Here is a 56,477-nt window from a genome sequence, read left to right as displayed (position 1 = left end):
GCCGCCGTCACCGAGCTCGGGCTCACCGACTGGGTCCGGGGGCTGCCCCACGGCCTCGACACCCTCCTCGGTCCCGGGGGCACCACGCTCTCGGCGGGGGAGGAGCAGCTCGTCGCCTTCGCCCGGCTGCTGGTCCGACACGTCCAGGTCGTCGTGCTCGACGAGGCCACCGCACGCATGGACCCGGTCACGGAGGCCCGCGTCGTCGCGGCGTCCGACCGACTGCTCCGCGGGCGTACGGGCGTGCTGGTCGCTCACCGGCTGAGCACGATCGAGCGCGCCGAGATGGTCGCCGTACTCGACCACGGGCGGGTCATCCAGCAGGGCATGCGCGACGATCTCGCCCGCGCGGACGGGCCGTTCCGGCGGCTGCTGGAGGCGAGCGCCACCGAGGAGTTCGCCGAGCCCGCGGAGTCCGAGGACGAGGGCCGGCCGGGCGTGGGCGGCCGACGGCGTACGAGCGCTCCACCGGTCCACGCCGACATCGGCGACGGGCCGTCGCTGGCCCGTGGCACCTGGCACGCGCTCCTCATCCGCCCCTGGTGGGGCATGTGGTCGATCGTGCTGTTCCTCACCGGCAGCGTCTTCGCGCCGCTCGGCGCGGTGACCGGCTTCATCTGGGGGCGCATCGTCGAGCGGCTTGACGACGGCGGTACGCCGGCCGTCCTGACCGTCGTCCTCGCCGCGCTGCTGCTTTCGGCGCCCTTCCTCCTCGCCGACGCGTTCCGGCGCTATCCGCGCTGGTGGATCGAGGTCATGCTGCGGGTCCGGATGTCGGTGCTCGTGGGGCAGACCCGCACCCACCGGCTGCCGCGCACGCCACCGGGCGAGGTCGTCGCCCGCTCGATGGACGCCGACAGGTTCGCGAGGTACGCCGACCGCTGGGTCGACTTCATCAACGGCCTCCTCATCGCGCTCATGACGATGGCGTTCGGCGGCACCTGGCTCGCCGGGGGTGTGCTCCTGGCCGTGATGGTGAGCAGCGCGCTCGCCTCCTCGGTCGGGCGGCCGATCGCCGGCCGCTCGGCGGCTCGGTCGTCGGCCGCGCGGGCTCGGTTCGGCCGGGCGGTGGTGTCCGCGGTCGAGTCCGCCCGCACCGTCAAGCTCGCGGGCCGTACGCCGCAGGTGCACGCCCACGTCCGCCGCGTCGACACCGGCCGGATCGAGGCCGCCGTCTTCGAGCATCGCGTCCAGGCGGTGCTCGACGGCGTACCGATCGTCATGGTGCAGGTCGGCGTCGTCGCCGCCTGGGCGTTCTACCTGTGGGACGCCTGGGGTCTGGCGACGGCGATCCTGGTCGCCAACGCGGTCAACGGCTTCGACTGGTTCGGCCGGGTGGCCGGCGCCGTCGTGACCGAGGCGCCCGGCACCCGCGCCTGGCAGAAGGCGACCTGCCGCTTCGCCGGCGGCGTCGACCTGATGTCGCTCCCGCGGGGCGTCGACCTGGTGCAGGGCACGGCGCCGGAGGCCCCCGACCCGGCCCACGTGCCGCTCGAGCGCCTGTCCCTGTCCGGGCTGACGGCGGTGCACGACGACGGCACGCTGGGGGTCAGCGACGTCGACCTCGAGATCGAGCGCGGGGAGCTGGTGCTCCTGCTCGGTCAGGTGGGCTCGGGCAAGTCCAGCCTCCTCTCCGCGCTGGCGGGGCTGCTCGACCACACCGGCTCGATCAGGTGGAACGGGCGCGAGGTCGAGGACGCCCAGTCCTTCCTCCGGCCGCGCCAGGTCGCCCACGTCGCCCAGGTGCCGCGGGTGCTGTCGGGAACGTTCGCCGACAACGTCCGACTCGGCTTCCCGCGCGAGCTCGAGAGGTCGATCGCCGACGCCCGGCTCGGCGAGGACGTCGCCGAGGCCGGCGGGCCCGATGCCGTCGTCGGCCACCGCGGCGTACGCCTCTCCGGCGGCCAGGTCCAGCGGCTCGCGCTGGCCCGGGCGCTCGCGGCCGACACCGAGCTGCTGCTGGCCGACGACGTCTCGAGCGCCCTCGACGCGGCGACCGAGATCGAGCTGTGGGGCGCCCTGCGCGAGCGGCACACCACCGTCATCGGCGCCACCTCGAAGCGGGCGGCGCTAGCCCAGGCCGACCGCGTCGTCGTCCTCGTCGACGGCGGGGTCGCCGCTGTCGGGCCCTGGCGCGACCTGGCGGCGTCGTGGGGTCACCTCGCCGGTTGATCTCGCTAGGGTGCGGGGCATGAGCGACGCCGCGGCGCCCACCCTCATCCGCTCGGACTACGTCGTGCTCGGCGGCGGCCTGGTGGCCGTGGTGCTCGCGGGGCTGGCGCACTACCTCGACTGGGGGACGGTCGCGCCGTTCCTCGTGTCGGCGGTCGCGGTGACCCTGCTCGCGTCGCTGGTCGGCCGGTCGGTCGAGCAGCTCGGGGACCGGTTCGGGCCGGGCGCGACCGGGGTGCTGCAGTCGGCGCTGGGGAACCTGCCCGAGCTGTTCATCTCCCTCTTCGCGCTCAAGGCGGGGCTCGTCGAGGTGGTCAGGCACGCGCTGATCGGCTCGATCCTCGCCAACCTGCTGCTCGTCATGGGGATCGCGTTCACCGTCGGCGGACTGCGGCACGGCTCGCAGCGGCTGGACTCCCAGCGGGCCCGGACGATCTCGGTGCTCATGATCGTCGCGGTCGCGGCGCTCGTCGTACCGTCGCTGGCGTCCTACATCCACGCGCCCGCCGCCGACCACGAGAAGGCGCTCTCCGACATCGCCTCGGTCGTGCTGCTGCTGCTCTTCGCGCTGTCGCTGCCCGCCGCGCTCAAGCGGGGCAGCACCGGTCTGTCCGCCGAGATCGCGCACGAGGAGCCGCGCTGGCCCGTCGTGCTCGCCGTCGGGCTGCTCGCCGTGGCCGGGGTGCTCGCGGCGTTCGTCTCCGACTGGTTCGTCGACGCGCTCGAGCCGGCGATGGACTCGTTCGGGATCTCCGACGCCTTCGCCGGCCTGGTCATCGTCGCGATCGCCGGGAACGCGATCGAGAACGTCGTGGGCGTCCAGCTCGCGGCCCGCAACCAGTCCGACTACGCCTTCTCGCTGGTCATCAACTCACCGCTCCAGATCACCCTCGTGCTCGCCCCGGCGCTGGTGATCCTGTCGCAGGTCTTCGGCTTCGCCGCCCTCACCCTCGTCTTCTCGCCCCTGCTCGTGGCCGCCGTCGTGCTCGCCGTGCTCATCGCCGTCGTCATCACCGTCGATGGGGAGTCCAACTGGCTCGAGGGCGTCTCCCTGATCGCGGTGTACGTCGTCGTGGCGGCCTCGTTCTGGTGGGGCTGACCCGGGGTGACCGACGCCGCACCCGGGCCGGGCCGACAGACGGAATAGAGCTCGGGGCGCCATGGGTTGGAGACTGGCGTCGCCGTTGGATCGATCGAAAGGCCCCCGTGAGCCTCGCCGCGCCGCCCTCCGCCCGTCCCGCGACGCCGCGCGCCCGCCACTTCGCGCTGGCGGTGCTCGCGCTCGCGGTCGGCGGCTTCGCGATCGGCACGACCGAGTTCGTGACGATGGGCGTCCTGCCGCAGATCTCCGGCGGCGTGGACGTCAGCAAGTCGACGGCCGGCCACCTGATCAGCGCCTACGCGCTGGGCGTCGTCGTCGGCGTACCCCTGCTGTCGTTCTTCGTCACCGGCCTCCCGCGCAAGGGGCTGCTCATCGCGCTGATGGGCGTCTACGCGCTCTTCAACGCGCTGAGCGCCGCGGCGACCGGCTATCACCTGCTGTTGGTGGCGCGCTTCCTCGACGGCCTGCCGCACGGTGCGTACTTCGGCGTCGCCAGCCTCGTCGCCGCCGGCATGGCCGACCCGCGTCGGAAGGGGCGCGCCGTGGCGATGGTGATGCTCGGGCTCTCGGTCGCCAACGTCGTTGGCGTCCCCGCCGCGACCTGGCTGGGCCAGCACCTCGGCTGGCGGGCGCCGTACGCCGTCGCGGCCGGTCTCTCGCTGCTGACCGTGCTCCTCGTGCAGGTGTTCGTGCCGCACGTGCCGGGCGACCGCGCGGCCACCGGGCGCGGCGAGGCGAGGCGGTTCTTCACCAACCCCCAGGTCTGGCTGACGATGGCCGCCGGGGCGATCGGGTTCGGCGGGATGTTCGCCGTCTACTCCTACATCGCCTACCTCGTCACCGACACCGCCCACCTGCCGGAGTCGACGGTGCCGTGGTTCGTGCTCGCCTTCGGCCTCGGCATGGTCGTCGGGACCTGGCTGGCCGGTGAGCTGGCCCGGTGGTCGGTCTTCGGCTCACTGCTCGTCGGTGGCGTCGGGATGGCGCTGGCCCTGGTCGGCGTCTGGTTCGTCGCCCCGCACGGCTGGTGGCTGTGGCCGGCGAGCTTCCTGATGACCGGGCTCTCCTCGGTCCTCGTCCTCAACCTGCAGCTGCGGCTGATGGATGTCGCCGGCGACGCCGTCACCCTGGGTGCGGCGATGAACCACGCCGCGCTCAACATCGCCAACGCCCTCGGCGCCTTCCTCGGCGGCGCGGCCCTGGACGTCTGGGGTGAGCGCTCGACGCCCCTCGTCGGCGCCGTGCTCGCCGCGGCCGGCACGGTCGTCCTGCTGTGGAGCCGGGCGGCCCACCGACGCGCACCCGCCCTCGACTGACGGCCCGGACGTCATACAGACGGGGACCTCGGGCCGCGGCGGCCGGATGACGTCCTGCGACGGGTCAGGCTGCCCGGCCGGACTCGAGAGCCCGACGAAGAGCAGCGAGATCGACGTCGAGATCCCGAAGAACCTCATAGCCGTCGCCCTCCGCGCGGATGATGCCGAGCAGGAGGTCCTCGGCTCCGATGGACCGGTGCTTCAGCCGGACGGCCTCGCGCAGCGCCAGCTCGAGGGACTTCTTGGCGTCCTTCGTGAAGTGCTGCCGGGCCTTCCGGGTCCCCTTGTCGAGGGCGCCCGGTCCGAAGGCGGCCTCCACCCGCTCTCGTACGGCGGCCAGGTCGATGCCCAGTGACCGCAGCGCCTCCTCGTCCTCGGCGCCGAGGCGGTCGGGCCGGTGCCGCCCGGCCATCGCGGCCCGCACCCGGTCCGCGTCGACCCCCGCCGCGGCGAGCGCCCCGCCGGTCGCCGGGTCGGCCTCGCGGACCAGTGCCAGCAGCACGTGGTCGGTGCCGACCTGTCGGTGGCCGAGCTCGCCCGCGGCGGCGTACGCCTCCGTCACGGCGAGCCTGGCCTGCTTCGTGAACCGCTCGAACATCTACAGCTCCCTCGCGTACTTCTTGTGGACCGCCTGCCGGCTGACCTCCAGCGCCGCCGCGATCGCCTGCCACGACCAGCCCTGCCGGCGGGCGTTGGTCACCTGGAGCCGCTCCAGCGAGTCCGCCAGGCGGCGCAGCGCCAGTGCGGCGCGGAGGCCGGTCTCCGGGTCGGTCCCCGACGCGGCCGCGGCCAGGTCGTCCATCTCCGTCATGTCGTCAACCTAGGTTGACGACATGACGGATGTCAACCCAGGTTGACGTCCGTTGGCAGGAGGTCGTACCACGCGAGGTCGGCGAGCCCGGCCCGGGTCGTCGTGCCGAGCCGCTCCACGCCGAAGTGGCGGAACCCGGCACGCTCGAGCACGGCCTGTGACGCGGTGTTGTCGACCGCCGCCGCGGCCTTGACCTTGGGCAGCCCGAGCTCCTTGAAGGCGTACGACGTCACCAGCCGCACGGCCTCGGTCATCACGCCGCGGCCGCGCGCGTCCGGGTGCAGCCAGTAGCCGAGCTCCCCGTCACGGCCCGGCTCGAGGTCGAAGACGCTGATGCTGCCGAGCAGCCGGTCGTCGGCCGGGTCGGCGACCGCGAACCGCACCACGTCCGCCCTGGACCGCGCCTGCCGGATCCAGCCGCGCGCGTCCTCGGCGGCGTACGGCGACGGCATGGCGCCGAACCAGTGCTGCACCTCGGGGGAGGAGCAGGCCTCGACGATCCGCGGCACGTCGCTCGCCAGGAACGGCCGCAGCACGACCCGCTCGCCGACGATCCGCGGCTCGGTGGGCTCGGCGTACGGCCACTCGCTGCGGAGCAGGTCGTAGCCGAGCAGGTCGACCGCCTCGCCCGCGCCCGTGCGCGCGGCGCCGCGCTCGACGCCCGTACGCCGCAGGCCGAGCGACTCGAGGATCCGGCGGGAGCCCTCGTTGCCGGCCGAGTGAGAGGCGGTGATCCGGTCCAGCCCGAGCCCGTCGAAGCCGTGCCCGATCGCGAGCGCGGCCGCCCGCGTGGTGAGCCCGCGGCGTCGGCCCGCGGGGTGCGTCCAGTAGCCGATCTCCGCCTCCCGGCTGCCGTCGCCCAGGCGGATCCGGAACAGGCCGACGGTCCCGAGCAGCGGCCCGTCGACCGTCTCGGAGAAGGCCCAGCGCAGGCCCGTGGCGGTGGCGTACTCCTCCCGCGCGGTCTCCAGGTAGGCGTAGCCGTAGTCCGGGCCCGGGTCGCGGGGGAGGAAGGCCAGCCAGTGCTGCGTCTCCGGGTCCGCCGACCCCTCCACCAGCCGGGGAGCGTCCTCCTCGCGGAAGCCGCGCAGCACCACCCCGTCGCCCTCCAGGACCGGCACGTCCAGCCAGGTCGAACGGGGCTCGCGCGGGTCGTCGCGCCGCAGCGTGCCGACCCAGCCGTCCGTGAGCTCGCCGCGCTGGGGCAGCCAGCGGCGCAGGGTCCCGTCGAAGCTGAACCCGAGCTTCCACGCCAGCCTGCGCGACGCCCAGTTGCCGGCACTGGCCCACCAAACGACCGTCTCGAGACCCTTGGCCTCGAAGCCCCAGTCGAGCAGCCGGCGTACGGTGCGCTCCATCACCGACCGGCCCTCGACCCTGACCCCGCGCACGTCCGGGTGGGCGCCGTACGCCACCTCCGCGCGCCGGTCGCCCTCGTTGCGCAGCGAGATCGTCCCGACGTACCGGCCGGCGTACTCCACCGCGAAGGACCACTCCTCGTCCGACTCCCAGCCCTTCGGCTGCCGCTCGATGAACTCCACCTCGTCGGCGAGCGTCAGCCCCACCGGAACCGTCGTCCACCGGATCGATTCGGGGTCGACGACCTGCTCCCAGGCGCGGTGTACGTCGTCGGGGCGGTGCGGGCGGAGGGTCACGACGCCGTCGGTCAGGGTCGGGGCGAGCATGGCGTGAGCCTGCCAGAGCGGGTCGTGCTCGTGCCTCTGGTTTCGGTCTGCGGGCTACCGGCACGCCCGCGGTGCGTACGGCGGGCGGCGACCGGCTGGCGACCGCCGGGCGCCAGGGCCGCCGAAATCGGTCAGCGGGCCAGTGCCTGCCAGAATGGGGCCATGTCGTCCACGCAGTCCTCGGCCGGGGCCAGCACCCCGGCGACGGCCCGCCCGCGGGTCCTGTCCGGCATCCAGCCGACCGCCGACTCCTACCACCTCGGCAACTACCTGGGTGCGGTCCGGCAGTGGGTGGACCTGCAGAACGACTACGAGCCCTTCTTCTTCATCGCCGACCTCCACGCGATCACCGTCGAGCAGGACCCGAAGGTCCTCCGGCAGCGCACGCTGCGCGCCGCGGCGCAGCTGGTGGCGGCCGGCGTCGACCCGGAGCGGTCGGCGATCTTCATCCAGTCCCACCTGCCCGAACACGCCCAGCTCGGCTGGGTGCTCGAGTGCATGACCGGCTTCGGCGAGGCCCGCCGGATGACGCAGTTCAAGGACAAGTCGGCCAAGGGAGGCGAGGGCGCGTCGAGCGTCGGCCTCTTCGCCTACCCGATGCTCATGGCCGCCGACATCCTGCTCTACCGCCCGCAGTACGTCCCGGTGGGAGAGGACCAGCGCCAGCACCTCGAGCTCACCCGCGACCTCGCGCAGCGCTTCAACAGCCGCTACAAGAAGACCTTCCGGCTGCCCGAGCCCTACATCCTCAAGGAGACCGCCAAGATCTTCGACCTCCAGGACCCGACCAGCAAGATGTCCAAGTCGGCCTCCAGCCCGGCCGGGATCATCGACATGCTGGACGACCCGAAGGTGAGCGCCAAGAAGATCCGCAGCGCCGTCACCGACTCCGAGACGGAGATCCGCTTCGACGAGGAGCAGAAGCCGGGCGTCTCGAACCTGCTGCGGATCTACTCCGCGCTGACCGGCACCGAGGTCGACACGCTCGTGGAGAAGTACGCCGGCAAGGGCTACGGCGACCTCAAGAAGGACCTCGCCGACGTGGTGGTCGAGTTCGTGACGCCGTTCCGGGCGCGCACCTTCGAGCTCCTCGACGATCGTGCCTACCTCGACCAGGTGCTCCGCAGCGGTGCCGAGAAGGCCGGCGCGGTCGCCCGGCGTACGCTCGCCGACGTCTACGACCGGGTGGGCTTCGTCCCGGCGGTCCAGACCACCGACCGGTAGGGTCGCCCGCATGCGCACGATCGGTGTGGCCGTCGCGATCCCGGAGCCGTGGGCGACCCAGCTGCAGGACTACCGCACGTCGGTCGGCGACACGACCGCGTCGATGATCCCGACCCACATCACGCTGGTGCCGCCGACCGAGGTCGCCGAGGAGCTGCTGCCGGACGTCGAGAAGCACCTCGAGGAGGCCGCGGCGGCGGTCGACACCTACACCGTCCACCTGCGCGGCACCGGCACGTTCCGGCCCGTCTCGCCGGTCGTCTTCGTCGCGCTGGCGGAGGGGATCTCCTCTTGCGAGCAGCTCGCCGACGCCTGCCGCCGCGGGCCCCTCGACGTCGACCTCACCTTCCCCTACCACCCGCACGTGACGGTCGCCCACGACCTCGCCGACGAGGCGCTCGACCGCGCCTTCGCCGAGCTCGCAGACTTCGAGTGCCTCTTCACCGTCGACGCGTTCCACCTCTACGTCCACGACGAGGACGACGGCTGGCGGCCGACCCGCGAGTTCGGGCTCCGCTCCCGCGTCTGCCGCTGAGCGGTCGCCGTGGCGAAGGTCGTGGACCGGATCCGGGAGCGGGTCCAGGAGGCGCGACGGGACCACCCGTCGGTCGACCGGCTGGTGCGCACCCAGGAGCACTACGGTCGCGTCTCGGCGGGGCAGCAGGCCGGCGCGATCACGTACTTCGGCTTCCTGTCCGTCTTCCCGATCCTCGCACTGTCGTTCTTCGTGGTGGGGTACGTCGCGAAGGTCTATCCCGATGCCCGGGCCGACCTCCTCGACGCCGTGGAGCGGGTCCTGCCGGGGCTGGTCGGGAGCCAGGACGGCCAGGTGCCGCTGTCCACGATCGAGGACGCCGCCGGCGCGGTCGGCCTCGTCGGCCTCGCCGGCGTGCTGTACGCCGGCCTCGGCTGGGTCGACAGTGTCCGCTCGGCGCTCCAGGTGGTCTTCGAGGTGCCGCGGACGGCGCAGCCCAACTTCTTCATCGGGAAGGCCCGGGACCTCGTCACCCTGGTCGTCCTGGGGGTCGTCCTCCTCGTGGCCGTCGCTGTGACCGGCTTCGTCGCCGGCTTCTCCACCGACGTCCTCGACTGGCTCCACCTCTCCCGCCGGCTCGGCTGGCTGGTCGTCGTGGTCACCGTCGTCCTCGGCCTCGCCGCCAACGCGGTGCTGTTCTTCGCGATGTTCGTCCTGCTCGCCCGCCCGGCGACGCCGCGGCGGTCGCTGTGGGAGGGCGCCGCGCTCGGCGCGGTCGGCTTCGAGCTCCTGAAGCAGCTCTCGAAGTACCTCCTCGCCTCCACCCGCGGCGAGCCCGCGTTCCAGGTCTTCGGAATCGCGCTGATCCTGCTGGTCTGGATCAACTACTTCTCCCGGGTCATCCTGTACGCCGCCGCGTTCGCCCACGTCTCGCCGGCCGCCCGCCGGTCCCGCGAGCGGTCGTACGCCGCCGACCCGGTGCAGGGGCCGCAGACGCCGTCCCTCGACGTACCGCCGGTCGCGCCGCCTCCCGTCCGCGCGCCGGGGCCGGTGCCGGCCTTCCTCGCGGGGGCGGGCACGATGGTCGCTGCCCTCGCAGTCCTCAAGAAGATCGGAAAGAAGCAGAAGTGAAGCAGTCGAAGAAGGACGCCGCGGTGCTGCTCGGCGTCGGGGCTTGGAACATCGCCATCTGGAGCAACTTCGCGAAGAACCTCGTCAGGACGGCGAAGGACCCCGAGCAGTCGCGTCCCACGCCGTACTACGTCGCCCACGGCGTCCTCGTCGCCGTCGATGTCCTCATCGGCGGCCACCTCGTGAAGATGGGCGCCAAGGGCCTGCTCTCGAAGTCCTGAGCATGGTCGACGAGGGGCTCGAGTCAGCCCGCGAGGCCGGGTGGCGGGAGCTGGCCGAGATCGACGCGGCGTACGAGCGTGGCGACCTCGACCGGGCGGGCTGGCACGACGCGGTTCGCGCGGTCATCGTCCCGGCCTACCTCGCGGCCGCCGACGTACGCGGTGGATCCGGGCACTCCGGTACGGCGGACGACTGGGAGCGGACCCGGGGTCCCCTGATGGCTGCCATCACGCGGGCGGGCGACTTCCTCGATGTCGGTTGCGCCAACGGGCTCCTCATGGAGTCGGTCCACCGCTGGGGCGCCGCCCGCGGACTCGCGATCGAGCCTTACGGCGTCGACATTGCCCCGGAGCTCGCCGACCGCGCGCGCCGGCGCCTGCCACAGTGGGCGGACCGGATCTGGGCGGCGAACGCCGCCGACTGGGTGCCTGCGCGGCGCTGGGACTACGTCCGGACCGGGCTCGAGTACGTCCCGGACGACGCCGAGGAGGGGTTCGTCGCCCACCTTCTCGAGGCGTCCGTCGCGCCCGGCGGGCGCTTGGTCGTCGGCAAGACCAACGAGCGTCGCGGCGACGTGCCGATCGGGGATCGGCTCCGCTCCTGGGGCCACCGGGTCACCGGGGAGCTACGGCTCCCGCATGCGCACCCGGGACTGCTGATGACGTGGTACTGGGTCGATGCCTAGGTCCGCACTTCCGGACAGGTGTGGGGAAATGCGTGCGGTCGACTGCATCCGGGCGCGCACTCTCCCGCATTTGCACGGTTCTGACTGACGGCGGCGCCCCCCGGATAGCACGAGGGCCGCCTCCCGAGCGGGAGGCGGCCCTTCGGCGTACGGCTGGGGCTGCTGCGGCTCAGTGACCGGTGCGCATGGCGTGGCGCAGGTCCTTGTTGAGCTGCGAGATCACGTCGAGCGGGATCTCCTTCGGGCAGGCGGACGCGCACTCGCCGATGTTGGTGCAGCCGCCGAAGCCCTCGGCGTCGTGCTGGGCGACCATCGAGGCGACCCGGGTGTAGCGCTCCGGCTGCCCCTGGGGGAGCTCGCCGAGGTGGGTGACCTTGGCGCCCAGGAAGAGGGAGGCCGAGCCGTTCGGGCAGGCGGCGACGCAGGCGCCGCAGCCGATGCAGGTCGCGACGTTGAACGCCCGCTGTGCCTTGTCGCGCGGTGCCGGGACCGAGTTGGCCTCGGGGGCCGAGCCGGTGTTGGCGGAGATGAAGCCGCCGTTCTGGATGATCCGGTCGAACGCGCCGCGGTCGACGACGAGGTCCTTGACGACCGGGAAGGTCGCCGCACGCCACGGCTCGATGGTGATCGTGTCGCCGTCCTTGAAGGAGCGCATGTGGAGCTGGCAGGTCGTGGTGACCTCCGGACCGTGCGCCTGGCCGTTGATCATCAGCGAGCACATGCCGCAGATGCCCTCGCGACAGTCGGAGTCGAACGCGACCGGCTCCTCGCCGCTGGTGACGAGCTGCTCGTTGAGAAGGTCGAGCATCTCGAGGAAGCTCATGTCCTCCGACACGCCCTCGAGCGTGTAGGTGTGCATCGAGCCAGCGGAGGCAGCGTCGGGCTGTCGCCAGATCTTCAGGGTCAGGTTCATTACTTGTAGCTCCGCTGCTTCATCTCGATGGCGGTGTAGATCAGGTCTTCCTTGTGCAGGACCGGCGAGCCGTCCTCGCCGCCCCACTCCCAGGCCGCGACGTAGGCGAACTCGTCGTCGTGGCGCAGCGCCTCGCCGTCCTCGGTCTGCGACTCGGCGCGGAAGTGGCCGCCGCACGACTCGCGGCGGTTGAGGGCGTCGATGCACATGAGCTCGCCGAGCTCGATGAAGTCGGCCACGCGGCCGGCCTTCTCGAGGTCCTGGTTGAGCGACTCGGCGGAGCCGAGGACCTTGACGTTGGTCCAGAACTCCTTCTTGAGCTCGCGGATGAGGCCGATCGCCTTCTTCAGGCCGTCCTCGGTCCGCTCCATCCCGCAGTACTCCCACATGATCTTGCCGAGCTCCTTGTGGATGGAGTCGACCGATCGGGTGCCGTTGATGGACATGAGCTTGTCGATCCGCTCGCGGACGGAGGAGAGCGCCTCCTGGACGGCGGGGTGCGACCCGTCGATCTTCTCGAACGGCCCGTCCGCGAGGTAGTCGCGGATCGTGTTCGGGAGGACGAAGTAGCCGTCGGCGAGGCCCTGCATCAGCGCCGACGCGCCGAGGCGGTTGGCGCCGTGGTCGGAGAAGTTGGCCTCGCCGCTGCAGAACAGGCCGTCGATGTTGGTCTGCAGGTCGTAGCCGACCCACAGGCCGCCCATGACGTAGTGCACGGCGGGGTAGATGCGCATCGGCACCTCGTACGGGTTCTCGCCCGTGATCCGCTCGTACATGTCGAGGAGGTTGTCGTACTTCTCCTCGACGGCCTCCTTGCCGAGCCGCTTGATCGCGTCGGTGAGGTCGAGGTAGACGCCGCGGCGTACCCACTTCTCCTCGCCGTCGAGACCGACCTCCTTGACCGCGGGGCCGACGCCGCGGCCCTCGTCGCACATGTACTTGGCCTGGCGGGAGGCGATGTCGCGGGGGACCAGGTTGCCGAAGGAGGGGTAGATCCGCTCGAGGAAGTAGTCGCGGTCCTCCTCCGGGATGTCACGCGGGTCCTTCTCGCAGTCCTCGGCGCGCCTCGGCACCCAGACCCGGCCGTCGTTGCGGAGCGACTCCGACATCAGGGTCAGCTTCGACTGGTGCTCGCCGGTGACCGGGATGCAGGTCGGGTGGATCTGCGTGTAGCACGGGTTGGCCATGTAGGCGCCCTTGCGGTGGGCGCGCCAGGTGGCGGTGACGTTGGAGCCCATCGCGTTGGTCGAGAGGAAGAAGACGTTGCCGTAGCCGCCGGTGGCGAGTACGACGACGTCGGCGAGGTGGGTCTCGAGCTCGCCGGTGACCATGTTGCGGGCGATGATCCCGCGGGCCTTGCCGTCGACGACGATCAGCTCGAGCATCTCGTGGCGGGTGAACTGCTCGACGGTGCCGGCCGCGACCTGGCGCTCCATCGCCTGGTAGGCGCCGAGCAGCAGCTGCTGGCCCGTCTGGCCGCGGGCGTAGAACGTACGAGACACCTGGACGCCGCCGAAGGAGCGGTTGTCGAGGAGGCCGCCGTACTCACGGGCGAACGGGACGCCCTGCGCGACACACTGGTCGATGATGTTCGCGGACACCTCGGCCAGGCGGTAGACGTTCGACTCGCGGGAGCGGTAGTCGCCGCCCTTCACCGTGTCGTAGAAGAGGCGGTAGACCGAGTCGCCGTCCTCCTTGTAGTTCTTGGCCGCGTTGATGCCGCCCTGGGCGGCGATCGAGTGGGCCCGGCGCGGGGAGTCCTGATAGCAGAACGACTTCACGTTGTAGCCCGCTTCACCGAGGGTGGCAGCCGCGGCGCCACCGGCGAGGCCGGTGCCGACGATGATGACGCTCAGCTTGCGGCGGTTGGCCGGGTTGACCAGCCGGTTGTCGAACTTCCGGTTCGTCCAGCGGGTCGCGATCGGCCCGGTGGGGGCCTTGGGGTCGACGAGCTTGTCGCCGAGGACGTAGTAACCCGCGGCGTCGTCTGACTTCTGGACCGGGGCCTCGTTGGTCGGGTGCAGGCCCGACAGGTCGAGCGTGGATGCCATGACCGAGCTCCTTTAGTCGATGACGCCGAAGAGGATGAACAGGGGAACCAGCGAGAAGCCGCCGGCGATCACGATGGCCACGACCCAGCCGAACACGCGGGCACGGGCGCGAGACGCAGCGGTGCTCGTCCAGCCGAGCGTCTGGCAGGCGCTGAAGGTGCCGTGGTGGAGATGGAAGCCGAGGGCGAGCATCGCGATGAGGTAGATGACGGTCATCCACCAGGCGTCGCCGCTGAAGCTGTCGACCAGGAGGCGGTAGGGGTTCTTCGTGATCGCGTCGCTCTGGTCACCGGCCGGGTTGATCTTGAGGATCGTGAAGTGGAGCAGGTGCCAGATGACGAAGAGCAGCAGCGTCAGGCCGCCCCAGCGCATCGTGCGCGAGGAGAGGGAGCTGTGGACGTTCTTCTTCACGGCGTACTTCACCGGCCGCGCCCGGTTGGCGCGGGCCCACAGCACGACCGCCGACCACACGTGGGCGACGAGCGAGACGATGAGGACCGCCCGGATCACCCACAGCGCACCGGCGTACGGGAGGATCGGGGTCGCGACGGTGCGGATGTGCTCGGAGTACGTGTTGTAGGCGCTCTCACCCTGGAAGGCCTTGAGGTTGCCGTACATGTGCACGAGCACGAAGAGGATGAAGATGATCCCGCTGGTCGCCATCAAGAGCTTGAGCGCGATCGTCGAGCGCGTCGACCGCGCTCCCTTGATCAGAGTCGTGGTTGCCACGGGGCAGCACGGTACTCGCATCTTTCAGGCGCCTGTCAGGCGGGGAGTGTGACATCCGCCCTGTTACCCGCGGGTTAATGGTCGGCGCATCGTCAGGCTGCGGGCTGCTCCGAGCGGTGGAGGAGGCGGACGAGGAGCTCGTCAGCGGCGGTCGTCCAGCCCCGCGCGGCAGCCACCTCGCGGCCGCGGCGGCCGAGCAGTGCGCGGTGCGGGTCGGCCGTGACGGCGGTCAGGGCGGCGACCAGGTCCCGCTCGTCGCCAGGCCCGTAGAGCAGGCCGGTCTCGAGGTGCTGCACGATCTCGGCCGCGGCGCCGGCCCGCGGCGCGACCACCGGGAGGCCGCTGGCGGCGGCCTCGCGCAGGACGTGGCCGCAGCCCTCGCGCTCGCCCGGGTGGATCAGGACGTCGAGGCTGGCGAGCGCGACCGCGAGGTCCCCGGTGCCGAGCGGCCCGGTGAACCTGGCGTCGACGATCCGCTGCTCGAGCCAGCCGCGCTGCGGCCCGTCGCCGATCACGACCGGCCGGATGCCGGGGACAGCGCCCAGAGTCGTCAGTCGGCGTACGCCGTGCGGCTTGGCGAGGCGGCCGGCGTACCCGACGACGACCAGGGGCGTCTCGCGGGACTTGGCCCGCGACCAGTGGCCGTGGAGCCAGGTGTCGCGCAGCGCGGGGGAGAAGGCGGCGGTGTCGACGCCGGGGAGCCACAGATCGGCGCGTACGCCGAGCTCGAGCAGCACGGTGCGCAGCCAACGGCTGGTGACGAGCACGTCGTCCGCGTGCGCCGCGACCCGGTCGGGCCAGGCCTCGTCATCGACTGCCGACTGTTGTACGACGGCGGTGCGGACGCCCCAGGCGCGGGCGTGCGCGAGCGCCTTGCGGCCGATCCGGCGCGGGTCGAACGAAACGACCATCTCGGGACCGAAGACGTCGAGCGCGTCGCGCACCTGGCGCCCGGTCTTGGCCAGCGGACTGACCCGGGCGACGGTGCTCTTGCGATAGCAGGGCAGCCCCGGCCCCGGCGCCACGAACGAGACCTCGTGGCCCGCCTCGATCATCCGGTCGGCGACAGCTTTCACCGTGGTGGTGACGCCGTCGATGGAGACCCCCGCGAAGAGGGTCTCGGTCACGAGCGCGATCCGCATGCCTCCACCATGCATCGCCCACGTGAGCGGAGCGCCAGCCTGAGGTGGATGTCGTGTGAACGTCTCTCGCGCTCCGCCCGGATCAGGGGCACTCTGGTTAACGGTCGTAAACGTCACACTCTGTGGCGCCCGCCACTCTCCCTTTCCTAAGGTGCCCGTCATGACCGACGCCAGCGCGACGCCACCACCGCCGGAGGCGCCGACCCCCGAGCAGGGCACGCTCGCCCTGGCCCAGCCCGAGGACGCTCACAGGCGCGAGGAGTGGGAGAAGGCGGCCGCCGGGGTACTCCGCAAGGTGGGTCGCCTCGCCGAGAGCGACCCCGACTCGGCGGTCTGGGACAGGCTGACGCGGACGACGCTCGACGGCCTCGCCGTCACTCCGTTGGGTACGCCGGCGGCGGCTCCGGTGCCGGGCCGGCGGCCGGCCCGGGCCGGGTCGTGGGACATCCGTGCGCTGGTCTCGGGCCCGGAGGCGAAGCAGGCCAACGAGGCAGCGCTCGCCGACCTCGACGGCGGCGTGACGTCGCTGTGGGTCTCCGCCGACGAGACCACCGACCTCGCCACCGTGCTCGACGGGGTGCTCCTCGACCTCGCGCCGGTCGTCCTGGACGCGCCGACGGCCACGAGCGAGGTCGCCCAGGCGTTCCTCACCCTCGCCCAGGAGAAGGGGATCACCCCGCACCCCGACGGCAACCTCGGCGCCGACCCGCTCGGCGCGATGCTGCGCGACCTCCTGGTGGCCGTCGACGAGGGCGTGGAGGAGCTCCGCGTCGTCGCGGACCTGGCCCGCGCCGCCGGCGTACGCGCGCTCGTCGTGGACGCGACCGCCGCTCACGACCTCGGTGCGAGCGACGCCCAGGAGCTGGGCTGGTCCGTCGCCGCCGGCGTCGCCTACCTGCGCTGGCTCACCGGCCACGGCCTCTCCGTCGAGGAGGCGGCGAGCCTCGTCGAGTTCAGGTACGCCGCGACCGACGAGCAGTTCCCGACCATCGCCAAGCTGCGCGCGGCCCGCCGGCTGTGGGCCAGCGTGCTCGAGCACTCCGGGGTCGCGGCGGGCTCGGCCACCGGCATGCGGATCCACGCGGCCACGAGCCGGCCGATGCTCAGCAAGTACGACCCGTACGTCAACATGCTCCGGGGCACCGTCGCCGCCTTCGCCGCCGGCGTCGGCGGGGCCGACGCCGTGACCGTGCTTCCCTTCGACAGCCCGCTCGGCCTGCCCGACGCGTTCGGCCGCCGGATCGCGCGCAACGTCTCGCACCTGCTCGTCGACGAGTCCCACGTCGCCGCGGTCGCCGACCCCGCCGGTGGCGCGTACGCCGTCGACCGGCTCACCGCCGATCTCGCCGAGGCCGCCTGGGTGGAGTTCCAGCGGATCGAGTCCGAATGGGAGGATGGCCAGGGCTTCGCCGCGTTCAAGGAGCGGGTCGCCGCGGTGGTCGAGCGCCGCCGGACCGAGATCGCCCGCCGCAAGCGGCCGCTCACCGGGCTCTCGGAGTTCCCGAACCTCGCCGAGGCGCTTCCCGAGCGTGAGCCCGACCCGCTCAACGACCGGGTGCGGCGCTACGGCGCCGACTTCGAGGCGCTGCGCGACGAGCCCGCCGCCCGGCCGGTCTTCCTCGCCACCCTCGGCCCGATCGCCCAGCACACCGCGCGGGCGACCTTCGCGACCAACCTCTTCGCCGCCGGCGGCATCGCCGTCGAGCTCGCCGGCGCCACGAGCGGCGTCGAGGACCTCGTCGGCACGTACGCCGCCGCCGGCGCGCCGCCGGTCGTCTGCCTGGCCGGGTCGGACGCGGCGTACGCCGACTGGGGCTCGGCCGCCGTCGAGGCGCTCCGGGCCGCCGGCGCCGCCCACGTGATCATCGCCGGGAAGCCGGACGCCGTGGACGCGGAGGTCGACGACGCCGCGTCCGTCGGCGTGGACGCGCTCGCGTTCCTGACCGCAACGAGGGAGAAGCTCGCATGACGATTCCGGCCAGTTTCCGCGGTCTGCCGCTGGCGGGCCCGGGTGGTCTCGACACGCGCTCGCCTAGTGGCTCGGGCGGCTCGACCACCGATGCGGTCGGCTCCTGGCACAGCCCCGAGGGCATCGAGATCAAGCCGCTCTACACCGACGGCGACGTGGCGGGCCTGGACGGGCTCGACACCTACCCGGGCCTGAGCCCGTTCCTGCGCGGGCCGTACCCGACGATGTACACGACCCAGCCGTGGACGATCCGCCAGTACGCCGGCTTCTCGACCGCGGAGGAGTCCAACGCGTTCTACCGGCGCAACCTCGCGGCCGGGCAGAAGGGTCTCTCGGTGGCCTTCGACCTCGCCACCCACCGCGGCTACGACTCCGACCACCCGCGCGTCCGCGGCGACGTCGGCATGGCGGGCGTGGCGATCGACTCGATCTATGACACCCGCACCCTCTTCGACGGGATCCCGCTCGACCAGATGTCGGTGTCGATGACGATGAACGGCGCGGTCCTCCCCGTCATGGCGCTCTACATCGTCGCCGCCGAGGAGCAGGGCGTACCGCCCGAGGAGCTGGCCGGGACCATCCAGAACGACATCCTCAAGGAGTTCATGGTCCGCAACACCTACATCTACCCGCCGCTGGCGAGCATGCGGATCATCGGCGACATCTTCAGCTACACCGCCCAGCGGATGCCGCGGTTCAACTCCATCTCCATCTCCGGCTACCACATGCAGGAGGCCGGCGCGACCGCCGACCTCGAGCTCGCCTACACGCTCGCGGACGGGGTCGAGTACATCCGGACCGGCCTCGATGCCGGCCTCGACGTCGACGCGTTCGCCCCGCGGCTGTCGTTCTTCTGGGCGATCGGGATGAACTTCTTCATGGAGGTCGCGAAGATGCGCGCCGCCCGCGCGCTGTGGTCGCGGCTGGTGAGGCAGTTCGACCCGAAGAACCCCAAGTCCCTGAGCCTGCGCACCCACAGCCAGACCAGCGGGTGGAGCCTCACCGCCCAGGACGTCTTCAACAACGTCGCGCGGACGTGTATCGAGGCGATGGCGGCGACCCAGGGCCACACCCAGTCGCTCCACACCAACGCCCTCGACGAGGCGATCGCGCTGCCGACCGACTTCTCGGCGCGGATCGCGCGCAACACCCAGCTGCTCCTCCAGCAGGAGAGCGGCACCACCGGAACCATCGACCCGTGGGGCGGCTCGTACTACGTCGAGCGACTCACCCACGACCTCGCCGAGAAGGCCTGGGCCCACATCCAGGAGGCCGAGCGCGCCGGCGGGATGGCCAAGGCGATCGAGCAGGGCATCCCCAAGATGCGCATCGAGGAGGCCGCGGCCCGCACCCAGGCGCGGATCGACTCCGGCGCCCAGAAGGTCATCGGCGTCAACACCTACCGGCTCCCGGCCGAAGACCCGCTCGAGGTCCTCAAGGTCGACAACGACGAGGTCTACAAGCAGCAGGTCGCCAAGCTCGACCGGCTCCGCGCGGAGCGGTCCGACGACGACGTACGCCGGACCCTGGAGGCGCTCACCCGTGCCGCCGGCTCCCAGCCCGGCCCCGGCCTGGAGGGCAACCTGCTCGCGCTCGCCGTCGACGCCGCCAGGGCGAAGGCGACCGTCGGGGAGATCTCCGAGGCGCTGGAGAAGGTGTGGGGCAGGCACCAGGCGGTGATCCGTACGATCTCCGGCGTGTACCGCGACGAGGCCACCGGCGCCGGCGACAGCAAGGTCGCCGCCGTCCTGAGGGCGACCGAGGAGTTCGAGGAGGCGGAGGGCCGCCGTCCCCGCATCCTGGTCGCCAAGATGGGCCAGGACGGGCACGACCGCGGCCAGAAGGTGGTCGTCTCCGCCTTCGCCGACCTCGGCTTCGACGTCGACGTGGGCCCGCTCTTCTCGACGCCGGAGGAGGTCGCCCAGCAGGCCGTCGACAACGACGTGCACATCGTGGGCGTCTCCTCCCTCGCCGCCGGCCACCTCTCGCTGGTCCCCGCCCTGAAGAAGGCGCTTGCCGAGCACGGCCGCCCCGACATCATGATCGTCGTCGGCGGCGTGATCCCGCCCGACGACGTACCCACCCTCGAGCGGATGGGCGCCGCCGCGGTCTTCCTGCCGGGCACGGTCATCGCCGACTCCGCGCTCGACCTGCTGGCCCGGCTGCGCGAGCAGCTCGGCCACTGAGCGGATGCCACAGATCGACCCCGACCAGCTCGTCGAACAGATCGCGGAAGGCAGGCGGGCGGCCGTCTCCCGGGCCATCACGCTGGTCGAGTCCAGCAAGCCGGCCCACCGGGAGATCGCACGCGAGCTGCTGGTGGCGCTCGAGTCGGTCCGCAACCGCGCCCCCGCCCGCGGCGGAGCCGCAGGTCGGCGGAGTGCCGTGCGCGTCGGGATCTCGGGTGTCCCCGGGGTCGGGAAGTCGACGTTCATCGAGGCGCTGGGCAGCCGGCTGACCGGTGAGGGGCACCGCGTCGGCGTCCTCGCCGTCGACCCGTCGTCGGTGCGCACCGGCGGCTCGGTGCTCGGCGACAAGACGCGGATGGCGCGGCTCTCGGTCGACCCGAACGCCTTCATCCGGCCCTCGCCGTCGGCGGGCACGCTCGGCGGCGTCGCCCGGGCGACGGTCCAGGCGATGGCGGTCCTCGAGGCGGCGTCGTACGACGTCGTGCTGGTCGAGACGGTCGGCGTCGGCCAGTCCGAGGTGACGGTGGCGGGGATGGTCGACACGTTCCTGTTCCTGACCCTCGCGCGCACCGGCGACCAGCTGCAGGGGATCAAGAAGGGGATCCTCGAGATCGCCGACGTCATCGCCGTCAACAAGGCGGACGGCGACCGGGAGCAGGAGGCGCGCGCCGCCGCCCGCGAGCTGGCCGGGGCACTGCGGCTGGTCCGCGCCAAGGGGGAGTGGGCGCCGCCGGTCGTCACCTGCTCCGCGCTGCACGACGTCGGTGTCGACGGCGTGTGGGACCAGGTGCTCGGCCACCGCGCCCACCTCGGCGAGGACGGACTGCGCGCCAAGCGGGCCGAGCAGCAGCTCGACTTCACCTGGGCCCTTGTCCGCGACGAGCTCGACCAGCGCCTGCGTCAGTCGCCCGGTGTGAGGGCCGTCCGCGACGAGATCCGCGCCGCCGTGCTCGCCGGCGAGCTGCCCGCCACGGTCGCCGCCGACCGGATCCTCGCGGCGTACGACGGTCGCTGACCGATACCCTGGGTAGGTCATGCCGACCGATCCCGCCACCCTGATCACCCAGTCGATCGTCCCGTCGGTCTCCCAGCACGAGGCCGAGCTGATCGACCTGCGCCGGGACCTGCACGCTCGCCCCGAGCTGTCGTGGCAGGAGCACCGTACGTCGGACCTCGTGGCGGAGCGGCTCGAGAAGGCCGGCTGGAGCGTGGAGCGGCTGTCCTCGACCGGCGTGGTCGCCGACCTCGGCACGAGCGGCCGACGGGTCGCCCTGCGCGCCGACCTGGACGCGCTCCCGGTCGACGACGACACCGACGACCCGTGGACGAGCACCGTGCCCGGCGTCGCCCACGCCTGCGGCCACGACGTCCACACCGCCTGCCTTGTCGGTGCGGCGCTCGCGCTGGCCGACCTCCACCGCGACGGCCGGCTCGACGGCGGGGTGCGGCTGCTCTTCCAGCCCGCCGAGGAGGTCATGCCCGGCGGCGCGCTCCACCTGATGAGCCTCGGCGTGCTCGACGACGTCGACCGGATCTTCGCGCTGCACTGCGACCCTGCCGTCGACGTCGGTCGGGTGGGGCTCCGCGCCGGCCCGCTCACCAGCGCCGCGGACCGGGTGCAGGTCAGGCTCACCGGCAACGGCGGCCACACCTCCCGTCCGCATCTCACCGGCGACCTCGTCTTCGCGCTCGCCAAGGTCGCGACCGAGCTCCCCGCCGTGCTCTCCCGCCGGATGGATCCGCGCTCCGGTGTCAGCGTGGTCTGGGGCGTCGTGAACGCCGGCCAGGCTCCCAACGTCATCCCGCGCACCGGGGTTGTCGGCGGCACCGTGCGCATCCTCGACAGCGACGCCTGGGCGGAGTGCGAGGCGGTGGTCCGCGAGGTGGTGACAGAGCTGGTCAGCCCCTACGGCGTGACCGCCGCTGTCGACTACCAGCGCGGCGTGCCGCCCGTCGTCAACGACGACCTGTCTCACCGCATCCTCACCGAGGCGGTCCGCGAGGCTCTCGGCGAGCGCGGCCACGCCGTCGCCGGCCAGAGCCTCGGGGGCGAGGACTTCGGCTGGTACCTCGAGCAGGTGCCCGGCGCCATGATGCGCCTCGGCGTGCGTACGCCGGGCGGCCCGACCTACGACCTCCACCAGGGCGATCTGCGGATCGACGAGCGGGCCGTCCCGGTCGGCGCGAAGGTGCTCGCGGGAGCGGCCGTCCGCGCCCTGGTCACCATGAGGTAACAACCGCGAAAAATATTCGAGCTACGGCGCTGAACGTCCGGTGGCCGCCACTATGGTGACCCGGTACGACCCGCCGGGCCGTACTTTCGCGTGAAATTTTTGTACAGGAGGAGCCGTGACCAAGACGGCACGTATTGCGGTGGTGGCGGTCGCGGCCACCCTCTCTCTGTCCCTGGCGGCCTGCGGAAGCAGCGACAGTGACGACAACGCCTCGGACGCGGGTTCCAGCGCCGCCGGAAGCTCCTCGAGCGCCTCCGCTTCGGCCAGCAGCACGGGCGAGACCTACCCCGACTTCAAGGCATGCATCGTCTCCGACACCGGCGGGTTCAACGACCACTCGTTCAACGAGACCTCGCTCGCGGGCCTCCTCCAGGCCGGCAAGACCTACGGCGTGCAGACCACCAAGCTGCAGTCCAGCGCCGACTCCGACTACGCCAACAACCTCAAGACGCTCGTCAAGCAGGGGTGCAACGAGATCACCTCCGCCGGCTACCTGCTCGCCGACGCCACCCTGGCGGCCGCGAAGGCGAACCCGAAGGTCGACTTCGCGATCATCGACAACTCCTACGGCAAGAAGATCCCCGCGAACCTGAAGGAGCTCACCTTCGCCACCGACGAGGGCGCGTTCCTCGCCGGCTACCTCGCCGCGGGGATGACCAAGTCGGGGACGGTCGGCACCCTCGGCGGCGTGCAGATCCCGTCGGTCACGATCTACATGGACGGCTTCATCAAGGGCGTCGCCCAGTACAACAAGGACAACGGCAAGTCCGTCAAGGTCCTCGGCTGGGACGGCAAGAAGGGCTCCTTCTCCAACGACTTCGGCGACGTCTCGAAGTGCAAGTCGATCGCCGAGACGCAGATCCAGCAGGGTGCCGACATCCTCTTCCCGGTCGCCGGTGGCTGCGGTGAGGGCGCCCTGCAGGCCGCGAAGTCGTCCGGCAACCTGGCCATCTGGGTCGACACCGACGGCTACACCTCCGAGGCCGACTACCGGTCGATCCTGCTGAGCTCCGTGGAGAAGCGGGTCGACACGGCCACCATCGCCGGCGTCGTCGCCTCGGCCTCCGGCAAGTGGACCAACAAGCCGTACGTCGGAACGCTGGCCAACGAGGGCGTCAGCCTCGCGCCGTTCCACGACTTCGACTCCCAGGTCCCGCAGGAGCTCAAGGACAAGATCGCCGACTACCAGAAGCAGATCGAGTCCGACCCGTCGGCGCTCGGACTCAGCTGACATCTTCGGCGGACGGCCGGGGCGGGCGCGAACCCGCCTCGGCCGTCGCTGCTCACGGGGCCAGCGGACGGTTAGGGTCGGTTCCGCAGCCCGAGCCGGCACGAGGGAGGTAGCCATGCGCCTGGAGATCCAGGGGTTGACCAAGCGGTTCGGTGACTTCACCGCGAACGACCACATCGACCTCACCATCGAGCCCGGCGAGATCCACTGCCTGCTGGGCGAGAACGGCGCCGGCAAGTCGACCCTGATGAACATGCTCTACGGTCTGCTGACGCCGACGGAGGGAAGGATCGCGGCCGACGGCCGGGTGCTGGACCTCTCCGGCCCTGCGGACGCCATCGCCGCCGGCATCGGCATGGTCCACCAGCACTTCATGCTGGTCCCGGTGTTCACGGTGGCCGAGAACGTCATGCTCGGTCACGAGTCCGTACGCCGCGGCGGCGTGCTCGATCGGAAGACGGCCGCCACCAGGGTGCGCGAGCTCTCCGACCAGTACGGCCTCGCCGTGGACCCCGACGCGCTGGTGGGCGACCTCCCGGTCGGCGTCCAGCAGCGGGTGGAGATCATCAAGGCGCTGGCCAATGACGCCGAGGTGCTGATCCTCGACGAGCCGACGGCCGTGCTCACCCCCCAGGAGATCGAGGAGCTCATGGACGTGATGCGCCGCCTGCGGGAGCGGGGCACCTCGATCATCTTCATCACCCACAAGCTCCGCGAGGTCAAGGCCGTCGGCGACCGGATCTCGGTGATCCGCCGCGGGAAGGTCGTGGGCACCGCCGAGCCCACCGTGCCGGAGGCCCAGCTGGCCGAGATGATGGTCGGCCGCAGCGTGCAGCTCGTGGTGGACAAGAAGCCGGCGGCCCCGGGCGCCGTGGTCCTCGAGGCGCGCGACATCGTCGTCTACGACCCGCGCGGCCACGAGGTCGTCAAGGGTGTCGGCTTCGAGGCGCGCGCCGGGGAGATCCTCGGGATCGCCGGCGTCCAGGGCAACGGTCAGACCGAGCTCATCAAGTCGCTGCTCGGCCTGGTCGCGCCCGACGCAGGATCCGTGCTGCTCGAGGGCCGTGACATCACCCGGGCCGGGCCGCGGGCGAGCCTGGAGTCCGGCATCGGCTTCATCCCCGAGGACCGCGGCCACGACGGCTACGTCGGATCCTTCTCGGTCTCGGAGAACCTCGTCCTCGACCTGATCCGCGACGAGCGGTTCTCCACCGGCCCCGCGCTGAGGATGTCGGCGATCGAGCAGAACGCCCGCGAGCGGATCGAGCAGTTCGACATCCGGACGCAGGGCCCCTCCGAGCCGGTCACGTCCCTGTCCGGCGGCAACCAGCAGAAGGTGGTCGTCGCCCGGGAGCTCTCCCGCCCGCTCAGGGTGCTCATCGCCTCGCAGCCGACCCGCGGCGTCGACGTCGGCTCGATCGAGTTCATCCACCAGCGGATCGTCGCCGAGCGGGATGCCGGCACCGCGGTCATCCTCGTCTCCACCGAGCTGGACGAGATCTTCGCGCTCTCGGACCGGATCGCGGTGATGTACGACGGCCGCATCGTCGCCACCGTCGCGCCGGACGTCACCCGCGAGAGGATCGGCCTCCTGATGGCCGGCGCCTACGACGAGGAGGAGTCCGTGGCATGAGCGGGCCCGTCGAGAAGGCGCCGGGCACCGCGACGCGGTCGCCACGACGCTCGCCGGTGTCGTCGGCGACCGTGGCGCGGGTCGTCCAGGGAATGCTGCCCTCCGCGGTCACCACGCTGGTGGCGGTGGTGCTGGCCCTCGTCGTCGGCGCGCTGCTCATCATCTTCACCGACCCCGACAGCCTGCACGCCCTCGGACGCGGCGACATCGGCTTCGTCCTCCAGCGGGTGGGCGACTCCTACCGTGCGCTGGTCTCCGGGGCGGTGGGCGGCGGCAGCCAGATCTCCACGACGCTGGAGTACGCCGCCCCGCTGGTGTGTGCCGGGCTGGGCGTGACCCTGGCCTTCCGCGCCGGACTCTTCAACATCGGCGCCCAGGGGCAGCTGATCGCCGGCTCGGCGCTGTGCGCGTTCGTCGGCTTCCACTGGCACATCCCCGGCGTCGCCCACCTCCTGGTGGCGCTGATCGCCGCGGTGGTCGGCGGCGCGCTCTGGGGCGCGATCGCCGGGATCCTCAAGGCCCGCACCGGCGCTCACGAGGTCATCACCACGATGATGCTCAACTACGTCGCGAAGTACGCGCTGTGGTATCTCCTCACCAAGCCCGCCTGGATCCGTCCGGGTCAGACCAACCCCACCTCCCCGAGGGTCGACGACAACGCCCTCTTCCCGAAGATCCTCGGCTTCCACAGCGGCGTGCTCCTCGCCCTCGTCGCGGCGATCGGCGTCTGGTGGCTGCTGGAGCGGACGACCTGGGGCTTCGAGATGCGCGCCGTCGGCGTCAACCCGGAGGCCTCCCGGACCGCGGGCATGAGCATCGCCCGGGTGACCACGGTCGTGCTCACGCTCGCCGGCCTGCTCGCCGGTCTGGGTGGGGCGATGCAGATCCTCGGCCAAAACAACGACCTGACCCAGGGCACCGGCGGTTCGATCGGCTTCGACGCCATCACGGTCGCCCTGCTCGGCCGCGCGACGCCCCTGGGCACCGTCCTCGCCGGCGTCCTGTGGGGTGGCCTGCAGACGGGGTCGGCCTCGATGCAGGCGGCCGCGGGCACGCCCGCCGAGCTCACCGAGGTCATCCAGGCCCTCATCGTCATGTTCGTCGCCGCTCCGGCGCTGGTGCGCGAGATCGTACGACTGCGGGTCATCAGCAAGGAGCAGACGCTCGCCACGAAGGGGTGGGGTGGATGACAGCCGCTGTGACCGACCCGGTCGCGGGCGGCGCGCCCGCGCAGGTGCGCGACCGCGCCGACGTACATCGCCAGGTGAAGCTGGTCGTGGCCAGTGTCGTGGCCGCCGCGCTGCTGCTGTACTTCTGGCTCTCGACCAGTGATCCCCACGTGCTCTTCGGCGCCCAGCAGAGTGCCGGCGGCTGGCTGGGCGGCGGCGGCGCGAGCAAGCCGCCGAAGAACATAGACATCACCCCGATCCAGATCACGTGTACGGCGATCGCGCTGGTCGTGCTGGTGCTGGCGGCGCTCAACCGGGTGCCGCGAGGCTGGCGAGGCGGCCTGGTCTCGCTGCTGCTCGGCGCGGCGTTCTTCGTCGGCTTCTATCTGTGGAACTTCGTCGACCAGTCGAGCAGCGGCACCCAGGTGACGGTGGTCGAGCCGTTCAGCCAGGGCATCCACTACGCCACGCCGATGGTCCTCGGCGCGCTCGCGGGCTGTCTGTGCGAGCGGGCGGGTGTCATCAACATCGCCATCGAGGGTCAGTTCCTGCTGGGGGCGTTCCTCTCCGCGGCGGTCGCCACCCTGGCCGCCCACATCCACGGCATGCCCGAGCAGCTCAGCTCCATCCTGGGCATGGCCGGGGGGATCCTCGGCGGGGTGGCCATCGCCGCACTGCTCGCTCTCTTCGCGATGCGCTACCGGGTCAACCAGGTGGTGGTGGGCGTCGTGCTGACCGCGTTCGCCACCGGACTGACCTCGTTCTTCTACGGCCAGCTCCGTGGCAACGAGAGCGCCAACGCCTGGCTCAACCGCCCGGTGCTGCTCGACGACGTGGGCATCCCCGGCCTGGACAAGATCCCGTTCGTGGGGAAGATCCTCTTCCAGCAGACGGTGATCGTCTACGTGATGTACGTGGCGATCGTCGGTGTCTGGTTCCTGCTGTTCCAGACCCGCTGGGGGCTGCGGGCTCGCGCGGTCGGCGAGCACCCGACCGCTGCCGACACCGTCGGCATCAAGGTCAACCGGCTGCGGTGGCAGGCGGTCCTGCTCGGCGGCGTCGTCGCCGGCCTGGGTGGCGCGGCGCTGACCGTCGGCGACACCGGCCCCTTCCAGCAGGACATGTCCGCGGGCAAGGGCTTCATCGCCCTGGCGGCCGTGATCATGGGCCGCTGGCACCCTATCTGGGCGACCTTCTGCGCGCTCTTCTTCGGCATGATGGTCAGCCTCCAGGTGCAGTTCAACACCGTGCAGCCCGCGGCGTCGTACCTCTTCACCGCGATGCCCTACGTCGCCGTGATCGTCGCCGTCGCCGGATTCCTCGGCCGCGCCCGTCCGCCGGCGGCCGACGGCGAGCCGTACGAGACGCGCTGATGGGCACCGGATCCGTGGACTGGGACGACCTTCGCGCACACGCCGTCGACGCGATGGGGCACGCCTACGCGCCGTACTCCCGCTACCCCGTCGGCGTCGCCGGTCTCGTCGACGACGGCCGGGTCGTGACCGGTTGCAACGTCGAGAACGCGTCGTACGGCGTCGGGCTGTGCGCCGAGTGCGGCATGGTGTCCCAGCTGCACCTCACCGGCGGCGGTCGGCTGACCCACGTGGTCTGCGTGGACGGTGGGGGCGAGCTGCTCATGCCGTGCGGCCGGTGCCGCCAGCTGCTCTGGGAGAACGGCGGACCCACGTGCGAGCTGCTCACGCGGTCCGGGGTGAAGCGGATGGATGAGGTGCTCCCCGACGCCTTCGACCTGGAGCATCCTGCATGAGCGAGCACCAGCGAGCGACCATCGAGCCTGTCAGGCCGCCGCGTCAGTATCCTTGCTGCTCTTCCACGGACGCGGCGGCATGACCGGGGGCCATGACGCGATCGAGGTGATCATCACCAAGCGCGACGGCGGTGAGCTCTCCGACGGCCAGATCGACTGGATGGTCGACGCCTACACCCGCGGTGCGGTCGCCGAGGAGCAGATGGCGGCGCTGGCGATGGCCATCGTCCTCAACGGGATGACCCGCCGTGAGATCGCCCGCTGGACGACGGCGATGATCGCGACGGGCGAGCGGATGTCGTTCGCCTCGCTGTCGCGGCCGACGACCGACAAGCACTCCACCGGCGGGGTCGGCGACAAGATCACGCTGCCGCTGGCACCGCTGGTCGCCTCCTGCGGCGCGGCGGTCCCGCAGCTGTCCGGTCGCGGGCTCGGCCACACCGGCGGCACCCTCGACAAGCTCGAGGCGATCCCCGGCTGGCGGGCGACGCTGTCCAACGAGGAGATGCTCGCCCAGCTCGACTCGGTGGGGGCGGTCGTCTGCGCGGCCGGGGAGGGGCTGGCGCCGGCCGACCGGAAGCTCTACGCGTTGCGGGACGTCACCGGCACGGTCGAGTCGATCCCGCTCATCGCCTCCTCGATCATGTCGAAGAAGATCGCCGAGGGCACCGGCGCGCTCGTGCTCGACGTCAAGGTCGGCACCGGCGCGTTCATGAAGTCCGCCGACGCCGCGCGCGAGCTGGCCCGGACGATGGTCGACCTCGGCACCGACGCCGGCGTACGCACCGTCGCGCTGCTCACCGACATGTCAACGCCGCTCGGGCTCACCGCGGGCAACGGGCTCGAGGTCGCCGAGGCCGTCGAGGTCCTCGCCGGCGGCGGGCCGGCCGACGTCGTCGAGCTCACCCTCGCGCTCGCCCGGGAGATGCTCGCCGCCGCCGGGATGGACGGCGTCGACCCGGCCGACAGGCTCGCCGACGGGTCCGCCATGGACGCCTGGCGGGCGATGATCGAGGCTCAGGGCGGGGACCCCGACGCGCCCCTCCCGGTCGCTGCGGAGCAGCACGTCGTGACGGCGGCCGCCGGCGGCGTACTCACCCGGCTCGACGCCATGTCCGTCGGCCTCGCCGCCTGGCGCCTCGGCGCCGGCCGGGAGCGCAAGGAGGACCCGGTCCAGGCCGCCGCGGGCGTGCAGTGGCACGCCCGGCCGGGGGACACGGTGACGGCCGGCCAGCCGCTCTTCACGGTGCATACCGACACCCCCGAGCGGATCCCGCGGGCGCTGGAGGCACTCGAGGACGCGTACGCCGTCGGCGACGCCTTCACCCCCACGCCGCTCGTCCTCGACCGGATCTCCTGACCGACGGGTCGGCGCCGGCCCACGGGCTACTGCTCGAGCATGAGCACGACGGTCTCGGCGACGCAGGCGGGCTTGGTCTCGCCCTCGATCTCGATGGTGTACGTGATGATCAGCTGCTTGCCCGACGGCAGGTCGGTGAAGTCGCCGAAGGCGACGTGGGCGCGGACCCGCTTCCCGACCAGGACCGGGTGGGGGAAGCGCACCTTGTTGGCGCCGTAGTTGAGCCGCGCGCCCGGGGTGGCGAGCGAGAAGACCTGGCTGCCGAACCACGGCACGAGGGAGAGCGTGAGGTAGCCGTGGGCGATCGTCCCGCCGAACGGGCCGTTCTTGGACCGCTCGACGTCGACGTGGATCCACTGGTGGTCGCCGGTCGCGTCGGCGAAGGCGTTGACGCGGTCCTGGTCGATCGTGATCCAGTCGCTGGTGCCGATGTCCTCGCCGGCGGCCGCCTTGATCTCGTCGAAGGTGGTGAATTCCCGCATGATCTCCCTCGCTCCTAGATGCTTGGATGACTCGCATGGAACCTACCGCTGCTCCGCTCCCGACGCGTGACGTGGTCCACACCGCGCCCAAGGTGCTCCTGCACGACCACCTCGACGGCGGCCTCCGGCCGGCCACGGTCGTGGAGCTGGCGGCGGAGGTCGGCCACGAGCTGCCGGCGACCGACCCGGCGGCGCTGGAGGAGTGGTTCGTGACCAGCGCCGACTCCGGCTCCCTCGAGCGCTACCTCGAGACGTTCGTGCACACCCTCGCGGTCATGCAGACCCCCGATGCGCTCACCCGGGTGGCCCGGGAGTGCGTGGAGGACCTCGTCGCCGACGGCGTGGTGTACGCCGAGGTGCGCTACGCCCCGGAGCTCCACGTGGGCAGCGGGCTCGACCTCGAGCACGTCGTCGCCGCCGTCCAGCAGGGATTCGCCGACGGCATGGCGGCCGCCGCGTCGCAGGGCCGGCCGGTCGTCGTACGCCAGCTGCTGACGGCGATGCGGCAGGCCGCCCGCGCGCAGGAGATCGCCCAGCTCGCGGTGGCGTGGCGCGACCGCGGCGTGGCGGGCTTCGACATCGCCGGACCCGAGAAGGGCTACCCGCCGACCCGGTTCATCGACGCCTTCGACTTCCTGGCGGCCGAGAACATGCGGTTCACCATCCACGCGGGGGAGGGCTTCGGGCTGCCGTCGATCTGGGAGGCGGTGCATCCCTGCGGCGCGGACCGGCTCGGCCACGGCGTACGCCTCGTCGACGACATCACCACCGACATCACCGCCGGCGGGTCCGGAGCCCCCGTGCTGGGCCGGCTGGCGGCGTACGTCCGCGACCGCCGGATCCCGCTCGAGCTCTGCCCGGCCTCCAACGTCCAGACCGGCGCCGCGCCGTCGATCGCGAAGCACCCGATCGGGTTGCTCTACGACCTCGGCTTCCGGGTCACCGTCAACACCGACAACCGGCTGATGTCGCGCACCTCGATGACCTCCGAGATGTGGGGCCTGGTCGAGGCGTTCGGCTACACCCTCGCCGATCTCGAGAAGCTCACCGTCAACGCGATGAAGTCGGCGTTCTACCCCTACGACCAGCGGGTCGAGGTCATCCACCGGATCAAGGAGGCGTACGCCGGCCTGTGAGGCCTCGGGTGCCGCATCACGAGCCGTCGGGCGCGCCGCTCAGTGCGGTGTAGAGCGGCAGGACGACGTCGGTGACCATGCTGTCGACGTCGGGATCGGCCCGGCCGACGAGCAGGACCTCGTGCCGGACGAGGTCGAACGGCAGGGACAGCGCGCGCTCCGGGAGCGGATGAGTGCCGAGCTCCCCGCGCTCCCGCGCGCGGTCGAGGACCGGGCCGAGGAGCTCGGCGCCGCGGGCGAGCAGCAGAGTGCGCAGCGACTCGGCCCTCGACGCCTCCGACTCGGCGAGCAGGCGCAGCATCGACGGCCGGTCGGCCACCCCGTCGAGGATCCGGCCGAGGCTGCGCAGCATGCCCGTGAGGTCGTCCCGGAGGGAGCCGGTGTCGGGCACCCTCAGCGTCGCGCTGCCCCGGGCGATGAGCGCCGAGAGCACCAGCTCGGCCCGAGTGGGCCAGCGGCGGTAGAGGACCGGCTTGCTGGTCCGTGCGCGAGCCGCCACGCCGTCGTACGTCGTGCCGGCGTAGCCCCGCTCCTCGAGCTCGGCCAGCACCGCCGCGTGGATCGCCCGCTCCAGCTCCTCGCCGTGCCTGCGCCGCCCGGCCATCCCGCCTCCAAGATACTTGCCGTTTCTTGCTGCGGCAGTCTACGGTGTATCGACCTAAGAAACGAACCGTATCTTTACGAGGAATGTCATGGCCGACACCACCACGACCCCGCCCACCGACGGGTTGCGCCGCATCGTCCTCACGATCGTCGGCGTCGCCGCGATCCTGGTCGTCCTGCTCATCGCCTTCGCGCTGCCGTCGGCCCGCTCGGCCCCGCACGACGTCCCCGTCGGCGTCGTCGGTACGCCGGAGGCGGCCGCCCGGCTCCAGCTGCAGGCGCACGGCTTCGAGCTGTCGATGTATCCGGACGAGGCGGCCGCCCGCACGGCGATCCTCGACCGCGACGAGTACGGCGCGGTCGTGCTCACGCAGCCGGGCCGGGTCACGACGCTCGTGGCCACGGCCGCGAGCCCGTCGGTGGCCACCCTCGTCGAGCGGCTCGGCCAGGAGACGGCCGAGGCGAGCGGCTCGACCGCGACGGTCACCGACGTCCGCGCGTTCCCGTCCGACGACCCGCACGGCGCGGGCCTGGCCGCTGGCGCACTGCCGATGGCACTGGGCGGCTGGATCGGTGCGCTCGTCATCATGATGGTGCTCCGCACACCCGGTCACCGCCTGGTCGCGGCCCTGGGGCTGGCCGTCGTGGGCGGGCTCGCCCTCGCGCTGACGCTCAGGTACGTCATCGGCACCATCGACGGGCACACGCTGACGACCTCGCTCGGCGCGATGCTCGGCATCGGGGCCACGGCGCTCGCGGTGCTCGGGCTCCGCACCACCCTGGGCGGCATCGGACTCGGCCTCGCCGCGGTGGCGCTGATCGTGCTCGGCAACCCGCTCTCCGGGCTGACCAGCGCCCCGGAGCTGCTGCCCGATCCGTGGGGCGCGCTCGGGCAGCTGCTGCCGCCGGGGGCGACGGGCGACCTGCTGCGCGGCCTCGCGTTCTTCGACGGGCACGGCACGGCGCGGCCCATCGTGGTCCTGGCCTGCTGGCTCGTGGGCGGCGCCGCGCTCTACGCCTACGGCGTACGGCGTGCCGCGCCGCGGGCCCGGCACGAGGCCGGGCCGAAGAACGTGGAGGAGGAGATCGAGGAGGCGCTCGAGGTCTGAGCGGGTCTCGGCACGCTCAGCCCACGGACGGGACGACGACCGTCCACGGCCGCGGCCAGCCGCCGAGACGCAGCCGCCGCCCGACGAAGTCGGCGCGGATGACCTCGTGGACGAGGCCGTCGGCGGGGTCGAAGACGGCGAGGCCGTCGCCGCGGGCGCCCACCACGAGCGCGATGTGGCGCGGCAGCGTCCGGGTGCCGACGTAGACCGCCGCGAGCCGCCCGGCCGAGGCAGCCCGGTGGAGCCGGTCGTACGCCGCAGCGGGGTCGAGGTAGGCCTGCCGCAGGACGTATCGCGTGCCCTCGACGTCGCGCAGCCAGCCGGCGAGCGACCAGTACGCCGTGCCGAGCCGCCGCGGCCAGGGACGCTGCGGCAGCCGACAGCGCGAGACCGGCCGGGCGAAGCGCCGGTGGACGTCGCTGACGACCTCGGCGAACCGGGGGAGCGACTCGGCGGCGTACTCCGGGTCGCGCAGCATCCGCGCCACCACGGCCGCGGTCGGCCCGCAGGCCATCGGGTCGGGCTGCCGCAGCCCGTCGCCCCACGGCAGCGCCGCGGGCGACTGCGCGGCGAGCAGGCGTCGTACGCCGGCGTACGCCTGCTCCGGGGTGGCGACCGTGCACCCCTTGGCGACCGCGTCGGCCACGACCGCGGGCTGCGCCTGCATCAGCGCGAGCCCGCGCCGGAGCAGCACCAAGGGAGGCTTGCGGCGCTCACGCAGGTCGCGGGTCAGCCTTCGCCAGAAGGTGACGAGGGGGTGCTGGGTGACGCAGTACGCCGCCGCGAGCTGCCCCGCCTTGCGGCAGCCGGCCACGATGTCCTGGGCGAAGACGCCCTCGGCGACGAAGAGCCGGTGCCCGTCGAGGTCGAGCCGCTGCCAGCCGGTCCGGCCGTCGCCGGCGATGTCGTAGACGGGTACGTCGGCGACGCCGGTCTCGCACAGCGACGCCAGCGCCTTCAGGGCGTCCTCCGGCAGCCACGAGTCCGGGTGGTCCCAGTCGACGAGGCCCGCGTTGCTCGTCCTGAGGAGCCGAGGGACGAGGCGTCTCGAAGGGGAGCCCGCGGTGATCAGCGGAAGGGTCGGGTCGCCGCCGTCCTTGTAGAAGTCGTCGAGCCTCAGGACCGGGAGCCCGAGCCGCTCGGAGAGCCGGGACTTGCCGGAGCCGGACGGCCCGGCGAGCACGATGACCTGGGCGTGCACGCTTCGTCGGCGGCTCAGTAGCCGGACCCGGCGGAGCCCGCGGACCCGGTGAGGATCGCTCGCGAGCCGGAGACCCCGAGCCGGGTGGCGCCGGCGGCGATCATCGCCTCGGCCTGCTCGCGGGTGCGGATGCCGCCCGAGGCCTTGACGCCCAGCGCAGGCGCGACGGTCTCGGCCATCAGCCGGACCGCGTGCTCGGTCGCGCCGCCCGCCGGGTGGAAGCCGGTGGACGTCTTCACGAAGTCCGCGCCGGCGTCGGCGGCGGCGCGGCAGACGCCGACGATCTCCTCGTCGCTGAGCACGGCCGACTCGATGATCACCTTGAGCACGGTGGGCGTCGGCGCCGCGGCGCGGACGGTGGCGATGTCGGCCTGTACGTCGGCGTACCTGTGCTCGCGGGCGGCCCCGATGTCGATGACCATGTCGACCTCGTCGGCCCCGAGACCCACCGACTCGGCCGCCTCGGCGGCCTTGACCGCGGAGGTGTGCTTGCCGCTCGGGAAGCCGCAGACCACGGCCAGCTTGAGGCCCTCGGGCAGCGTGACCGGAAGCATCGAGGGCGAGATGCAGGCCGAGTAGGTACCGAGCTCGGCGGCCTCAGCGATGAGCGCGTCGACGTCGGCGCGGGTCGCCTCGGGCTTCAGCAGCGTGTGGTCGATGAGCCGGGCGATCTCGTCGGTGGTGGGCACCGGGACAGGATATTCGCCGCCGTGGTCCCGTGGACATCGCGTACGCCGCCCACCACCATGGACCGGGTCCGCCTCGGACGAAACCCATGTCCGGCCACCAGGAGGCTCCGTCTTGGCGTCCACCTCGCCCGTCGGTACGCCGTTCCAGCCCCTCGAGCCCGGCGACCCGGCCGTGCTCGGCGGCTACGAGATCCGCGCCCGGCTCGGCGCAGGCGGCATGGGGCAGGTCTACCTGGGCGTCACCGCGACTCGCCGGCGCCTCGCGGTGAAGGTGGTGCGTCCCGAGCTCGTGGAGGACCCCGAGTTCCACCGGCGGTTCCGGCGGGAGGTCGACGCCGCCCAGCGCGTGCGGGGGCTCTTCACGGCGGCCGTCATCGACGCCGACCCGGACGGCCCGCGGCCGTGGCTGGCGACCGAGTACGTCCCCGGCCCGTCGCTGGCCACCGTCGTCGCGGAGCATGGGCCGCTGCCACCCGCGTCCGTCGGTGCCCTCGTCGCCGGCGTCGCGGAGGCCCTGCAGTCGGTCCACCGAGCCGGGCTCGTGCACCGCGACCTCAAGGCGTCCAACGTGCTGCTCGGGCCCGAGGGACCGTGCGTCATCGACTTCGGCGTCGCGCGGGCCGTCGACGCGACCTCGCTCACCCGCAGCGGACGGCCGGTCGGGACGCCGCAGTACATGGCACCCGAGCAGGCCCGCGGCGAGACCGCGACCCCGGCGACCGACGTCTGGGCGCTCGGCGTCCTCGCCTACGTCGCCGCCACCGGGCGCCGGCCGTTCGGCAGCGGCAACGAGAGCGCGCTGCTCTACCGCGTGGTGCACGAGGAGCCCGACCTGGCCGGCTGTCCCGACTACCTCCGCCACCTGGTCGCAGCATGCCTCGCCAAGGATCCCGCGCTGCGGCCCGACCTGCGCTCGGTCCTCGCGGCGCCGCTCGGCACCGGCGCGAGCCCCATCGTGCTCCCATCGTCCGACTGGCTGCCCGCAGAGCTGCGGCGCACGGTCGCGGCGTACGACGTCACGCCGGAGCGGCCGATGATCGCTCCGGCCGCTCCGGTTGCCCTGGCCGCTCCGGCGGGTGGACGGCCGCCCCGCCGTCGTACGCCCCGCGCGCTCCGAGCAGTGGTGGCGGCCGGAGCGCTGGCGGTGGTGGGCGCCGGTATCGGCGCGTACCTCCTGACGCGAGGAGACGGGGGCTCAGACCCGCCCGGCGGCGACGGGTCGGACTCCTCGCAGCCGGGCGGGACGCCGGCGCCCGGCACCTACGCGATGCGGCGCGAGCTCGCCGACGACGGGACGTGGCGGCTCGTGCTGACCGACATCGAGGTGGCGGCCGACGGCTCGATGACGGCCCACGTCGACTACCGGAACCACGGCGCGGCCGCGCTGCTGAGCTGCGCGCTCTCGCCGGCGGCGGATGCCAGCCGGGTCGAGTACGCCGACGGCACCGAGGCCTCGTCGACGGCGACGTACTGCTCGGAGCACCCGACCGCCACCTTCACCGTCGGTGCGGGGAAGTCGTTCACCAGCTTCGCGACCTTCCCGGCCTCGGACCGGCTGGGCTCCCCGTTCACGCTCGACTGGCAGCCGGGGCAGTCGATGTCCGGCTCCGCCGAGGGCATCAGACTGCGGTGACCGGCCGCCTCGGTAGAGTCGGCGGAGTGAGCGCGGCGAGCCAGAGTCACGGTGAGGGGCACGGTGAGTGGTACCGCGGGACCAGCAGCTGGGTCTGGGCCGCCCTCGCGCTCATCGCGGTCGTCGTGGTGATCGGCATCGACATCGCCGACGGCTGGCACTGGCCGATCTTCTTCGCCACGCTGCTGTTCGCGGTGCTGGCGTACGTCGCGATCCTGCGGCCGCGCGTCGGCATCGAGGGCGGCGACCTGGTGCTGCACCACATGTACTCCACCCAGCGACTCCCCGTCGCCGCCGTAGAGACGGTCTCGATCGGGCGGACCTTCGAGGCGACCGCTGGCGGACGGCACTACGTCTCGGCAGCGGTCAGCCGGTCGCTGCGCGCGGTCTTCAAGGGCTCTGGCCGGCGCGACCCGCAGGCGAACTACGCGGACTTCGTCGAGGAGCGGGTCCTGCTGCTCGCCTCGGACGCGCGGGTGCAGGCCGGCGTACGCCAGGACTCCGACGAGCAGTTCGCGCTCGCCGACGACGTACGGCGGACCTGGTCCTGGCCGCTCATCGCGGCGACCGTCGCGCCCGCGGTGGCGCTGGTCGTCTCGCTGCTGGTCTGACTCAGAGCCCGAGGGCGGCGCGGACGTCGGCCTTGATCGCCTCCAGCCACTGCGCGGCGGAGGCCCTGGCGGCGGAGACGGTGGGGAGTCCGCCGGCGACCGGGACGACCACCTCGAGGTAGCACTTCAGCTTCGGCTCGGTGCCGCTGGGGCGGCAGACGACACGGGCGCCGCCGGCGAGCGTGTAGCGCAGCCCCTCGGTCGGGGGTAACCCGTCAGTGCCTCGGGCGAGGTCGTCGACCCGCTCCACCGCGAGGCCGCCGAGCGTCGCCGGCGGGGAGGTCCGCAGCCGCTCCATGGCCCGGGTGATCAGGGCGACGTCGTCGACCCGGACGGAGAGCTGGTCGGTGGCGTGCAGACCGTGCTCGACGGCGAGCTCGTCGAGCAGCGCCGTCAGCGAGGAGCCCTTCGCCTTCTGCTCGGCGGCCAGCTCGCACAGCAGCAGCAGCGCCGAGACGCCGTCCTTGTCCCGCACGTGCTCGGGGTCGCAGCAGTAGCCGAGCGCCTCCTCGTAGCCGTAGGCCAGCCCCGGGACTCGGCCGATCCACTTGAAGCCGGTCAGGGTCTCGACGTACGGCTGCCCGGCGGCGGCCGCCAGCTTGGAGAGCAGCGTCGAGGAGACGATGGAGGCGGCGTACGTGCCGCGCCGGCCCTTCCGGAGCAGGTGGTGGGCGAGCAGCGCGCCCACCTCGTCGCCGCGCAGCATCCGCCAGCCCACGGGGGTGGGCACGGCGGCGGCGCACCGGTCGGCGTCGGGGTCGTTGGCGACCACGAGGTCGGCGCCCAACTTGTCGGCGAGGGCCATCGCGCGGTCCATCGCCCCCGGCTCCTCGGGGTTCGGGAACGCGACGGTGGGGAAGTCCGGGTCGGGTGCCGCCTGGGAGCGCTCGATCGTGGGGGCGGGGAAGCCGGCGTACGCCAGCGCCTCATGGACCAGGTCGCCGCCGACGCCATGGAGCGGCGTGTAGACGATCGACAGGTCACGCGGGCCGTCGGCGACGAGTGCTGCGGCGGTGTCGAGGTAGCGCTCCACGATCTGCTCGCCGAGCACCTTCCCGTCGCTCCCGCGCGGGATCGAGGCCAGCCGCCCGACGGCGGCGATCCGGGCGGCGATCTCCGCGCCGGCGGGCGGCACGATCTGCGACCCGTCGCCGAGGTAGACCTTGTAGCCGTTGTCCTGCGGCGGGTTGTGGCTGGCCGTCACCATCACGCCCGCGCAGCAGCCGAGCTCCCGGATCGCGAATGCGAGCAGCGGCGTCGGCAGCGGCCGGGGCATCACCAGCGCGTCGAAGCCGGCGCCGGTCATCACCGTGGCGGTGTCGCGGGCGAACACCTCGGAGTTGTGGCGCGCGTCGTACCCGATCACCACCGGGCCGGCCGCACCGGCGTCGCTGCTGTGGTCCCGCAGATAGGCGGCGAGGCCTGCTGCCGCGCGGAGGACGACCACGCGGTTCATCCGGTTCGGGCCCGCACCGAGCGCCCCGCGCAGGCCGGCGGTGCCGAACTCGAGCGTGCCGGAGAACCGGTCGGCCAGCTCGGCGGCGGCCTCGGCCGTCCCGGCGTCGAGCAGCCCCTGCAGCTCCGCCCGGGTCTGCTCGTCGGGGTCCTCGGCGAGCCACGCCTGTGCGCGCTCGCGGAGGTCGGGCCCGGTGGGGACGGGTGCGGTCACGGGTGCACGGTAGCGCGGCATGATGGTCGTGTGACCGCTCGCTACGCGTTCGTCGACAGCTGGGTCGTGGCGGCGCCGCCCGAGCGGGTGCGGGACGTCGTGGTCGATCTCGAGCACTACCCCGAGTGGTGGCCGCAGGTCGTGGCGGTGGTGAAGCTCGGCCCGGACGACTCGCGGGTGCTGTGCCGCTCGGCGCTGCCCTACACGCTCGACCTCCTGCTGCACGCGGTCACGCGCGACCTGCCGGTCGTCGAGGTGCGGATCGGCGGCGACCTGGTCGGCTCCGCCCGCTGGACGCTCACACCCGCGGGCGGTGGCACGCGGATGGACTACGAGCAGGCGGTCGAGGTCCGTGGCGCGCTCGCGGTGGCGTCGTACCTCGCCAGGCCGATGCTGCGGTGGAACCACGCGCGGATGATGGCGGGCGGCCGGTACGGGCTGGTGCGACGGCTGGAGGCTCAGGCGGAGAGCTCGGCCGACGGGGCCAGGCGCTCCTCGTAGACCCCGATCTTCAGATTGATCGCGTCGAGGTGCGCCTGCACGGCGGCGAGGTCGGCCAGCACCTGGTCGCGGTGGGCGCGGAGCAGCTCGAGCCGGGTCTCCTCGTTGCCGTCGCCCTCGCGCACCAGCTCGGAGTACCGGCGTACGTCGCGGATCGGCATCCCCGTCGCGCGCAGCCGGGTGATCATCACGATCCAGTCGAGGTCGTCGTCGGAGTAGCGGCGGTGGCCGCTCGAGGAGCGCACGACGGGGCGCACCATCAGCCCGTCACGCTCGTAGTAGCGCAGCGTGTCGGGGGTCAGCCCGGTCCGCTCGGCTGCCTCGGCGATCGAGTAGGTCACGCAGCCAATGTACGTCGGGGTACGTCGGGGTACGTCGCGCCCGGGACGCCGAGCCCGTCGAGGCGGGGTCTAGAGCTGCGGCACGATCCGGGAGAGCAGCTCGCCCATCCGGGTCGCCGCGGCGCGGCCGGCCTCGAGGACCTCCTCGTGGTTGAGCGGGGCGTCCGAGATCCCGGCGGCCAGGTTGGTGACCAGGCTGATGCCGAGCACCTCCATCCCGGCCTCGCGCGCGGCGATCGCCTCCAGGGCGGTGCTCATCCCGACGATCGAGCCGCCGATGATGCCCGCCATCCTGACCTCGGCCGGGGTCTCGTAGTGGGGCCCGGGGAACTGCACGTAGACGCCCTCGTCGAGACTCGGGTCGACCTGCCTGGCCAGCGCCCGCAGCCGGCCGCTGTAGAGGTCGGTGAGGTCGACGAAGTTTGCGCCCACCAGCGGGCTGGTGCCGGTCAGGTTGATGTGGTCGCTGATCAGGACCGGCGTCCCCGGCGACCAGCTGGTGTCCAGGCCGCCGGCCCCGTTGGTCAGCACCATGGTGCGGCAGCCGGCGGCGGCCGCCGTACGCACCGGGTGGACGACGGCCGCGACGCCCCTGCCCTCGTAGAAGTGAGTGCGGCTCAGGAAGACCAGCAGCTGCTTGTCACCCGCGGCGATGCTGCGGATCCGGCCGCTGTGGCCGGCGACCGTTGCGGCGCCGAAGCCGGGCAGGTCGGTCGTGGCGATCTCGGCGGTCGGGCTCTGTCCGTCGGGGGCGAGGAGGTCCGCGGCCGGGAGCCAGCCCGAGCCGAGCACGAGCGCCACGTCGTGCTTCTCGACGCCGGTCAGCTCGGCGAGCGTGGCGGCGGCTTCCTTGGCGAGGTCGTACGGCGACGTATCGGTCACGCGGAGGACCCTACTCACGCACCCCCGGGGTCGGGCAGGATCGGCGCCATGATCGACCACTTCGGCATCAACGTGGCTGACATCGCGGCCGCGTCGCGGTTCTACGACGCCGTGCTCGGCGTCCTCGGGCACTCACGGATGATGGACTTCGGCGTGGCGATCGGCTACGGGACCGAGCAGCCGCAGTTCTGGATCGGTACGCAGCCACCCGGTGAGGGCCCGTCGTCGGGTCCGAACCGGGAGACCCACATCGCCTTCACCGCCCCCGACGAGACCACTGTGCGGGCGTGGTACGACGCCGCCGTCGGCCTCGGCGCCGAGGTGCTCCACGAGCCGCGGCTGTGGCCGGAGTACCACCCCGGCTACTACGCCGCCTTCGTGCGTGACCCGGACGGCAACAACGTCGAGGCGGTCTGCCACACCGCCAGCTCCGAGTAGGAGGCTGTGGACGACGCGCCACCGGCGGCGGCCTGTGGACGACAATCGGCCCGTTCCGGGGCAACCTGTGGAAGGCCGTTTGCGGGCGTACGCCGCCGGGCGGACCGTTGCGGGCATGACCCAGACACCCTTCTCTCCCGTCCTCCACACCCAGTCAGACGTCGAGGACGCCTGGCGCCGGCTCATGCACCCGCTCGGCTGGCCCGACCGCCGGCTCTGGCTGATGCTCGTCGGCGACGACGGCCGGCCGTCCCGGCAGCTCACCGAGGTCACCGACCTGCCCGACCTCATCCCGCCGGAGGAGGCGGCCGGCGTGGTCGCGATGTGGGGCCACCTGCTCGACCAGGTCGCGCCCGGCGGGCGCCTCGCGGTGCTCGTGTGCCGGCCCGGACGCGGCGGTCCGTCGCCGCAGGACCTGGGCAGTGCCGCGGCGCTCTACTCCGCCGGGCGGGCCGGGGGCGTGGCCCTCGAGGTCATCCACCTCGCCACCGACGAGGACGTCCACCCGATCCCGTACGACGCCGTGGGGCGCGCCGGCGCCTGAGCGGTCACGCCGGTCAGAGGCCGTTGGACCTGCACGGCCGGGTGCGGAGCCGGAGCACGTAGTCCTGCGGCGCGTCGGCCGCCTCCGCCGCATTGGCGAGCGCGCCGAGGTAGTGCGCCGAGGGCAGCCCGCCCTCGAACGCGTCGAGCACGTAGGTCCACACCAGCAGGTCCTCGGCGAGCGCGTTCACCCGCACCTTCGTCTTGCGGTAGAGCCCGGTGTCGGCCATCTCCCACTGGTCCAGCAGCCCCTCGTCGTGGGCGGCGACGTCGTACACCGCGACGAAGACCTCCTCGAGCGGGTCCTCGACGATCGTAGCCAGCGCGCCGTCCCAGCCGTGCTCCTCGCCGCCGAAGGTGAGCCGCCAGCCGGTCAGCCAGCCGGTCGTGCGCAGCGGGGAGTGCGGACAGCGGTGGCCCATCACGGCGGGGTCGAGGTTGGTCCCGTAGGCGGCGTAGAGCGTCACCCCCGAGAGGCTAATGGACGCCGCCGATTACGCTTGGGGCCGTGACCCACTTCGATGTCCTCGTCCTCGGCGCCGGCCCCGGTGGCTACGTCGCCGCCATCCGCGCCGCACAGCTCGGCAAGTCAGTCGCCGTCGTGGAAGACAAGTACTGGGGCGGCGTGTGCCTCAACGTCGGGTGCATCCCGTCGAAGGCTCTGCTGCGCAACGCCGAGATCGCCCACATCATCACCGAGGAGAAGTCGACCTTCGGCATCTCGGGCGACGCCACGATGGACTTCGGCGTCACCTGGAAGCGGAGCCGCGGCGTCGCCGACGCGAGCGCCAAGGGCGTCCACTACCTGATGAAGAAGAACAAGATCACCGAGGTCGACGGCTGGGGCACGCTCACCGGCCCGAAGTCGATCGACGTGAAGGGCCACGACGGCGCCACGACGTCGTACACCTTCGACAACCTCGTCATCGCCACCGGCGCCACGGTCCGCAGCGTGCCGGGCGTCGAGCCCAACGGCCAGAACATCGTGACCTACGAGGAGCAGATCCTCAGCGAGCAGCTCCCGACGTCGATCATCATCGGCGGCTCGGGCGCGATCGGCGTCGAGTTCGCCTACGTGCTCAAGAACTTCGGGGTCGACGTCACCATCGTCGAGTTCCTCGACCGGATGGTGCCGACCGAGGACGCCGACGTGTCGAAGGAGCTCCTGCGGCACTACAAGAAGCTCGGCGTCAAGGTCCTGCTCTCCACCGCGGTCAAGGGCGCTGAGGACACCGGCTCCGGCGTACGCGTCCGCGTCGCCCCCGCCGCCGGAGGCGAGGAGGAGGTGCTCGAGGCAGACAAGTTCCTCGCCGCCTTCGGCTTCGCACCGCGCGTCTCGGGCTACGGCCTCGAGAACGCCGGCGTCCAGCTCACCGACCGCGGCGCCATCGCCGTCGACGCCCGCGGACGCACCAACGTCGAGAACGTCTACGCGATCGGCGACTGCACCGGCAAGCTCATGCTCGCCCACACCGCCGAGGCGATGGGCGTCGTCGCCGCCGAGACCATCGCCGGCGCGGAGACCATGGAGATCGACTTCGACATGATCCCCCGGGCGACGTTCTGCCAGCCCCAGATCGCCTCCTTCGGCTACTCCGAGCAGCAGGCCAAGGACAAGGGGTACGACGTCAAGACCGCCTCCTTCCCGTTCTCCGCCAACGGCAAGGCGCGCGGCATGGCCGAGACCGCCGGCTTCGTCAAGATCGTCGCCGACGCCGAGCACAACGAGATCCTCGGCGCCCACATGATCGGCCCCGAGGTCACCGAGCTGCTCCCGGCGCTCACCCTCGCCAAGACCTGGGACCTCACCGCGGACGAGATCGCCCGCAACGTCTTCGCGCACCCGACCCTGTCGGAGGCGATGAAGGAGGCCGTCGAGGGCATCGCGGGCCACATGATCAACCTCTGATCCCCGCGCCGCGGCGCCGCCTCTCGCGTCCGCAGGCCGCCCTGCAAGAATGAGCGCCATGGCACGCGTGGTGATCATCGGCGGAGGACCGGGCGGCTACGAGGCGGCGCTGGTGGCGAACCAGCTCGGCGCCGAGGTGACGATCGTGGACCGCGACGGCCTGGGCGGCTCGGCCGTGCTGACCGACTGCGTGCCGAGCAAGACCCTCATCGCCACCTCCGATCTGATGACCGACATGTCGGGCGCGGCCGAGCTCGGCATCAACTTCCACGACGCGTCCGGCGATGCGGCGACGACGATCAGGGTCGACCTGGCGAAGGTCAACGCCCGCGTGAAGGTGCTGGCGGAGGCACAGTCGCGCGACATCGAGGAGCGGCTGCTGCGGCGAGGCATCCGCATCATCAAGGGCACCGGCCGACTCGACCCCGAGAAGCGCCAGGTGGTCGCCACCCACGCCGACGGGACCGAGGAGGCGCTCGACGAGGAGGCGGTGCTGGTCGCCACCGGCGCCCGGCCGCGCACGCTTCCGAGCGCCCAGCCCGACGGCGAGCGGATCCTCACCTGGGAGCAGGTCTACGACCTCACCGAGGTGCCGACCCACATGATCGTCGTCGGCTCCGGCGTGACCGGCGCGGAGTTCGCCAGCGCTTACCAGTCGCTGGGAGTCCCCGTCACCCTCGTCTCCAGCCGCGACCGCGTCCTCCCCGGCGAGGACGCCGACGCCGCGACGGTCCTCGAGGACGTGCTCACCCGTCGGGGCATGACCGTGCTCGGCAAGAGCCGCATGGAGTCGGTCACCCGCGACGGCGACACCGTGCTGGTGACCCTCACCGACGGGCGCGAGGTCACCGGGTCGCACTGCATCCTCGCGCTCGGCTCGATCCCCAACACCGAGGGCCTCGGTCTCGAGGAGGCAGGCGTCACGCTCGACCAGGGCGGCTTCATCGAGATCGACCGGGTCTCCCGGACGACCGCGCCCGGGGTGTACGCGGCCGGCGACTGCACGGGCGGCTTCATGCTCGCCTCGGTGGCGGCGATGGCGGGCCGGATCGCGATGAGGCACTTCCTCGGCGACGCCGTACGCCCGCTGAACCTCAAGGAGGTCAGCTCCAACGTCTTCACGAGCCCGGAGATCGCGACGGTGGGCGTGACGCAGAAGGCCATCGACAGCGGCGAGGAGATCGCCGAGGGCCTCCGGCTCGACCTGAGCGGCAACCCGCGCGCGAAGATGCAGGGCGTCCGCGACGGCTTCGTGAAGCTCTTCGCCAGGCCCGGCTCCGGCACGATCGTCGGCGGCGTCGTGGTCGGCCCGCGCGCGAGCGAGCTCATCCACCCGATCTCGCTCGCCGTCTCGGCCAACCTCACCGTCGACCAGCTCTCGGCGGCCTACACGGTCTACCCCTCGATGAGCGGCTCGCTCGCCGAGGTCGCCCGGCGGCTCCACAAGGTGGACTGACAGCCACCGGCGACCTGTACGCTCGGGCACCATGCGTGTCCGAATCCTCGCCCGCACCGTCGCGGTCGCCGTCGCCGTCGCCCTCCCCGTCGCGCTGGGTCCGGCGACGGCATGCGCCGCGTCCACCCGTGTCACGGATGCGCCCAGGCTGGCCCCGTCGACGAAGGTGACGATCACCGGCCACGGCTACGGCCACGGCCACGGGATGTCGCAGTGGGGCGCGCAGGGCGCGGCGCTGAAGGGGAAGACCTACCCGCAGATCCTGTCGTTCTACTACCCCCACACCGGCTCCGGGAGGGTCGGGGGCACCATCCGCGCGCTGATCACCCGCGACACCAGCGCGGACGTCGTCGTCCAGAACCGCTCCGGCCTCGTCGCCCGCGCCGTCGCCACCGGCCGCACCTGGAAGCTCCCCTCGCTGCGGCCGAAGGCGAGCCGCTTCAAGATCACGCCGGTGTCCGGGGGCAGGAGCGCTCTCGCCTACAAGGTCAAGAGCGGCTGGCACCGGATGAGCGTCGTCAAGGGCGACCTCGCGTTCAACGCCGGCGGACGACCGATCCGGCTCTACCTGCCCAGCGGCTCCGCGGAGTACCGCGGCACCCTCCGCTCCGCGAGCCCCAAACCCGGCAAGTGGGGCCGCAGGACCGTCAACATCGTCTCCCTCGAGGCCTACCTCAAGGGCGTCGTCCCCAACGAGGCCTACCCGAGCTGGAGGCCCGCCGCCCTCCGCGCCCAGGCCGTCGCCGCGCGGTCGTACGCCGCTCACGGGCGCAACCACCCGCGGGCCCGCTACTTCGACGTCTACGACGACACCCGGGACCAGGCCTACGGCGGCTACGACTTCGAGACCTCGACGACCAGCGCCGCGGTCGACGCCACCAGGGGCAGGGTCAGGACGTACGGCGGCAAGCCGGCCTACACGCAGTTCAGCGCCTCCAACGGGGGCTACCTGCTCAAGGGCGACAAGCCCTACCTCGTCTCCAAGAAGGACCCGTACGACGTGAAGGCGTCGGGCGACCCGAACCTCACCTGGAAGCGCACCGTCACGGTCCGGCAGATCATGAACCGATGGCCCTCGGCGGGCGGGATCGTCTCGATCAGGGTGAGCAAGCGGGTCGCCGGCACCGGCGGGCGCTACGTCGACACCGTGACGATCGAGGGCACGAAGCGCACCTACACCGCCACCGGGTCCGCCGTGGAGTCGTGGGCGGGGCTGAAGTCGACCTGGTTCTCGTTCACGACCGGCTGACGCCGGCCGCCGCTCAGGCCGGCTGGTAGGTGAGGCAGTCGGCGGTGTCGGTGGCGGGACCGATCTCGACGCCCTCGGCGGTGCACTCGAGCATCGAGTTGTGCACGCAGTCGGCGCGCTGACAGGCACCGACGTGGCCGACCTCGTCGGTGCCGCCCTTGACGCCGTTGGCGTAGTAGGTGCCGCAGGCCGAGCTCTCGTGCATCACCGTGATCGCGGCGGCGTGGCAGTCGTGGTCGTGGTTGTAGGAGCAGCCTTCGACGCTGCAGGTGCTGACGATCGGCAGAGCGAGCGTGGTCATGGGAGACCTCCCGGGGAAGACGTGGGCGGATGCCGATGCCTCTACGGTGCACCGGCCGGCCGGGTCGGTCCAGCCAGGTGAGGCTTGCCTATCCGGTCGTACGCCGGCGGTCGGGCCGCGCGTCAGCCCAGCACGAGCACCAGGTCGCCGCCCTCGACGGCCTGCGGACTGGTGAGCGCGAGGCGCTGCACGGTGCCGTCGACGGGGGCGGTGATCGCCGCCTCCATCTTCATCGCCTCGATGGTGGCGACGGTGTCGCCCGCCTTCACCGCGTCGCCCTCGGCCACGGCGATCGTCACGACCCCCTGGAACGGTGCGGCGACCTGCCCGGGCTGCGACGGGTCGGCCTTCTCGGCGGCCGCCGCGTCGGACTCGATGGACCGGTCGCGCACCGGGATCGGCCGCATCTGGCCGTTGATCGTGGCCATCACCGTGCGGATGCCGCGCTCGTCGGGCTCGCCGATCGCCTGGACGCCGAGGATGATCGTCTTGCCCGCGTCGAGCCGGACGTTGTGCTCCTCGCCGGGCCGCATGCCGTAGAGGAAGTCGGTCGTCGGGATCACCGACACGTTGCCCCAGGTCGCGCGTGCCTCGACGTAGTCCCTGGTCGGGCCGGGGAACAGCAGCCGGTTGAGGGTGGCGCGGCGGTCCGGCCCGGCGCCGCTCTCGAGCGCGGCGGCGTCCTCGGCGGAGAGCTCCTGGTCGGGGGCGGTCCAGGGCCGGTCCTCGATCGCCTTGCTCCGGAACGGCTCGGGCCACCCGCCGGGCGGGTCGCCGAGCTCGCCGTGGAGGAAGCCGATGACGCTGGCCGGGATGTCGTACGACGACGGGTCGGCCGCGAACTGCTCCGGGTCGGCCCCGGCGGCGACGAGCGAGAGGGCGAGGTCGCCGATGACCTTGGAGCTCGGGGTGACCTTCGGGATCCGGCCGAGGATGTCGTTGGCGGCGGCGTACATGTCCTCGATCTGCTCGAACTTCTCCCCGAGCCCGAGCGCGATCGCCTGCTGGCGCAGGTTGGAGAGCTGCCCGCCGGGGATCTCGTGCCGGTAGACCCGGCCGGTCGGCGCCGGCAGGCCGGACTCGAACGGGGCGTAGACGCGGCGTACGGCCTCCCAGTAGGGCTCGAGCGCGTTGACCTTCGCCAGGTCGAGGCCGGTCTCGCGGTCGGTGAAGTCGGTGGCCGCGACCAGCGAGGAGAGCGGCGGCTGGGAGGTGGTGCCGGCCATCGAGGCGGTCGCCGCGTCGACCGCGTCCACGCCGGCCGCGATCGCGGCGGTGAGGGTGGCGAGCTGGCCGCCGGCGGTGTCGTGGGTGTGCAGGTGGACCGGGAGGTCGAACCGCTCGCGCAGCGCGGTGACCAGGGTCCGGGCGGCCGGCGCTCGCAGCAGCCCGGCCATGTCCTTGATCGCCAGCACGTGCGCGCCCGCCTCGACGATCTCCTCGGCCAGCCGCAGGTAGTAGTCGAGGGTGTAGAGCCGCTCGTCGGGGGAGGAGAGGTCGCCGGTGTAGCACAGCGCCACCTCCGCGACGGTCGTGCCCGTCGCGCGGACGGCCTCGATCGCGGGGCGCATCTGGTCGACGTCGTTGAGCGCGTCGAAGATGCGGAACACGTCGATCCCGGTCGCGGCGGCCTCCTCGACGAAGGCGGTCGTGACGGTGGTGGGGTACGGCGTGTAGCCGACCGTGTTGCGGCCGCGCAGCAGCATCTGCAGGCAGAGGTTCGGGATCGCCTGGCGCAGCTCGGCCAGCCGCTCCCAGGGGTCCTCGTGGAGGAACCGCAGCGCGACGTCGTACGTCGCCCCGCCCCAGCACTCCACCGACCACAGCTGCGGCGTCATCCGGGCGACGTGCCCGGCCACCGCGAGCAGGTCGTAGGACCGCACCCGGGTCGCCAGCAGCGACTGGTGCGCGTCGCGGAAGGTGGTGTCGGTGACCGCGACCTGCTGCTGGGCGCGCAGCTCGGCCGCGAAGGCCTCCGGACCGAGGGAGAGCAGCCGCTGTCGGGTGCCGTCGGGGGCGGGTACGGCGAGGTCGAGCCCCGATTCGACGCCGGGCAGCTTCGTCACCGGGTCCACGCTCACCGGCGCCTCGCCGTACGGCCGGTTGACGGTGACGTCGGCGAGGTAGGTGAGCAGCTTCGTGCCGCGGTCTCCGGACGCGCGGGCCGTGAGCAGCTGGGGGTGGCGCTCGATGAAGCTGGTCGTGATCCGGCCGGCGATGAAGTCCGGGTCGTCGAGGAGCGCCTGCAGGAACGGGATGTTGGTGGCAACCCCGCGGATGCGGAACTCCGCCACCGCGCGCCGCGCCCGCATCACCGCGTCGGCGAACGTGCGGCCGCGGCAGGTGAGCTTCGCGAGCATCGAGTCGAAGTGCGGGGAGATCTCCGCGCCGGAGTACGTCGTACCGCCGTCGACGCGTACGCCGGCGCCGCCGGGGGAGCGGTAGGTGGTGATCATCCCGGTGTCGGGGCGGAACCCGTTGGCCGGGTCCTCGGTGGTGATCCGGCACTGCAGCGCCGCGCCGCGGAGGTGGACCGAGTTCTGCGACAGGCCCAGGTCGGCGAGCGTCTCGCCCGCGGCGATCCGCATCTGCGACTGCACGAGGTCGACGTCGGTGACCTCCTCGGTCACGGTGTGCTCGACCTGGATCCGGGGGTTCATCTCGATGAAGACGTAGTTGCCCTCGGGGTCGAGCAGGAACTCCACCGTGCCGGCGTTGCGGTAGCCGATCTGCGTCGCGAACCGCACCGCGTCGGCGCAGATCCGCGTTCGCAGGTCCGGGTCGAGCCCGGGCGCCGGGGCGATCTCAACGACCTTCTGGTGGCGGCGCTGGACCGAGCAGTCCCGCTCGAAGAGGTGGATGGTGCCCTCCTCGGTGCCGTCGGAGAGGATCTGCACCTCGATGTGGCGGGGCTCGACCACCGCCTGCTCGATGAAGACCGACGGGTCGCCGAAGGCCGCCTCGGCCTCGCGCATGCACGTCTCGACCGCGTCGCGCAGGGTCTGCTGGCCGGCACCCGGCTCGTCGACGCGGCGCATCCCGCGCCCGCCGCCGCCCGCGACCGCCTTCACGAAGAGCGGATAGCGCATGCCCTCGGCCGCGGAGACGAGCGTGTCGACGTCGGTGGACGGGTCCACCGACTCGAGGGTGGGCACGCCCGCCTCGCGCGCGGCCGCGATGGCGCGGGCCTTGTTCCCGGTCAGCTCGAGGACCCGCGCGCTCGGGCCGATGAAGGTGATCCCGGCGTCGACACAGGCCTGGGCGAGCGCGGGGTTCTCCGAGAGGAAGCCGTAGCCGGGGTAGACCGCGTCGGCACCGCAGCTCACGGCCGCCTCGACGATCGCCTGGGGGTCGAGGTAGGCGCGGACCGGGTGGCCGATCTCGCCGATCTGGTAGGCCTCGTCGGCCTTCAGGCGGTGCTCGGAGCCGCGGTCCTCGTAGGGGAAGACGGCGACCGTCTTCGCCCCCAGCTCGTACGCGGCGCGGAACGCCCGGATCGCGATCTCACCGCGGTTGGCCACCAGCACCTTGGAGAACATGGCGACAAACTACCGAGCCCGGTCGCTGGCGACACAGGGGCCGTTCCAAGGGGTGGCTCACCCCTGTGCGCGCCACCACTCGACCGTCGCCTTCGCCCCGACGTCCAGGGGCGTGGGTGCCAGCCCGAGCCGCGCCTCGCTGGCCGAGGAGTCGAGCACGAAGGGCCGCTCGAACTGGTAGAGCATCTCGGCGAGCTCGCGGGTGCCGCGGTGGACGAGGCCGACGCCGCGCAGCGCCCAGCCCGGGATGCTCGTCACCGTCGGGGTGGGTACGCCGGCCACCTCGGCGTACAGCTCCACCAGCCGGCGCTGGCTCGCCGGCGGCGCGGTGGGCGCGTGCAGGAAGCCGTCCCAGAGGGCCTCGTCCTCGGCGGCCCGGATCATCGCGGCGGCGAGGTCGGGGACGTAGGTCCAGGAGTGCGGTACGTCGGGGTCGCCGAGGACCCTCATCGTGCGGCCGGCGAGGACGGTCGGGACCATCCGCTCCCCGGCGTGGGCGTTGCGCGCGAGCGGGCCGTAGAAGTCGGAGGCCGCGACGCTCACCGTCGGCGTGGGGGACGCCTCGCGCGCACGGAGCAGGTCGGCTCGCACGGCGGGCTTGCCGGAGGCCGCGTCCCGCGGCAGGTCCTCGGTGATCGGTCCCGAGACGTGGCCGTACGCGTACAGGCTCTCGGGGAAGACGACCACGGCGCCGACGCCGCCGGCGGCCTCGAGGACGGCACGCTCGGCGGCGGGCAGCTCGGTCCGCCAGACGTCCGCGCGGTAGGCGCTGCCGTGCATACAGTCGAAGACGGCCCGGGCCCCCGCGAAGGTCGCGGCGAGATCGGCGGGGCTCGACGCGTCGCCGCGACGGCGTTCGACGAGCGGGTGGTCCGGGCCGCTGCCCGAGCGGGTGAGCACGCGGACGGCCTCGCCCCGGGCCGCGAGCTGGGTGGCGATCGTGGCGCCGACGGGGCCGGCACCGATGACGACGTGGGTGGTGGTCATGGCTGTCTCCTGAGGATCGGTGGATTCGAGAGCGGTGCTCTCGTTTCCTCAGCCTGCGCTGCCGGCGATCGAAAAACAAGAGCGCCGCTCACATTTGTCTTTCCCGCTCTCGATCTGTGGCAGGATGGCGTTCATGGCAGGGACTCCGCGGCAGCGCGCCCGTGAGCGCACGATGGCCGAGATCGTCCGGATCGGCCGCCAGCACCTCGCGACCGACGGCGCTGCGGCGCTCTCGCTCCGCGCGGTCGCGCGCGACCTCGGCGTGGTGTCGTCGGCGGTCTATCGCTACGTGAGGAGCCGCGACGAGCTGCTCACCCTGCTCGTCGTCGACGGCTACGACGAGCTCGGCGAGGCGGTGGAGTCGGCCGTCGCGGCGGTCGAGACCGACGACTATGAGGCCCGGCAGGCGGCGATCGGCCGTGCGGTCAGGTCCTGGGCGCGGGCCGAGCCGGCGACGTACGCCCTGCTGTTCGGCAGCCCCGTCCCGGGCTACGAGGCGCCGGCCGAGCGGACGATGGGCCCCGGCACCCGCGTGATCAGGGCGCTCATCGCCGTCTGGGAGGAGGCGTACGCCGCCGGCCGGCTCACCCCACCGAGGGTCGAGCTCTCCTCACCGACCCTGCTCGCGGCCTTCGCGGCGGCGCGTCAGGAGCTCGGCTCCGAGCTCCCCGACGACGTGCTCGTCGCCGGGGTCTTCGGCTGGGCGGCGCTCTTCGGCTGCGTCAGCTTCGAGGTGTTCGGGCAGTACGGCCGGGACGGCCTCGGCGATCCCGACGCGCTCTTCGAGCACCACCTCGACCTGCTCGCCCGCGCCGTCGGCCTCACCTGAGCACCCGAGCAGCCCGGGCTCAGTCCTTGATCTCGGCGATGACCTGGCCGTTGGTGACGGTGGCGCCGACCTCGGCCGCGAGCCCGGTGACGGTGCCGGCCTTGTGGGCCTTGAGGGGCTGCTCCATCTTCATCGCCTCGATGACGACGATGGTGTCGCCCTCGGCGACGGTCGCGCCCTCCTCGGCGACGACCTTGACGACGGTGCCCTGCATCGGCGAGGTGACCGCGTCGCCCGAGACCGCGGCACCGGCCTTCTTGCCCCCGCCGCGCTTCGGCTTCCCCTTCGACCCGGCTGCCGGACCCGCGGCCAGGCCGCCGAGGCCGCCGGGGAGGGAGACCTCGAGGCGCTTGCCGCCGACCTCGACCACGACGGTCTGTCGCTCGTCGGCCTCGGGCGCCTCGGCGTGGTCGCCGGCGTACGGCTGGATCTGGTTGTCGAAGTCGGTCTCGATCCAGGTGGTGTAGACGCCGAAGGTCGTCCCGTCGCCGACGTAGGCCGGGTCGGCGACCACGGCCTGGTGGAACGGGATGACGGTGGGCATCCCGTCGACCTTGAACTCGGCCAGCGCGCGGCGGGAGCGCTCGAGCGCCTGGGTGCGGTCGCGGCCGGTGACGATCAGCTTGGCGATGAGGGAGTCGAACGCGCCGGGGATGGTCTCGCCCTTCTCGTACCCGCCGTCGAGGCGTACGCCGGGACCGTGCGGGGGAGCCCACTCGGTCAGCGTGCCGGGCGCGGGCATGAAGTTGCGGCCGCCGTCCTCGGCGTTGATGCGGTACTCGATCGAGTGGCCGCGGATCTCCGGGTCGTCGTAGCCGAGCTCCTCGCCGGCCGCGATCCGGAACATCTCGCGGACCAGGTCGATGCCGGTGACCTCCTCGGACACGCAGTGCTCGACCTGGAGGCGGGTGTTGACCTCGAGGAAGGAGATGGTGCCGTCCTGGCCGACGAGGAACTCGCACGTGCCTGCGCCGACGTAGCCGGCCTCCTTAAGGATCGCCTTGGAGGACTCGTAGAGCCGGGTGACCTGCTCGTCGGTCAGGAACGGCGCGGGCGCCTCCTCGACCAGCTTCTGGTGGCGGCGCTGCAGCGAGCAGTCGCGGGTGGAGACGACCACGACGTTGCCGTGGGTGTCGGCGAGGCACTGGGTCTCGACGTGGCGCGGCTTGTCGAGGAACTTCTCCACGAAGCACTCGCCGCGGCCGAAGGCGCTGACCGCCTCGCGGACCGCCGACTCGTACTGGTCGGCGACCTCCTCCATCGTGCGCGCGACCTTGAGGCCGCGGCCGCCGCCGCCGAAGGCGGCCTTGATGGCGATCGGCAGGCCGTTCTCCTGCGCGAACGCCACCACCTCGTCGGCCGACTCGACCGGGTCCTTGGTGCCGGGGGCGAGCGGGGCGCCGACCTTCTCGGCGATGTGGCGGGCCCGGACCTTGTCGCCCAGCGCGTCGATCGCGGCCGGGGAGGGGCCGATCCAGATCAGCCCGGCGTCGAGCACGGCCTGGGCGAAGGCGGAGTTCTCCGCGAGGAAGCCGTAGCCCGGGTGGACCGAGTCGGCTCCGGACCGCAGGGCCATCTCGACGATCTTCTCGATCGAGAGGTAGGACTCCGCCGGGGTGGCGCCGCCGAGCGCGTAGGCCTCGTCGGCGAGGCGGACGAAGAGAGCGTCGCGGTCGGGCTCGGCGTACACGGCGACGGAGCCGATGCCGGCGTCCTTGCAGGCGCGGATGACGCGCACCGCGATCTCGCCGCGGTTCGCGATCAGGACCTTGGACAGTGGCTTGCTCACGTCGACACTCCTTCGGATCGTTTGGCTACGCGAGTCTAGGGGAGGTACGCCGGGGCGGCTGGTGGCGCCTCTCACAGCGGACCGCCGCTCAGCGGACCGCCGCTCAGCGGAGCGGGGCCAGCGACCCGACGAGCCGCTCGAACTCGGCGGCGCCGACGCCCACGCCCGCGTGGCGCAGCGCGAGCGTCGCCGCGCCCACGACCCCGTCGGCCACCGTGTGCATGTCGGGAAGCGCGCCGCCGCCCGCGAACGCCGACACCACCCGCAGGGCGAGGGCGGGGTGGTGGGTGAGGATGCCGCCACCGAGGACGACCGGCCCGCTGACGACGGGCGACGCGACCGCCGCGAGGGTGCGGGCCAGCCCGGCGACGGCGTCTGTCACGATCCCGTCCGCCACCGCGTCGCCGTACGCGTCGAAGGCGAGGTCGGCGAACTGCGCGAGCCGCACCGGCCTGAGCGCGTACAGCCTCTCCAGCGCCCTTGCGATGACCTCCCTCCGCTCGTCGTACGACGACGTGGCGGCTGCGCCGAGGTCGAGCCGGTGCAGCAGCAGGGGAGTGAGCGCGGTCGCCGGACCGCGCCCGTCGAGGTCGGCGAGGGCGGCGCGCACGACCCGCTGGCCGATCCAGAACCCGGAGCCCTCGTCGCCGAGCAGCCAGCCCAGGCCGTCGGAGGTGGCGATCGCCTGCCCGTCCTCGACCCGGATCGCGGCGGCTCCGGTGCCCGCGACGACGCCGTACCCCTGCGGCAGGTGCGTCCCCGAGAAGTACATCGCGAGCTGGTCGCTCTCGAAGACCACCGGCGCGGTGACGCCCTCGCGCTCGAGGCCGCGGTGCAGCTCGTCGAGCGGCCCCGCGGAGCGGTGGCCGGCCATCGCGAGCACGACCAGCGACAGCTCCGAGGCGGGGACGCCGGCGCCCTCGAGCGCCATCGCTGCGCTCGCCGCCACGGCCCCGGCCGCGGCGGCCGGGCCGGACGAGGTCGGGTTGCCGCTGCCGGCCCGTCCGTAGCCGAGGCAACGACCCGACCCATCCACGACGACCGTGCGCGTGCTCGTGCCGCCGGCGTCGACGGCGAGCACCGGCTCCGCGGCCGGGCGCCGACCCGACCGCTGACCGGTCCGGACAGGTTCGCTCATCGTTACCTACTCGTGACACTTCGAGGATTGTTCGGCGGATGCTATGCAAATAGTTTTCTCTGCCATACCTTCACGGCTGAGACGAATTTTCAGGTGACTGGACGACAGTGGACGTGACGACCGCGGCGCAGGCAGCGCACACATTAGAGGGATTCGGCGCGAGCAGCCGGATCAGAGCCGCGCTGCCCCGGATGTCGGACGCGATGGCGAAGATCGGGACGCTGCTGATCGAGGACCCCTCGCTCCCGCTCCGGCTGTCGATCACCGAGCTCGCCCAGGCCGCGGGCACCTCGCCGGCGACCGTGACCCGGTTCTGCCGCGCGATCGGGTACGCCGGCTACCCGACCCTCCGCGTCGGCGCCGCGGCCGAGCAGGGCCGCGCCAGCGGGGACGAGACCTGGAAGGCCGACATCGGCCGCGAGTTCCACCCCGGGGACTCGCCGACCGACGTCGTACGCACCCTCGTCAACGCCCACAGCGTCGCGCTCGCCTCCACCGCCGACGCGATCGACCCCGACCTCATCGCACGGGTCGCGGCGGCGGTCGCCAGCAGCGGCCACGTCGACATCTACGGGATCGGCGGCAGCGCCGGCATGGCGGTCGAGCTGCAGGCCCGGCTCTACCGGATCGGCATCAACGCCCACGCCTGGAGCGAGGTCCACGTCGCCCTCACCAGCGCCGCCCTCCTCGGCGAGACCGCGGTCGCGATCGCCTTCTCCAACACCGGGCGGACCGAGGAGACGATCGAGATGCTCACCCTCGCCAAGTCCTCCGGCGCCTTCTCCGTCGCGGTCACGAGCGACCCGACCTCACCGCTCGCGGAGGTCGCCGACGCCCACCTCGCGGCCGTCGCCCCGGGCGCCTACCTCCAGCCCGACGACCTCTCCGCCAAGCACGCGCAGCTGTTCGTGATCGACCTGCTCTACCTGCTCGTCGCCCAGCAGGACTTCTCCCGTACGACGAGCCTGCTCGCCGCCTCCGCGGCGGCCGTCTCGCCGCACCGCCGTCGACAGCGAGGCGCCGCGCGTGCCGGCCGCGCTCCGATCAAGACCCCGACGACGCCGTCGAAAGGAACCCGATGACCGCCTTCGCCGACTTCTCCGCGGAGGTCACCCGTCGCCTCGCCGAGATCGACGCCGACGTACGCTCCGGCGGGCTCGACGCCGCGCTCGACCTGATCGTGGCGTCGCTGCGCGACGGCGGCGTGCTGCAGGCGTTCGGCACGGGCCACTCCCAGGCCTTCGCGATGGAGATCGCCGGGCGCGCGGGCGGCCTGATCCCGACCCACGCGGTGGCGCTGCGCGACCTCGTCCTGCTGGGCGACCGCGACGTCTCGGTGCTGCGCGGCGGCACGCTCGAGCGGGACGAGACCGTCGTGGACGACCTCTTCGCGCTCTACGGCTTCCACCCGGCCGACGTCTTCCTCATCGCGTCCAACTCCGGCGTCAACGGCTCGATCGTCGGGCTCGCGCTGCGCGCCAAGGCGGAGGGCCACCCGGTCATCGCCGTGACCAGCCTCGAGCACACCAACGCGGTCGCCCCGAAGCACCCGAGCGGCCGGCGCCTGGCCGACGTCGCCGACGTCGTGCTCGACAACCGCGCGCCGTACGGCGACACGACGCTCGCCCTGGGGGACGGGCTCGGCGTGGGCGCGGTCTCGTCGATCACCGCGGCGTACCTCGCCCAGCTCCTCACGATCGGCGCCGCCGAGCGGATCGGCGCGAGCGGTGAGGTCCCGCCGCTCTACATCTCGGCCAACGTCCCCGGCGGCGACGAGCACAACGACGCCCTCAAGGAGAGGTACGGCGAGCGCATCGCCGGCCTGGCCTGACACACGTCCCCGCCGATCGGGTGGCGGGTCCGAAACGCAGCAAGCAGCACACACCGACATCCCACCTGAAAGGCAGGAACCGATGACTCACCAACCCGGTCTCGTGGACCGCCGGAACCTCCTCCGTGGCGCGCTCACCGCGGCGGCGCTGCTGCCGCTGGCGGGCCCGCTCGCCTCCTGCTCCTCGCCGAGCAGCGGCGGCGGCTCCGAGGAGTCCGGCCCGAAGTCCGCCTCCAACCCGTTCGGACTCAAGGACAGCACCAGCGTCGAGGCGGTCATCTTCAACGGCGGCTACGGCTACGACTACGTCACCTACGCCACAGAGCAGGTCAAGAAGCAGAAGGGCTTCTCCGGCGTCACGTTCAAGGTGTCGCCGTCGACGCAGATCGCGCAGGAGCTC

General features: G+C 72.4%; 52 protein-coding genes (2 of these 52 cut by a window edge). 32 read left to right on the top strand and 20 right to left on the bottom strand.

Annotated features, from left to right (window positions below; translation table 11 throughout):
* From ABLE53_RS17160 to ABLE53_RS17150, 3 genes are all read left to right on the top strand, one after another.
* On the top strand, positions 1-2,172 hold the 3' portion of the coding sequence (locus ABLE53_RS17160; protein ID WP_348860287.1) for an ATP-binding cassette domain-containing protein. The gene continues 1,344 nt to the left of window position 1, outside the view; the window shows 2,172 of its 3,516 coding nt (coding positions 1,345-3,516); its start codon lies off the left edge, out of view; it ends in the stop codon at positions 2,170-2,172.
* A gap of 19 nt (positions 2,173-2,191) precedes the next feature.
* Complete coding sequence (cax, locus tag ABLE53_RS17155; RefSeq protein ID WP_348860286.1) at positions 2,192-3,271, top strand: calcium/proton exchanger; 1,080 nt, start codon at positions 2,192-2,194, stop codon at positions 3,269-3,271.
* Positions 3,272-3,378: 107 nt separating this feature from the next.
* Positions 3,379-4,590 carry an MFS transporter gene (locus ABLE53_RS17150; protein ID WP_348860285.1) on the top strand — a complete coding sequence of 404 codons (1,212 nt, stop codon included), beginning with the start codon at positions 3,379-3,381 and terminating at the stop codon, positions 4,588-4,590.
* A 64-nt stretch (positions 4,591-4,654) separates the two neighbouring features.
* On the opposite strand, the gene ABLE53_RS17145 is transcribed toward ABLE53_RS17150, so the two are convergent.
* Genes ABLE53_RS17145 through ABLE53_RS17135 form a run of 3 tightly spaced genes read right to left on the bottom strand, consistent with a single transcriptional unit; the run spans position 4,655 to position 7,086 of the window.
* Positions 4,655-5,188 (bottom strand): Clp protease N-terminal domain-containing protein, encoded by a 534-nt coding sequence (locus tag ABLE53_RS17145; protein WP_348860284.1) that lies wholly within the window; start codon positions 5,186-5,188, stop codon positions 4,655-4,657.
* Positions 5,189-5,401: a helix-turn-helix domain-containing protein gene (locus ABLE53_RS17140; protein WP_348860282.1), complete on the bottom strand. Its 213-nt coding sequence runs from the start codon at positions 5,399-5,401 to the stop codon at positions 5,189-5,191. It abuts the gene before it with no gap.
* A 32-nt stretch (positions 5,402-5,433) separates the two neighbouring features.
* Positions 5,434-7,086 (bottom strand): GNAT family N-acetyltransferase, encoded by a 1,653-nt coding sequence (locus ABLE53_RS17135; RefSeq protein ID WP_348860280.1) that lies wholly within the window; start codon positions 7,084-7,086, stop codon positions 5,434-5,436.
* A gap of 162 nt (positions 7,087-7,248) precedes the next feature.
* Here ABLE53_RS17135 and trpS point away from each other — a divergent pair, with 162 nt between their 5' ends.
* The 5 genes from trpS to ABLE53_RS17110 are packed head-to-tail and all read left to right on the top strand — an operon-like array spanning position 7,249 to position 10,823.
* On the top strand, positions 7,249-8,310 hold the full coding sequence (gene trpS, locus ABLE53_RS17130; protein WP_348860279.1) for a tryptophan--tRNA ligase: 1,062 nt from the start codon (positions 7,249-7,251) through the stop codon (positions 8,308-8,310).
* 10 nt (positions 8,311-8,320) lie between these two features.
* A complete protein-coding gene (locus ABLE53_RS17125; RefSeq protein WP_348860278.1) occupies positions 8,321-8,845 on the top strand; it encodes a 2'-5' RNA ligase family protein in 525 nt (174 codons plus the stop codon).
* Positions 8,846-8,854: 9 nt separating this feature from the next.
* Positions 8,855-9,916: a YihY/virulence factor BrkB family protein gene (locus ABLE53_RS17120; protein ID WP_348860277.1), complete on the top strand. Its 1,062-nt coding sequence runs from the start codon at positions 8,855-8,857 to the stop codon at positions 9,914-9,916.
* A complete protein-coding gene (locus ABLE53_RS17115) occupies positions 9,913-10,137 on the top strand; it encodes an SCO4848 family membrane protein (RefSeq protein ID WP_348860276.1) in 225 nt (74 codons plus the stop codon). Before ABLE53_RS17120 ends, ABLE53_RS17115 begins: the two co-directional genes overlap by 4 nt.
* Positions 10,138-10,139: 2 nt before the next feature.
* Positions 10,140-10,823, top strand: coding sequence for a class I SAM-dependent methyltransferase (locus ABLE53_RS17110; protein ID WP_348860275.1), 684 nt, complete (start codon positions 10,140-10,142; stop codon positions 10,821-10,823).
* A gap of 169 nt (positions 10,824-10,992) precedes the next feature.
* Here the strand turns inward: ABLE53_RS17110 and ABLE53_RS17105 are convergent, their stop codons facing one another.
* The 4 genes from ABLE53_RS17105 to ABLE53_RS17090 all read right to left on the bottom strand — a co-directional run bounded on the left by ABLE53_RS17105 (position 10,993) and on the right by ABLE53_RS17090 (position 15,658).
* A complete protein-coding gene (locus ABLE53_RS17105; RefSeq protein ID WP_348860274.1) occupies positions 10,993-11,736 on the bottom strand; it encodes a succinate dehydrogenase/fumarate reductase iron-sulfur subunit in 744 nt (247 codons plus the stop codon).
* Entirely contained in the window at positions 11,736-13,787 is a 2,052-nt protein-coding gene (locus ABLE53_RS17100) for a fumarate reductase/succinate dehydrogenase flavoprotein subunit (protein ID WP_348860273.1), read from the bottom strand. Before ABLE53_RS17100 ends, ABLE53_RS17105 begins: the two co-directional genes overlap by 1 nt.
* 12 nt (positions 13,788-13,799) lie before the next feature.
* Positions 13,800-14,516, bottom strand: coding sequence for a succinate dehydrogenase cytochrome b subunit (locus ABLE53_RS17095; RefSeq protein ID WP_348860271.1), 717 nt, complete (start codon positions 14,514-14,516; stop codon positions 13,800-13,802).
* A gap of 92 nt (positions 14,517-14,608) precedes the next feature.
* Complete coding sequence (locus tag ABLE53_RS17090) at positions 14,609-15,658, bottom strand: glycosyltransferase (protein WP_348860270.1); 1,050 nt, start codon at positions 15,656-15,658, stop codon at positions 14,609-14,611.
* Positions 15,659-15,818: 160 nt separating this feature from the next.
* Between ABLE53_RS17090 and ABLE53_RS17085 the strand changes: the two genes are divergently transcribed.
* From ABLE53_RS17085 to ABLE53_RS17040, 10 genes are all read left to right on the top strand, one after another.
* Positions 15,819-17,627, top strand: a complete 1,809-nt coding sequence (locus ABLE53_RS17085) for a methylmalonyl-CoA mutase family protein (protein WP_348860269.1) — start codon at positions 15,819-15,821, stop codon at positions 17,625-17,627.
* Positions 17,624-19,813, top strand: coding sequence for a methylmalonyl-CoA mutase (scpA, locus tag ABLE53_RS17080; protein ID WP_348860267.1), 2,190 nt, complete (start codon positions 17,624-17,626; stop codon positions 19,811-19,813). Before ABLE53_RS17085 ends, scpA begins: the two co-directional genes overlap by 4 nt.
* A gap of 4 nt (positions 19,814-19,817) precedes the next feature.
* The gene (gene meaB, locus ABLE53_RS17075) at positions 19,818-20,831 is read left to right on the top strand and encodes a methylmalonyl Co-A mutase-associated GTPase MeaB (RefSeq protein ID WP_348860266.1); all 1,014 of its coding nucleotides are present in this window, start codon (positions 19,818-19,820) and stop codon (positions 20,829-20,831) included.
* Positions 20,832-20,850: 19 nt separating this feature from the next.
* The gene (locus ABLE53_RS17070; RefSeq protein ID WP_348860265.1) at positions 20,851-22,050 is read left to right on the top strand and encodes an amidohydrolase; all 1,200 of its coding nucleotides are present in this window, start codon (positions 20,851-20,853) and stop codon (positions 22,048-22,050) included.
* Between the two features lie 115 nt (positions 22,051-22,165).
* Complete coding sequence (locus tag ABLE53_RS17065; RefSeq protein ID WP_348860264.1) at positions 22,166-23,281, top strand: BMP family lipoprotein; 1,116 nt, start codon at positions 22,166-22,168, stop codon at positions 23,279-23,281.
* Positions 23,282-23,396: 115 nt separating this feature from the next.
* Positions 23,397-24,914 carry an ABC transporter ATP-binding protein gene (locus tag ABLE53_RS17060; protein WP_348860263.1) on the top strand — a complete coding sequence of 506 codons (1,518 nt, stop codon included), beginning with the start codon at positions 23,397-23,399 and terminating at the stop codon, positions 24,912-24,914.
* Positions 24,911-26,104 carry an ABC transporter permease gene (locus tag ABLE53_RS17055; protein WP_348860261.1) on the top strand — a complete coding sequence of 398 codons (1,194 nt, stop codon included), beginning with the start codon at positions 24,911-24,913 and terminating at the stop codon, positions 26,102-26,104. The genes ABLE53_RS17060 and ABLE53_RS17055 overlap by 4 nt, the downstream gene beginning before the upstream one ends.
* Positions 26,101-27,456, top strand: a complete 1,356-nt coding sequence (locus ABLE53_RS17050; RefSeq protein ID WP_348860260.1) for an ABC transporter permease — start codon at positions 26,101-26,103, stop codon at positions 27,454-27,456. Before ABLE53_RS17055 ends, ABLE53_RS17050 begins: the two co-directional genes overlap by 4 nt.
* Positions 27,456-27,851, top strand: coding sequence for a cytidine deaminase (locus tag ABLE53_RS17045; protein ID WP_348860258.1), 396 nt, complete (start codon positions 27,456-27,458; stop codon positions 27,849-27,851). Before ABLE53_RS17050 ends, ABLE53_RS17045 begins: the two co-directional genes overlap by 1 nt.
* 79 nt (positions 27,852-27,930) lie before the next feature.
* Positions 27,931-29,211 (top strand): thymidine phosphorylase, encoded by a 1,281-nt coding sequence (locus tag ABLE53_RS17040; protein ID WP_348860257.1) that lies wholly within the window; start codon positions 27,931-27,933, stop codon positions 29,209-29,211.
* A gap of 26 nt (positions 29,212-29,237) precedes the next feature.
* Here ABLE53_RS17040 and ABLE53_RS17035 read toward each other — a convergent pair whose 3' ends face one another.
* On the bottom strand, positions 29,238-29,693 hold the full coding sequence (locus ABLE53_RS17035; RefSeq protein WP_348860256.1) for a MaoC family dehydratase: 456 nt from the start codon (positions 29,691-29,693) through the stop codon (positions 29,238-29,240).
* Between the two features lie 35 nt (positions 29,694-29,728).
* On the opposite strand from ABLE53_RS17035, the gene ABLE53_RS17030 reads away from it, so the two are divergent.
* Positions 29,729-30,829, top strand: coding sequence for an adenosine deaminase (locus ABLE53_RS17030; RefSeq protein ID WP_425474886.1), 1,101 nt, complete (start codon positions 29,729-29,731; stop codon positions 30,827-30,829).
* 16 nt (positions 30,830-30,845) lie between these two features.
* Here the strand turns inward: ABLE53_RS17030 and ABLE53_RS17025 are convergent, their stop codons facing one another.
* Positions 30,846-31,433, bottom strand: a complete 588-nt coding sequence (locus ABLE53_RS17025) for a TetR/AcrR family transcriptional regulator (RefSeq protein WP_348860254.1) — start codon at positions 31,431-31,433, stop codon at positions 30,846-30,848.
* An 88-nt stretch (positions 31,434-31,521) separates the two neighbouring features.
* Here ABLE53_RS17025 and ABLE53_RS17020 point away from each other — a divergent pair, with 88 nt between their 5' ends.
* Complete coding sequence (locus ABLE53_RS17020) at positions 31,522-32,541, top strand: hypothetical protein (RefSeq protein WP_348860253.1); 1,020 nt, start codon at positions 31,522-31,524, stop codon at positions 32,539-32,541.
* Positions 32,542-32,557: 16 nt separating this feature from the next.
* On the opposite strand, the gene ABLE53_RS17015 is transcribed toward ABLE53_RS17020, so the two are convergent.
* Positions 32,558-33,742: a hypothetical protein gene (locus ABLE53_RS17015; protein WP_348860252.1), complete on the bottom strand. Its 1,185-nt coding sequence runs from the start codon at positions 33,740-33,742 to the stop codon at positions 32,558-32,560.
* A 14-nt stretch (positions 33,743-33,756) separates the two neighbouring features.
* The gene (gene deoC, locus ABLE53_RS17010) at positions 33,757-34,431 is read right to left on the bottom strand and encodes a deoxyribose-phosphate aldolase (RefSeq protein WP_348860251.1); all 675 of its coding nucleotides are present in this window, start codon (positions 34,429-34,431) and stop codon (positions 33,757-33,759) included.
* Between the two features lie 112 nt (positions 34,432-34,543).
* Between deoC and ABLE53_RS17005 the strand changes: the two genes are divergently transcribed.
* Both ABLE53_RS17005 and ABLE53_RS17000 read left to right on the top strand, forming a co-directional pair.
* Complete coding sequence (locus ABLE53_RS17005; protein ID WP_348860250.1) at positions 34,544-36,064, top strand: serine/threonine-protein kinase; 1,521 nt, start codon at positions 34,544-34,546, stop codon at positions 36,062-36,064.
* Positions 36,065-36,090: 26 nt separating this feature from the next.
* A complete protein-coding gene (locus ABLE53_RS17000; protein ID WP_348860248.1) occupies positions 36,091-36,675 on the top strand; it encodes a hypothetical protein in 585 nt (194 codons plus the stop codon).
* 1 nt (position 36,676) lies between these two features.
* On the opposite strand, the gene ABLE53_RS16995 is transcribed toward ABLE53_RS17000, so the two are convergent.
* On the bottom strand, positions 36,677-38,344 hold the full coding sequence (locus ABLE53_RS16995) for a phospho-sugar mutase (RefSeq protein WP_348860247.1): 1,668 nt from the start codon (positions 38,342-38,344) through the stop codon (positions 36,677-36,679).
* A 30-nt stretch (positions 38,345-38,374) separates the two neighbouring features.
* Between ABLE53_RS16995 and ABLE53_RS16990 the strand changes: the two genes are divergently transcribed.
* Positions 38,375-38,845 carry an SRPBCC family protein gene (locus tag ABLE53_RS16990; protein WP_348860246.1) on the top strand — a complete coding sequence of 157 codons (471 nt, stop codon included), beginning with the start codon at positions 38,375-38,377 and terminating at the stop codon, positions 38,843-38,845.
* Here ABLE53_RS16990 and ABLE53_RS16985 read toward each other — a convergent pair.
* Both ABLE53_RS16985 and ABLE53_RS16980 read right to left on the bottom strand, forming a co-directional pair.
* Positions 38,803-39,186, bottom strand: a complete 384-nt coding sequence (locus ABLE53_RS16985) for a MerR family transcriptional regulator (RefSeq protein ID WP_348860245.1) — start codon at positions 39,184-39,186, stop codon at positions 38,803-38,805. The two genes, ABLE53_RS16990 and ABLE53_RS16985, sit on opposite strands and share 43 nt — an antisense overlap.
* Positions 39,187-39,255: 69 nt before the next feature.
* The gene (locus tag ABLE53_RS16980; RefSeq protein WP_348860244.1) at positions 39,256-40,068 is read right to left on the bottom strand and encodes a purine-nucleoside phosphorylase; all 813 of its coding nucleotides are present in this window, start codon (positions 40,066-40,068) and stop codon (positions 39,256-39,258) included.
* A gap of 48 nt (positions 40,069-40,116) precedes the next feature.
* Here ABLE53_RS16980 and ABLE53_RS16975 point away from each other — a divergent pair, with 48 nt between their 5' ends.
* Positions 40,117-40,506 (top strand): VOC family protein, encoded by a 390-nt coding sequence (locus tag ABLE53_RS16975; protein WP_348860243.1) that lies wholly within the window; start codon positions 40,117-40,119, stop codon positions 40,504-40,506.
* Between the two features lie 115 nt (positions 40,507-40,621).
* On the top strand, positions 40,622-41,050 hold the full coding sequence (locus tag ABLE53_RS16970) for a hypothetical protein (RefSeq protein WP_348860242.1): 429 nt from the start codon (positions 40,622-40,624) through the stop codon (positions 41,048-41,050).
* Positions 41,051-41,063: 13 nt separating this feature from the next.
* On the opposite strand, the gene ABLE53_RS16965 is transcribed toward ABLE53_RS16970, so the two are convergent.
* Complete coding sequence (locus ABLE53_RS16965; protein ID WP_348860241.1) at positions 41,064-41,516, bottom strand: gamma-glutamylcyclotransferase family protein; 453 nt, start codon at positions 41,514-41,516, stop codon at positions 41,064-41,066.
* 41 nt (positions 41,517-41,557) lie between these two features.
* On the opposite strand from ABLE53_RS16965, the gene lpdA reads away from it, so the two are divergent.
* The 3 genes from lpdA to ABLE53_RS16950 are packed head-to-tail and all read left to right on the top strand — an operon-like array spanning position 41,558 to position 45,663.
* Positions 41,558-42,958, top strand: coding sequence for a dihydrolipoyl dehydrogenase (gene lpdA, locus ABLE53_RS16960; RefSeq protein ID WP_348860240.1), 1,401 nt, complete (start codon positions 41,558-41,560; stop codon positions 42,956-42,958).
* 58 nt (positions 42,959-43,016) lie between these two features.
* Positions 43,017-44,414 carry an NAD(P)H-quinone dehydrogenase gene (locus tag ABLE53_RS16955; RefSeq protein ID WP_348860239.1) on the top strand — a complete coding sequence of 466 codons (1,398 nt, stop codon included), beginning with the start codon at positions 43,017-43,019 and terminating at the stop codon, positions 44,412-44,414.
* 31 nt (positions 44,415-44,445) lie between these two features.
* A complete protein-coding gene (locus tag ABLE53_RS16950; RefSeq protein WP_348860238.1) occupies positions 44,446-45,663 on the top strand; it encodes a SpoIID/LytB domain-containing protein in 1,218 nt (405 codons plus the stop codon).
* A gap of 13 nt (positions 45,664-45,676) precedes the next feature.
* Here the strand turns inward: ABLE53_RS16950 and ABLE53_RS16945 are convergent, their stop codons facing one another.
* The 3 genes from ABLE53_RS16945 to ABLE53_RS16935 all read right to left on the bottom strand — a co-directional run bounded on the left by ABLE53_RS16945 (position 45,677) and on the right by ABLE53_RS16935 (position 50,490).
* On the bottom strand, positions 45,677-45,964 hold the full coding sequence (locus tag ABLE53_RS16945) for a DUF1540 domain-containing protein (protein WP_348860236.1): 288 nt from the start codon (positions 45,962-45,964) through the stop codon (positions 45,677-45,679).
* Positions 45,965-46,086: 122 nt separating this feature from the next.
* Positions 46,087-49,503: a pyruvate carboxylase gene (locus ABLE53_RS16940; RefSeq protein WP_348860235.1), complete on the bottom strand. Its 3,417-nt coding sequence runs from the start codon at positions 49,501-49,503 to the stop codon at positions 46,087-46,089.
* Positions 49,504-49,560: 57 nt separating this feature from the next.
* The gene (locus tag ABLE53_RS16935; RefSeq protein ID WP_348860233.1) at positions 49,561-50,490 is read right to left on the bottom strand and encodes an NAD-dependent epimerase/dehydratase family protein; all 930 of its coding nucleotides are present in this window, start codon (positions 50,488-50,490) and stop codon (positions 49,561-49,563) included.
* A 133-nt stretch (positions 50,491-50,623) separates the two neighbouring features.
* Here ABLE53_RS16935 and ABLE53_RS16930 point away from each other — a divergent pair, with 133 nt between their 5' ends.
* Positions 50,624-51,319, top strand: a complete 696-nt coding sequence (locus ABLE53_RS16930; protein ID WP_348860231.1) for a TetR/AcrR family transcriptional regulator — start codon at positions 50,624-50,626, stop codon at positions 51,317-51,319.
* Between the two features lie 19 nt (positions 51,320-51,338).
* Here ABLE53_RS16930 and ABLE53_RS16925 read toward each other — a convergent pair whose 3' ends face one another.
* A complete protein-coding gene (locus ABLE53_RS16925; RefSeq protein ID WP_348860230.1) occupies positions 51,339-53,108 on the bottom strand; it encodes an acetyl/propionyl/methylcrotonyl-CoA carboxylase subunit alpha in 1,770 nt (589 codons plus the stop codon).
* Between the two features lie 103 nt (positions 53,109-53,211).
* Positions 53,212-54,246, bottom strand: a complete 1,035-nt coding sequence (locus tag ABLE53_RS16920; RefSeq protein WP_348860228.1) for an N-acetylglucosamine kinase — start codon at positions 54,244-54,246, stop codon at positions 53,212-53,214.
* A 113-nt stretch (positions 54,247-54,359) separates the two neighbouring features.
* On the opposite strand from ABLE53_RS16920, the gene ABLE53_RS16915 reads away from it, so the two are divergent.
* The 3 genes from ABLE53_RS16915 to ngcE all read left to right on the top strand — a co-directional run.
* The gene (locus tag ABLE53_RS16915) at positions 54,360-55,328 is read left to right on the top strand and encodes a MurR/RpiR family transcriptional regulator (RefSeq protein ID WP_348860226.1); all 969 of its coding nucleotides are present in this window, start codon (positions 54,360-54,362) and stop codon (positions 55,326-55,328) included.
* Complete coding sequence (locus ABLE53_RS16910) at positions 55,325-56,077, top strand: sugar isomerase domain-containing protein (RefSeq protein WP_348860225.1); 753 nt, start codon at positions 55,325-55,327, stop codon at positions 56,075-56,077. The genes ABLE53_RS16915 and ABLE53_RS16910 overlap by 4 nt, the downstream gene beginning before the upstream one ends.
* A gap of 82 nt (positions 56,078-56,159) precedes the next feature.
* On the top strand, positions 56,160-56,477 hold the beginning of the coding sequence (gene ngcE / locus ABLE53_RS16905) for an N-acetylglucosamine/diacetylchitobiose ABC transporter substrate-binding protein (RefSeq protein ID WP_348860224.1). The gene runs 1,098 nt beyond the window's last position; the window shows 318 of its 1,416 coding nt (coding positions 1-318); it begins with the start codon at positions 56,160-56,162; its stop codon lies beyond the right edge, outside the window.

The sequence above is a fragment of the Nocardioides asiaticus genome (genome assembly GCF_040049175.1).
GTDB lineage: Bacteria > Actinomycetota > Actinomycetes > Propionibacteriales > Nocardioidaceae > Nocardioides > Nocardioides cheoyonin.
This window is presented reverse-complemented; position numbering and strand designations above follow the sequence as displayed.

Excerpts from the sequence above, each read along its gene's own strand:
- cax (WP_348860286.1), top strand. The coding sequence starts at position 2,192 with ATGAGCGACGCCGCGGCGCCCACCCTCATCCGCTCGGACTACGTCGTG.
- ABLE53_RS17145 (WP_348860284.1), bottom strand. The coding sequence starts at position 5,188 with ATGTTCGAGCGGTTCACGAAGCAGGCCAGGCTCGCCGTGACGGAGGCG.
- ABLE53_RS17140 (WP_348860282.1), bottom strand. The coding sequence starts at position 5,401 with ATGACGGAGATGGACGACCTGGCCGCGGCCGCGTCGGGGACCGACCCG.
- ABLE53_RS17135 (WP_348860280.1), bottom strand. The coding sequence starts at position 7,086 with ATGCTCGCCCCGACCCTGACCGACGGCGTCGTGACCCTCCGCCCGCAC.
- trpS (WP_348860279.1), top strand. The coding sequence starts at position 7,249 with ATGTCGTCCACGCAGTCCTCGGCCGGGGCCAGCACCCCGGCGACGGCC.
- ABLE53_RS17125 (WP_348860278.1), top strand. The coding sequence starts at position 8,321 with ATGCGCACGATCGGTGTGGCCGTCGCGATCCCGGAGCCGTGGGCGACC.
- ABLE53_RS17110 (WP_348860275.1), top strand. The coding sequence starts at position 10,140 with ATGGTCGACGAGGGGCTCGAGTCAGCCCGCGAGGCCGGGTGGCGGGAG.
- ABLE53_RS17105 (WP_348860274.1), bottom strand. The coding sequence starts at position 11,736 with ATGAACCTGACCCTGAAGATCTGGCGACAGCCCGACGCTGCCTCCGCT.
- ABLE53_RS17100 (WP_348860273.1), bottom strand. The coding sequence starts at position 13,787 with ATGGCATCCACGCTCGACCTGTCGGGCCTGCACCCGACCAACGAGGCC.
- ABLE53_RS17090 (WP_348860270.1), bottom strand. The coding sequence starts at position 15,658 with ATGCGGATCGCGCTCGTGACCGAGACCCTCTTCGCGGGGGTCTCCATC.
- ABLE53_RS17085 (WP_348860269.1), top strand. The coding sequence starts at position 15,819 with ATGACCGACGCCAGCGCGACGCCACCACCGCCGGAGGCGCCGACCCCC.
- scpA (WP_348860267.1), top strand. The coding sequence starts at position 17,624 with ATGACGATTCCGGCCAGTTTCCGCGGTCTGCCGCTGGCGGGCCCGGGT.
- meaB (WP_348860266.1), top strand. The coding sequence starts at position 19,818 with ATGCCACAGATCGACCCCGACCAGCTCGTCGAACAGATCGCGGAAGGC.
- ABLE53_RS17070 (WP_348860265.1), top strand. The coding sequence starts at position 20,851 with ATGCCGACCGATCCCGCCACCCTGATCACCCAGTCGATCGTCCCGTCG.
- ABLE53_RS17060 (WP_348860263.1), top strand. The coding sequence starts at position 23,397 with ATGCGCCTGGAGATCCAGGGGTTGACCAAGCGGTTCGGTGACTTCACC.
- ABLE53_RS17055 (WP_348860261.1), top strand. The coding sequence starts at position 24,911 with ATGAGCGGGCCCGTCGAGAAGGCGCCGGGCACCGCGACGCGGTCGCCA.
- ABLE53_RS17050 (WP_348860260.1), top strand. The coding sequence starts at position 26,101 with ATGACAGCCGCTGTGACCGACCCGGTCGCGGGCGGCGCGCCCGCGCAG.
- ABLE53_RS17045 (WP_348860258.1), top strand. The coding sequence starts at position 27,456 with ATGGGCACCGGATCCGTGGACTGGGACGACCTTCGCGCACACGCCGTC.
- ABLE53_RS17040 (WP_348860257.1), top strand. The coding sequence starts at position 27,931 with ATGACCGGGGGCCATGACGCGATCGAGGTGATCATCACCAAGCGCGAC.
- ABLE53_RS17035 (WP_348860256.1), bottom strand. The coding sequence starts at position 29,693 with ATGCGGGAATTCACCACCTTCGACGAGATCAAGGCGGCCGCCGGCGAG.
- ABLE53_RS17030 (WP_425474886.1), top strand. The coding sequence starts at position 29,729 with ATGGAACCTACCGCTGCTCCGCTCCCGACGCGTGACGTGGTCCACACC.
- ABLE53_RS17025 (WP_348860254.1), bottom strand. The coding sequence starts at position 31,433 with ATGGCCGGGCGGCGCAGGCACGGCGAGGAGCTGGAGCGGGCGATCCAC.
- ABLE53_RS17020 (WP_348860253.1), top strand. The coding sequence starts at position 31,522 with ATGGCCGACACCACCACGACCCCGCCCACCGACGGGTTGCGCCGCATC.
- ABLE53_RS16975 (WP_348860243.1), top strand. The coding sequence starts at position 40,117 with ATGATCGACCACTTCGGCATCAACGTGGCTGACATCGCGGCCGCGTCG.
- ABLE53_RS16970 (WP_348860242.1), top strand. The coding sequence starts at position 40,622 with ATGACCCAGACACCCTTCTCTCCCGTCCTCCACACCCAGTCAGACGTC.
- ABLE53_RS16955 (WP_348860239.1), top strand. The coding sequence starts at position 43,017 with ATGGCACGCGTGGTGATCATCGGCGGAGGACCGGGCGGCTACGAGGCG.
- ABLE53_RS16950 (WP_348860238.1), top strand. The coding sequence starts at position 44,446 with ATGCGTGTCCGAATCCTCGCCCGCACCGTCGCGGTCGCCGTCGCCGTC.
- ABLE53_RS16945 (WP_348860236.1), bottom strand. The coding sequence starts at position 45,964 with ATGACCACGCTCGCTCTGCCGATCGTCAGCACCTGCAGCGTCGAAGGC.
- ABLE53_RS16940 (WP_348860235.1), bottom strand. The coding sequence starts at position 49,503 with ATGTTCTCCAAGGTGCTGGTGGCCAACCGCGGTGAGATCGCGATCCGG.
- ABLE53_RS16935 (WP_348860233.1), bottom strand. The coding sequence starts at position 50,490 with ATGACCACCACCCACGTCGTCATCGGTGCCGGCCCCGTCGGCGCCACG.
- ABLE53_RS16930 (WP_348860231.1), top strand. The coding sequence starts at position 50,624 with ATGGCAGGGACTCCGCGGCAGCGCGCCCGTGAGCGCACGATGGCCGAG.
- ABLE53_RS16920 (WP_348860228.1), bottom strand. The coding sequence starts at position 54,246 with ATGAGCGAACCTGTCCGGACCGGTCAGCGGTCGGGTCGGCGCCCGGCC.
- ABLE53_RS16910 (WP_348860225.1), top strand. The coding sequence starts at position 55,325 with ATGACCGCCTTCGCCGACTTCTCCGCGGAGGTCACCCGTCGCCTCGCC.